We start from the raw sequence: 57671 nt of genomic DNA on the forward strand, positions 1-57671 counted from the left end.
TTTTTCGGCATAGCGCCAACAAACCTATCCACGAGAACACCATCCTTGAAAACTAGGAACGTTGGTATACTCATTACCCCATACTCCGCCGGCTTCTCTGGGTTTTCGTCAACGTTTAATTTTCCGAAGAGGATTTTGCCAGAATACTCTTTAGCCAACTCATCTATTATCGGCGCCATCATCCTGCATGGCGCGCACCAAGGAGCCCAAAAATCAACCACAACTAGATGATTTCCCTCTACGATTTCCCTGAAATTTAAATCGGTTACCTCTATAGGCTCATCTGCAACACCCTGTCTTCTAAAGGTTCTCCTCATTAAATCTTCAATTTTTCTTTTGCGTATTCTTTCCAGCTCATCATTCTCTTCACTCATATAAGGTTTTAAGATGCATTAAGGCTTATAAGCATTAACGGTTATCCTCAAACATGTTCTACGATAAAAACTGTAAGATTAACAGATACTTTGAGGTTTACGCTGAAAACAAAATTAGCTTATTTACTCTTTGAAAAGATTTAAAATATTTCAACGCGAAAATTAAAAGATTGTTGATGGAGTGAGGTGGAGAAGGCTTTGGCTGAAATCAGGGTTGCGATAGCAGGCGTTGGGAACGGTGCCTCAGCGCTTGTTCAAGGCGTACATTATTACAGGGACGCGAAGGAAACAGACTTTGTTCCAGGTTTAATGCACGTTAAGTTTGGGGGCTATCATGTCAGGGACATAAAGTTTGTTGCAGCATTTGAAGTAAACAGATTAAAGATTGGAAAGGATCTCAGCGAGGCGATATTCACGGAGCCGAACTGTTGCCCAAAATTCGTTGATTCGATTCCAAGTCTGGGGGTTAAAGTTCTGCCAGCGCCGATAATGGATGGCGTCGCCCCCCACATGAGGGAGGCTTTCAAGGTGTACTCAGAAGACGAGATAGAGCCTGTAGACGTAGCTGAGGTTCTTAGAAAAAGCAGGGCGGACATACTTGTAAACTATATGCCTGTTGGAAGCTATGAGGCTACGAGGTTCTATGCTCAGACAGCTATAGAAGCTGGATGCGCCTTCGTCAATTGTATCCCGGAGTTTATCGCCAGCGATAGGGAGTGGGCTGCCAGGTTCGAGAAGGCTGGTTTACCGGTTGCTGGCGACGATGTTAAGAGCCAGCTGGGCGCAACAATCCTTCATAGAGAGATCATCAGGCTTTTTGTTGATAGAGGCGTTAAAGTCGATGAGACCTATCAATTAAATATAGGCGGAGACACAGACTTCCAGAACATGACTATGGAAGAGAGGCTTAAATCAAAGCGCATAAGTAAAACAGAAGCCGTCACAAGCCTAGTTCCATACCATGTTCCGACGAGAATAGGGCCCTCGGATTTTGTACCTTTCCTAGGAAACAAGAAGATATGTTACATATATGTTAGGGGTAAAAACTTTGGGGATCAACCGGTCACCGTATGGGTTAAACTTGAGGTTGAAGACGCCCCGAACAGCGCTGGGGTCGTTATTGACGTTTTAAGGGCGACTAAAATTGGTTTAGATAGAGGCGTGGCTGGACCATTAATTAGCATATCGGCTTACGCCTTTAAGCACCCTCCCCTGCAGGTTGAAGATCCGGTAGCGAAGAGGTGGGTTGAAGAGTTTATAGAGGGGAAGAGGGAAAGATAGGTTCGCCGAGCATCCCGACGGATTTTAGCGGATTAACTGTAGCCACCTTTTATATGCCTCAAATATTCTACGTAATTTTTTAATTGGCTTGCTGTCCAAGTCAACCCTTAAGTTTATTGTTGGGCGCGACTCGTGTATCGGCTCCCTCTCGACGACCAGCAGCGCCGCTGAAAGATTTCCTCTCCGATCTCCTCCAGCCTCTTGTCCGGCTTCTAAGGCTCTCATAAGTCTCTCTGCAAGCCACTCGCCTTCAGATTCCTCAAATGCATCCATCATGGCTTCTAAAACCACCCCGGAGGTTAAGGCGTTCCCTGCGGCAACACAGTCTCTGCCAGCAATATGCCCCTTCCACTCCAATGTTTCTCTGCCTGTGAAGGCTGCTTTCCTACCGAACGGGTCGATTATAGATATTTGTCTCTTCTCTCTCAGCGGATCTCGTTCGAGAAGAGCGTTTATAACTGCTTCTGGAGTAAGCCCGCTGCGTAGCAGCCTTAATCCCTCAACTCCATGAAAGAAATTCGTGTATCCTTGGACGGCTAGCGCACCAACGTTTGGCTCCAAATGCGGGACAGCGCTTCCAACAGCTATAGAAGCGGAGGAGACGCTTACCCCTAAAGCCAGCGTTTCCGGGCATCTCGCAACAATGGAAAAAGTGCTGCCTAAATCACCTAAAAAACATTTTGACTTCAACCTTATCACCATCCCTAAGTTTCAAAGTCTTTCTTAGGCAGATTGGAGCGATAACCTCCACGAGATTTGTTGGGTAGCTTGGAACAAGGGGTCTTATTACTCCTCCGGGGAAGCTCGATGCTATAATGGCCCTATACAGAACGCCGGGAAAATAATTGTTTTCTGGAACTATTCTATATCCTAAACAATTGTTAATGAGCAGTTTTCTCAAAACGCCGCTGTCCTCATTGGTTAACGTTAAATTTAGAGTTCCGGGATAGGGCTTGAAGCCGAGAATCTCCTCAACCTGTTTTCTGAACCACGGTAGGGAAGAAAACTTCTTTCCTTCACCCGCGCCGGAGGAGACGAAGCCTCTTATAATCACGTATTCGCCTTCCATCCTTATCCCATTTCTTTCCAAAAATAATTTAGGTTGAAAGAAACCTAAAAAGAATATAAGTTCAGTCTCATTTCTAATCTTTGAGTGGTACGTAAGGAGATAGGCTTCCTTGAGAAAGCATACCACGATAATATCCAATTTAATTGGAAAGCTGGATTACATCTCCTCTAAAAGCATGGTTAAATTCCTAGTTTATTCCTCCTCTATAATATTCTTCTTTTCATTGATTTTTCTTCCACCCGTCATTGGTGTTCTTGAGAACATTATTTATGTTAACGCTATTTTTCAGGACCCCGGTCTCCTCTCTAGAGCTAATGCGGCAATTCTACAATCTTTTACTATGGCGTTTACAGTTGCTCTATCAGATTTGGTGGCGGCTCTGCCTCTCGCATGGTTCATAGCGAGAAGCAAAACTAGAGCAGTGCACTTCATAGACACCTTGGTCGACGTTCCATTTCTAATACCTACGGCCGCTTTGGGCTACTCTGCTCTACTTTTCTGGAGCGATCGAGGGGGGATCTCCAGAATCCTTGGGGTAGAATCCCTTGTTCCACCCGGCTTTATTCTAGTATTCCTCCTACAATTCGCCTTCTCATATCCGGTTATAGTCAGGGTTATGGTTGGAGAGCTACTGAATTATGCGGAGGTATACGAGGTGGCTGCCAGAACTCTCGGCGCAAATCCTTTGACCGCCGTTAGGACGATAACGCTGCCGCTTCTTAAGCCGGGGGTAATAGCATCTTTCCTCCTAGCGTTCGCCAGATCGCTTTCAGAGACAGGTGCAACAGTTATGGTGGCCGGCTCATGGGAGAACGGCCCCGTATTCATATTTAGAACGCTGGACGCTGTCGATCTTCCACTTCATTTAAAGAATGGGGTTTTAGTCTACGTTAGCTCCACGCTAATGTTGACATCGGTAGTGCTCTTCTTCTTAATAAGCCTGCTGGCGCCTAAACTCAGGTTTCCAGTAAAATTTGTTTTTCCAAGCATCGAGAGAAGACTTAGCAGCTCTGAAGCCATTAAGCTTAGAAACATGGTGGCGATCCTGTTTTTCCTATTCGTCGTTATATCTCCATCGCTGTTTATAGCGCTGCCAGTAGTGAACGCTCTCTTCGATGGAACAATAAACGTAGCTCTCGCAGGCTTAGACCCATGGGATAAATTCTGGCGTAGCATGTCCATCTCCTACTCTATAAGTCTATCGGCAACCCTGCTGAATATCGTTTTTGGGCTACCAGCGGCGGTATTGATCGCTAGGAGGAAGCTTGGTAGAGCTACGCCGATATTTAAGGCCTTAGTAAGTGTGCCAATAATAGTTCCATCGATAACGCTTGGTTACTCTCTAAGCCTTTTCTGGAATAGATACGGTTTCCTACATGAGTATTGGGTTCTACTCTTCTCCCATATGGCTATAACTTACACCTATTTCGTTGAGTCTATGGCTGCAGCCATAGAAAGCATTCCTCTAGAAATAGAGGATGTGGCGAGCACCTTGGGGGCGAAGCCATTCATGATATTTCGCAGGATAACTCTTCCATTAACAAGGTACTCCGCTTTTTCAGGCGCAATTCTAGTTTTCACTAGGGCTTTAGGTGAGACTGGGGCAGCCAAAGCTGTTGCGAAAACGCAGGAGTGCTGGACTCTCCCAGTCTTACTGGTTGGCTGGATTAAGAGCGGAGCGATTACTGGTTCACAGAAAGCGCTGGGCGCAGGGCTATATATAGCCCTGTCCTTTGTAGCCCTCTTAGCCCTAAGGTTTCTGATGAGGAGGTCAAAGTAGTAAAATGCCATCAATAAAGCTCGTGAACGTTACTAAAAGCTACGGAAATATAGCTGCGATAAAAAATCTAAGTTTAACCGTAAACGATTGTGAATACGTGTGCGTATTGGGGCCGACTGGAAGCGGGAAAACAACGCTGCTTAAACTTATTGCGGGGGTTATTAAACCGGATAAAGGCGAAATATATATTGACGGTAAGCTCGTAAATGATGTTCCACCGCAGGAGCGCAATGTGGCATATGTCCCTCAGCATTACGCGTTATTTCCACATCTAAGCGTAATAGAAAACGTTGCCTTCGGACCCTTATCTAAAGGCCTTAGAAAGGAAGACGCCTATAATGTGTCGATGAGCATGCTTGAGATGACGAGGCTTTCATGGAGAGCGAATTCCTTCCCGCATGAGCTTAGCGGCGGCATGCAGCAGCGCCTAGCTCTTGCGAGGGGGTTGGCTTCAGGGGCTAAAATACTGCTTCTAGATGAGCCGCTAGGGGCTTTAGATGCTAGGCTGCGTGTTGAGCTCAGATATAAACTTAAAGATCTTGCTGAGAAAAATAAGCTAACAGTGATACATGTTACTCATGATCAGGAGGAGGCCATGTCTATAGCCGACAGAATAGTGGTCTTGAGGAATGGTGAGATAGTTCAGGAGGGGTCGCCTTCCCACATTTATGATGAGCCCGTAAATATTTTTGTGGCGCATTTTGTTGGGGGAGCGAACTTCTTTGAGGGGTTTATCGCCGAGATAGACGAGCATGGCTCTTGGGTTCAGCTAAGAAACGGTTTTCTTCTGCGGGTTAATGATGCTTCTAGGCATGTGGGTGAAAAGGTTGTTGTGATGGTGAGAGAAGAGAAAATTGAGGTTCTTAAGTCGGTGAGGAGAATTGAGGGAATAAATTTGTTGCCTGGGAGAATAGAAGAGATTAGGTTTCTTGGAGACTTCACTTCATACCATATCCTGCTAGATAATGGAGATAAAGTTGTTTCAAAGATGCCGACCCTTACAGGCATTGGGAGATTTAGGGTTGGGGAAAGAGTTTACGTTCGCTTAAAACCAGAAAATTTGAGGACTTATAGTTATCCTCCACATGGGCTTTACAAGGAGCTAGAGGTGATATAGTATTCCGCCTATTCGCCTTGTTAACGTAACAAAAAGATACGGGAACATAATTGCCTTAAAAAGTGCTAATCTCAAAGTTGAGGATAAAGAATACTTATGTATTCTCGGCCCCAGCGGGTGCGGCAAAACAACGCTGATAAAATGTATAGCCGGCATCATTGAACCCGATGAAGGCGAGATATACATAGGCGATAGGATCGTAAACGGGCTCCCCATGGAGGATAGAGGTGTTGGATATGTCTTCCAAGAGATCGCGCTCTTCCCACATATGAGCATATACGATAATGTTTCTTATGGCCCGTTTGTTAAAGGATGGAAGATCACCGCGGCCAAGGACCTGATTGAAGAGATGCTTAACATGATGAAGCTGCGGGATAGGGCTGGGGATTATCCAAGCGCGCTCAGCGGCGGTGCAAGGCAGAAAACGGCTGTAGCTAGGGCTTTAGTCTCCGGCTCGAAGCTACTGTTACTTGATGAGCCTCTCGGCTCGCTTGACGCTAAAGTAAGGGTGCTTCTAAGATACGAGTTAAGGAGGCTTGTTAAGGACCTAGAGCTAACAGCAATCCATGTTACTCATGATCAGGAGGAGGCCATGTCTATAGCCGACAGAATAGTGGTTATGAGGGCTGGCGAGATAGTTGAGGTTGGCACACCGCTAGAACTTTATATGCGCCCGAAAAAGATTTTCACCGCGAACTTTCTCGGGGAAGCGAACTTTTTTACGGGCGAAATATTGGAGAGAAATGAGCACGTGAAGATTAATGCTGAGGGAGCCATCCTCTATAGTTCAAATAGGGTTGATTTTGAGGGCAAAAAGGTTATCGCAGCCATAAGACCTGAGTTCATCATCATGAGAAAGGATGGATCTTCTAAGGGAGCATGGAGGGGCGTTATCGAGAGGAAGGCTTTCTTAGGTAGCCTAGTTCGCTTTGAGGTCCGCATGAATAATGGGATCTTAGTTGTCGTTAAAAAACCCTCCTTGGAAGCCCCTAAATTTAATGTTGGAGATAACGTGAGCATAATTATGCCCCATGAATTTCTGCTTTTATATCCGTATCCCGAAGAAGGTTTAGAGAAAGCGATCTCCATAGAGTAGGAAACCTCAGTATTTTCCAGTCCAACAGTATAGGCATAAATCTTCCTCTTTCAAGCCCCTATTGTTTGGGGCTTCGATAACCGCCTTAACGAGGTTTTCCACAGTTTGAAACTTTAGGGTTGTGAATCCAATCATCTCGCGGATTTTTTCAACCATAAACTTATATTCTTGGCTTGTTGGATCCAGATACCTGCTTAGATCACCCTTTATCTCGCCTATGGCCTTATAGGTTGCTAGATCCTCGATGCTTGTCGACACATCATATATGCAGGGGTAAAGCTGGGGTGGAGAGGCAATTCTACCGTGAACCTCCTTCGGATTATACGGCCATATTTTTTCCCTTAAAAGGTCTCTTAGCTGCGTGCCCCTTCTGATGGAATCATCCACCAATATTATTCTTTTATCCTCTATAAGCTGAGCGTTCGGGATCTGCTTGTATTTGGCTATGAGCTCTCTCTTCTCTCTTATCGGAGGAATATAGCTTCTGCCCCACCCCGGAGTGTATTTGACGAGCGGTCGCCTTAAAGGCGGTATAGCCTTAATCTCCTCAACCACAGTTTTCTGTAATTCATCAAAGCTTATTTTACCCTGCTTAAACTCCTCCATTTTAGCCCTCACCCTCTCTTCAGCCAGCTCTATTTTCCTCTTAACGTAGCCTATTGCGTGCGCAAACCCTGAGTCAGCTATGCCTAAAACTAGGTCAGCTTTCACATCGTCGTTTTCAGCCAAGAAACCTCCGCATCTCTCTCTAACTATCTCAGCGTTTATACCATAGTAGTCGGATGATGGGAAACCGAAGTATACGTGGAGAAATGGGCAGAACTTTTTCTTAAAGCCAATGTTTCCCCGAGTTTTAACCCCTGATTCGCCTATAGAGATTATTTCCCGGTATTCGAGAAACTTAAAGGTTTTGAAACCTAGGTTTGGGAAAGCGGATGTTTCTGAAGCTATCGCCCAGTCTTCGCCCCTGTTTCCTAGCGCTAAGGGAAAAGTGTCCCCTGAAGCGTAAATGCATCTTTCATCCTTTGAGAGGAGTAGAAGCGAGATCGCGCCATTAATCTTCTTGTACATAGTCTCTATGCCATCTATGATGTTTCTTCCCCTACTGATGATCTCGCCCACGAGCTCCGTTTGGTTCGGGATAGGGCCCTTAGGCGTGGTCCTTGTCTTCTTGAAGGATGCTCCCTCAGCGATCAATTCTTCATAAAGCTCTTTTGCGTTTCTAATGAAGCCAGCCGTACACAAGGCGAATGTGCCCATCTTCGACTCAAACTTTAATGGCTGCTCCTCCCCAACGCTGCTTATTACGCCTATGCCCATCACTCCCCTTATCTCGCCGTAATATTTCTGCATTACAGACTTAAACTGGCTGTTGCTGATATCGCATGAGATAACTCTTATGTCTTCATCTAAGTAGGCTAATCCGCCCACCTCTGTCCCCATATGGGAGTGGTAATCAATCCCGAAGAATAGATCTCTGGCGAGACCCTCCCTCGAAACTACGCCAAATAGGCCGCCTAACATACGCTTCACTGCTAGGAAGATGCATTATTCTATCTTAAAACCTTTTTTCATCAGGCTACCTTTCTCTTAAATAGGCTGCTTTTACAATAAAAGGGGTCCTTTTCTTAAAGTTCTTTTTTAAGATAAGAAAAGAAAAATTAAAATAATATAATTGTATTTTAGACAAGTTATTGTTGAAAAGGAGCATTTCCTAATGGAGCGTTGGTTTGAGAAACGGCGCAAAAATAAAGTTCTTGATATAGCGCATCGACAAATGACGTTGGCGCTTGACACTGTAAACGATTTGGAACGCGCTATTAAAGCCATTTTTTCAGGTGATAGGGAAAGCGCTAAAACAACCGTGGAGAGGCTTTTCCTAGTTGAGGAGGAGATAGATAACCTTAGGAGAGCTGTTTTCGAGGAACTGTCTAAGGGAAGCTTATCCTCTAGAGATAGGGAGGACATAATGCATCTTGTTAAGCGTTTAGACGTTATGGCCGACTTTGTTAAAGACTCTGCGCGTAGCATAATGATTCTTCTAGACCATGATATTCCGGAAGACATATGGAAAGCTTTCCTAGAAATGGCTACTGGAGTTGTTAGATGCGCCGCTACACTGAAAGAGAGTTTGAAAGCGCTCAGCGAAAACCCTTCCGAGGCTAGAAATCTATCAATGAAGGTGGAGGAGGAAGAGAATAAGGTGGATAAACAGTACCTAAGCATAAAGTCTCTGCTGCTTGGATACGGAAACAAGGTGAACCCAATGGCTCTAATAATTCTGAAGGACTTAGCTGAATATATGGAGAACGCTGCGGATAGCTGCGCTGATGTAGGAGACTATATAAGAGTTTTAACAGTTCCGGGATAGGCGCTATGAAAAAGCCTAAAACCTCAGGCTTCTGGCATGATAAAATCCTGTAAGATGCGTTACATTTAAAAGGGAGTCTAGAGAAGGTTTAGAGCGTATGAGTGAAGAGGTTGAGAAGGATATTAAGAGCGCGCCTAAGAAAATCACTATAGATGACCTATCAAATTTTAGGCTTCACGCGGCTTATCTCGCATATTCAGAAGCCTACGATAAATCCATTGATTTAGAGGTTAGAAAATATTTGAATCAAAACATGATCGATTTACAGCAAAATAAAATAGACTATCAAACTTTCTATGAAAACATAAACAGATATCGGCAGATCGATGGCTCTCAGCGTCAACGTAAATTAAGCATAAAAACGCAGAGCAAAAGCGAGTGGCGCAACCAGATGCGTAAGTTTGAAAGAGAAAAACGATATAGGCAGTGATAATAGCGTTAACTTAACCCTTAAAAATAAAGTGGGTGTCTTCACCTAAAATTTATTACTTAGTGTTAGTATTTTTAGAAAAGGTTATGTTTGATGAGATTGGAAGATTTTATGGTTAACGTGCAGCAGGGAGGTCTTCAAGACAATACTAGCTGGATTTTTCAAGCTATATGGGTTCTCGCGTTTATAATTATTTGGATTTATGGTCAGCGAATACAGACAGCTCTCATGCTTAAAGAGGTTGAGGGCTCCCTTCATAAAATTAAGGCTATGAGGGATAGGGGGCGGCAGATCGCTATATCAGCGATAAGGGAGATCGGTAAACCCTCCGAGGATCCAACGCCTAGAGTTGATCGGCTGTTAGAGCACATAGATATTGAGCCTGTAAGTCTGGATCCAACCGGCATAATTAGAAGGCTTGAGCATATCATAAATGTTAGGGATTTCAGGCTAAAGGACGAGATAAAGCGCATGGCTCCGCAGGCCGATGACGTGCAATTAAACAATCTAACAAATGTTCTGGAAGCCGCGTTAGCTTTAAATCAGATCTACAAGATTGTTAGACACTATTATTTAATGGGGAAGAAGACTTTAAGCTTCTACATAATTCTTCAAATACAGATGCTTCTTCCGCTCATAATGAGGGAGTCTGAGGCGTTCGCAAATGCTCTTAAAGCGTTTACACTAGGTCAGCCAATAGGGGATGGAGCTGGAGCGCTCGTTGCGGCAAGGTTGATGTATGGCAAAGAAAAGAGGGTGATAGCTCAGGACACGGTTGTAAGCGAGGTGGATATAGAGGGAAGGAGAGCATATGTTATAAAGGCTAAAGGTCCGGGCGGAAACGTAGGTAGACCCGGCGAAGCGATAAGGCAAATCCTCGAAGAGAAGGAGGGGAAAATCGCGTTGATAATAGTTATTGATGCGGCGCAAAAGCTTGAGGGGGAGCGGTTGGGCGAAGTAGTGGAGGGCGTCGGCGTAGCTATTGGCGGCCCCGGCGTCGATAAATATAAGGTTGAGGAGGTTGCTGCAAAATATAATGTTCCGTTCAGCGCGATATTGATTAAAGAAAGCATAGAGGACGTTATTTCAACCATGAGTAAGGAGATAGTTGATGGTGTTGAGGAGGCTATTGAGAGAATTAAAAGGTTGATTCGTGAAAGCACGAGGGAAGGAGATACTGTTATTATTGCTGGAATAGGAAACACGATAGGTATATCTCAATAAAGATGATGGTGAAAGCGGCATGAAGAATGAAAGCGAGAGTAGGAGAGCGCCGGTGATTTTTACAGCCGTCATTTTAACTATGCTTGTAATGTCTCTGATAGCGCTCTTTCTAGCCGTAGAAACGTATCTGACCCGTAAAACCGTTGATGTGATAAACATAGTTTTAAGCATAGGCGCAATATTCCTTTCTATTTATCTCTTCATGCAGATGAGAAAGAAAGCGTCCTTTCAGGATTCCGGCAGAATAAGAGTTGTAACCGTCATTAAATGTGTAAGCTGTGATTATGGCAGTACAAGAGAATTTGAAAAAGGCGACTACGTTCTGAGGGAAGTCGGCTCATGCCCAAAGTGTAACGGAACACTTTTAATCCACTCAATTTTTAGAGAGCCTCAGGAGAATAAGAAGAAGGAGAAGTTTTATTAAGTCACCTTATGTGAGCACTACTGGCCCATCCCTGCTTACGTAGACTGTGTGTTCAGCTTGTGCGACTGGCTTTAAGCTTGCCTCAATGAAAACCGGATAAGCCATTATACATTTGGAAGACAATAAATCTGAAAGGGCCTGCCTATAGAAGTTACCTTGAGAGTAATATCTCCTTATCCATCTCTCGGCGAACGGCAGAGTCTTAAAGTTCTCCTCAATAAATTTAAGGATTTTTTGAAGGTGAGGGTTCTTTAAGTTTTTGCGTTTTACGAGCCTAAAAATATGTTTTTCAGATCCATCTTCAACTCTTCCAGCAGCGTCTCTAACTGTGACGAAGGGTTCAACAGCGTAAACTCTTCCTAAGCGCAGTTTATCCATTGATAGGTGGGAAACGTTAGGTATGGTTTTACCGGAATGAATTATGTATCGATCAACTTCATGTCCGGTTAGATTCGATATTGGTTTGAAGCCAAAGCGTTCAATGGTTGCCTGTATCTCGGAGCTAACTTTTGAGATAAGCATGCCTGGGCGCATAAGGTTTATGGCGTTCTTGAGGGCTTCTTCAGCGGCATATGTCATGTCTTCATAGTTTGGGTTAAAGCATACTGTTGTAGCTGTATCCGCAATGTAGCCATCTATATGAACCCCAATGTCAATTTTAACTAAAGCTCCCTCCGGTATCGTCCTTTTATCATCCGGGGGAGAAGTGTAATGTGCAGCCACCTCGTTTACCGATACGTTGCATGGGAAAGCTGGTTTACCACCCAGTCTTCTGATCTCTTCCTCAACCATCTCGCAGACTTCGAGGAGCAGCATACCCTCTCTAACAGTTCTTTTAATTTCTTCCCTGACTTTAGCGGCTATTTCGCCAGCACGAATATATTTTTCAAGTATGTCGCTGGGCAGCTCCCCTCCACCGCTGAGGAGATCCCGAACCATACGCCTACTCATCCCTTATACTTCAGATAAACTCTCACGCTAAAAACCCTTTTTCCAACATTGTTCCGCGGTAAAAAATTTAAATATTCTTTTAAAAAATAAAATAGGTAAGTTTCACGTCGCCTGTAAAGGTTGTTTATGGCGAGACGGTATGGACTATACTATTGTTCTTACAGCAGATAGGACGCTGATGAGCGAGTATGGTGGCGCAATCTTCCTAGGTTTCAGCGCATGCGTACCTAGGGGTTTGATTCCGGACAGCCTCTATTTTAGAATATTTTGTCCACCGGTTGAGGCTAATGAGGACGGGTCGGCTGTTGTGGCGCCGAACGGAACTAGGAAGATTGAAGCCGCCTTACTGGATTATGGTTTTAGGAGAGAAGACATTATTGTTGCGCATCCGGAGCATTTGGATAAAGTTATCGGGCCAAAAACAAAGGTTTTGGGAATAACTGAAAATGATCCTTTGGGAATTGGGCCGGCTACAACGACTTTCACAGAGATCTTTGGTGGAGAAGCCTACATGGCGGTAAAATTTCGAGAGATTTTGAATCATCCGGCTGTTAAGAAATATAGGCCTAAGATAATTGTTGGTGGAGCTGGCGCATGGCAACTAGAGGATGAAAATGTGCGGAGAGATCTTGGAATAGATACCGTTGTTATCGGTGAAGGTGAGAAGGTTGCCGGGCCATTATTTGAGAAAGCGATTAACGGCGAAGATCTGCCCGGAGTAGTTTATGGTGAGGTCGTTGAGGAAGATAAGATACCCGTTATTAGGGGCGCAACCATAGATGGCATAATTGAAGTGGCGAGGGGATGCGGGCGCGGATGCGATTTCTGTGCACCAACGCTCCAGCGTTTTCGGTGCCTGCCGATAGACCACATTCTCAAAGAGGTGGAGGTTAATCTAAGGGCTGGGAGGCAGCCTTTGCTCCACGCTGAGGATATTTTAAGGTATAAGGCAAAGGGCTTGGAGATCAATAAGCAGGCAGTAGCCGAGTTGTTCCGTGAAGTTAAGAATTATCCGGGCGTTAAAAGTGTCGGGATAAGCCACTTTGCTTTAGCATCGGTCGTAAGTGCGCCTGACCTGATCGAGGAGATATCGAATATTTTGAACCTCAACGGCAGGAACTGGTTGAGCGGTCAAACTGGGATCGAGACCGGGAGTCCTAGGATCATGGACATTCATATGAGGGGTAAATGTAAACCCTATTCGCCTAATGACTGGCCGGACATCGTTGTTAGAGCGTTTGAGATTTTAAATGAGAATAATTGGGTTCCATGCGCCACGCTCATTTTAGGTCTTCCGGGCGAGGAGGAGAAAGACGTTGAGCTAACCATATCGCTGGTCGCTAGGCTTAGGCCCTTTAAGAGCATAATTGTTCCGCTGTTCTTTGTGTCCATGGGTGGCTTAAAGGATAGAACTAAATCGTTTACAATAGACGATTTAACGCCTAAGCACGCGGAGTTAATCTTCAGGTGCTGGAAGCATAATTTCGAATGGATGAAAGCCATATTTAATGAGTGGAGTGAGAGAAGCATAAGAAGCAGGGTTATTAGGAAAGGCCTGAAAATAATTGTCTCCTACGGGATTAAGCAGGTTCTGAAATACATGGATATTTGTGAAAGGGACTATAATTACGATTTGAGGGCGATGATAAAAGATTTTAGGAGCGGCAGCCTAAAGGCGGAAGAACCTCTTCCAATTCGAATACTCAGACCGATCATTAAGTAATTAACTAGAAGTATAAGTGGCGAAATAGCCTCTCGCTTAATAATAAGTTTTTAACGTTAAATTATGATTTTGTAGCGAGGAGCGTACGTGAAATTGAGAAGGATTGGCGTTGTGACGGCTGGCGGCGATGCCCCCGGCATGAACGCCGCTATACGCGCAATTGTCCGCTCAGCAGTATACAGTGGCCTAGAGGTCGTGGGGATTGAGAGGGGTTACGCGGGGCTTCTGGAGGGCAGATACCGTTTCCTAGATAGGCGGTCGGTTAGCGGAATAATAAATCTGGGCGGAACAATACTTAGAACAATACGCTGCGAGGAGATCAAGACGGATGAGGGCATAGAGCGGGCCGCCGAATTCCTAAAGAGTATTGGGGTTGACGGCCTTGTTGTGATTGGTGGCGACGGGACTTTTAGGGGCGCGAGTAGGCTTTATAGGGCTAGCGGCATATCCATGATTGGTGTTCCGGCAACAATAGATAACGACGTAGCGGGAACCGATACAACGATAGGCTTCGACACGGCGATGAACACGGCGCTGGACGCAATAGATAGGATAAGGGATACGGCGACGTCCCACGAGAGAATATTTATAGTTGAGGTTATGGGTAGGCGGAGGGGTTTCCTAGCCCTAGAGGTTGGCTTAGCTGGTGGCGCGGAAATAATTCTCATACCTGAGATCAAAGTGGATCTGGAGAAAATATGCGGTAGAATAAAACGTGACAGAGAGGAGGGGAAAACCTCTGAGATAATTATTATGGCTGAGGGGGCTGGAGACAGCCGCCAAATAACAGATTACATTGCTAGGGAGACGGGGCAGAATGTGAGGTTGGCGGTTTTAGGCCATATCCAGAGGGGCGGTGCTCCAACCGCTAGGAGCCGAATATTGGCGTGCGAGTTTGGGCATAAAGCCGTTGAACTGCTGCTTACCGGGGAGCCTAAGAGGATGGTTGGCGTAAAAGGCGGCGAAATAATATCTGTCGACTTAGACTACTCGTGGATGGTTGAGAAAGAGATAGATCTAAGCCGATATAGGCTAGCGGAGATACTCTCCCTTTAAGACGGCGAGCATCATTGTTTTCCACTCTACGTTATTACGTTATAAAGTTAGTTAACCCAGCCTCTTTAGCCAGCTCTATCGCCCGCTCCATCTCTTTAACCGTTAATCTCCTACGTAGTTCAGGTACTTCATATGCCCTCCACTCAGGCCTGTACTGAAACATGACGTTAGTCCTCGTACTTCTGCCTAGGTTATCCGCAATCCACTTTAAAATGTGCTTGGTGCAGCATTCCAAATGGTTTGGTAGAACAAGAACCCTAATTATGAGCTCGCCGTATTTGCCGCCGTAAAGATGGTTTCTTGTGCAGACATCCCAGTAGTTAGGCGCGTCTGAGATCCTCTTAGCGCATTCAAAGGGCCCGTACTTGAAGTCGAGCAGATAGACGTCGACGAAGCCGGCGAGCAACCTCGCGGTCTCCTCGCTATAATAGGAGTTTGAGTTCCAGACAACAGGGATATTAACGTTCACGTGCTTAAATGTTTCAAGCCACTGCTCAAGCCAAGGAGTAGGCTCACCGCCAACCAGATTGGCATTTCTGCAGCCGCTCCTACGCAACCCCTCAACAGCCGAAGCTAAACGCCTAGGAGAATAAACCTCCCCGCTCTCGAACCACTGGGATATGGTCCAGTTCTGGCAGTGTAGGCATCTTATTGTGCATCCCATTGTGAATATCGTTCCGGATGGTACGAGCTCCGGCTCCTCGCCTATATGCTCAAAGATGGAGGAGACCCTTATCTCTGTTCCACATCTGCAGTAGCCTAATTCGCCCTTTAACCGGTTTACGCCGCATTTTCTATTGCAGAGGTGGCAGCGCTCAAGAATCTTTTTTGCGATGGTTATCTTTAGGTCTAGATAGGATTTTTCCGGGGTGTCCATATCCTCTAGGCTTCTTCTCCCAGAATCCATCTCGTCTTGAACTCTGTAGAATTCCTCGGTCAGCTTCTCATGCCTAGCCCATAAATCTTTAAGCGGCTCGTCTGCCTCGAATTCCGCTGGAAGCCTCTTGGCTATCATGAATTTTGCCGGCTTCTCATCGCCCATAACAGCGAAGTATCTTGCTAGGCTGGATCTAGCCTTCTCATCGCTTAAGACTTCTATGGCGTCTCTCCTAAAGATGCGCCACATGGCTCTCCAAGAAAGAATTTCTGGCGGGAGACTATTAAGGGTAACGCGGCAGATTCAGCCGATTAACATGTTTATATCGTTGAGAGGAAAGAATTATTCCTGGTGAATAATTTTTGGGAGGCTTACATGTTGGCTAAGTTATCCGGCAAGGTTGTTTGGGCATTTTCAATAGTTTTGGCAGTCTCCATCCTAGTATATGTGTGGTATATTGCTGTCCCTACTCCGCCAAAGGAGCCGAAGACGACGGCTGACATGCCGGTGCTGCTCGACGAAAAGGTTCTCCTGCCATTACCGCGTAAGATTAGCGAATTAACGGTTGAGGAGGCTATCCTCCTAAGGAGAAGCATTAGAGAGTATACTGATGAACCGGTTGACTTAAACAGCTTAGCTATGATACTGTGGGCCGCATACGGCGTAACCGAGCCTAAATGGGGTTTAAGGGCGGCTCCCAGCGCTGGAGCCACATACCCCCTAGAAATCTATGTTGTGGTAGGTGTGAGAGGCGTGAGGTCTGTGGAGGGTTTTCTCGGGGAAGGGGTTTACAAATATGAGCCGCGCAGCCACACTCTACTGTTGGTTAAGAGAGGCGACTATCGAGAGAAGCTTATGGAGGCAGCTCTGGGCCAAAGCTGGGTTAGGGAAGTCCCATTAAGTATTGTTATTTGCGCTGTTTTCGAGAGGACAACAAGTATTTATGGAAAGAGGGGCGGAGTTAGATATGTTCCAATGGAGGCTGGACACGCTGGACAAAACATTTATCTTATGGTCACAGCCCTAAAGTACGGCGCCGTGGTTGTCGGAGCCTTTCAAGACGACCTTGTGGCCAAAACTATCGACGCTAAACCAGAAGAGAAACCATTGTATATAGTTCCCATAGGGGTTCCGAGAAGCCCGCCTAAAACATCCTTCGAGGACGTATGGGAATATATTACAAGTAGGAGATGAAAGCGTATGAGTAGGAGGGCAACGCTGGTAAGAGTATCCATGTTAATGGTTGAGTTCACATCGCTACCATTAATAGTGTTAGCTTCAATATACTTGCTAAGCGGGTATCAAATGTTAAATCCGGAAATAAGAGTGATCCCTGAACCCGGAAAAATTCACACCGATAAGATTCTAAGAGCTCTGACAATAGTCCTCACATATCTGCACACCTTAGGCGGCATAATTATTGTAGTTGAGAGACGCTTAAGAGAAGAGTCTCAAAGAAGGGTTATCGGGGCAGCGATGATCACCGCGTTAACTACGCTGCTGATCTTCCTCTTACTCGTTGAGGCAACGTTATGAAGAATACGGACGCAGTTACTGAAGAACATTAAGAACCCGATATATCTAGAGAGGAAGGTTACGTTACCGTCAAAACCAGATGTAAAATGTATGGCGAAAATATTATGGGTAGACTCTGTTTATTAGTCTTGGGAACGCTATGGCATCTCTTATATGGCTTAGCTTACATATCCACATAACTGTTCTCTCAACACCGAGCCCGAAGCCAGCATGCGGAACCGAGCCCCAACGCCTCAAGTCTATATACCACTCATAATCGTTTGGGTTTAAATTGTTCTCCCGTATTCTCTCCAACAGCTCATTTTCATCGTCGATACGCTGCCCCCCTCCAGTTATCTCGCCATAGCCCTCGGGCGCAAGCAGATCAGCGGACAAGGTTACTTCAGGCTTCTTTGGATCAGGCTTATGGTAGAAGGCTTTTGCCTTCCTCGGATAATGCGTCACGAAGAATAGTTTATCAAACTTTAGGGCTAAACGTTTCTCCTCAATCCAGCCTAGATCGTCGCCCCACTTGATATTTACGCCATCTCTATTTAGTATTTCAATGGCTTCGTCGTAAGTTATTCTCTGAAAGGGCGGATCAACCATCTTTAGGAGTTCGTCTCGCGGTCTGCCGAGAGCCTCCAGATCCCTGACAGCGGACGGGTTTTCACACAACCTGCGAATTATATGAGCCAACATATCTTCTTCAATCTTCATTACTCCCTCTAAATCGCACCATGGGACCTCAACCTCAAGGTGCCAGAACTCCGTCAGATGGCGCCTAGTTTTAGATTTCTCGGCCCTGAATGAAGGCGCAACAGTATATATTTTTCCTAGGCTAGCTATCGCGGCTTCAGCGTAAAGCTGCCAGCTCTGCGTTAAATAAGCCACTTTATCGAAATATTTTACGCTGAACAATGTTGCTCCGCCCTCACATGCGGCTGTTATAAGCGTCGGCGCATGGAACTCGGTAAACCCATTCTCATTCAACCATTCTCTGGCAGCCTTAAGCAGCTCAGCCCTTATGCGTAGAATCCTCTGCATCTTTTGGCTTCTAATCCATAAATGCCTATTATCTAGTAGGAAATCTGGCCCATGATACTTCTTCGCTATCGGAAAACCCTCCTTCGCCCTGTGAATAATTCTTAGGCTAGAGGCCTGCAGCTCATATCCTCCCGGGGCTCTATGATCCTCTTTAACAACCCCAGTCAACTCGAGTGTTGACTCTAAAGCGAGTTTTTTCGTCTCCTCAAAGGTTGTCTCATCAATTTTATCCTTCTTGACTGTGCATTGAATAACCCCTGTTCCATCTCTAATTAGGAGGAAATGTATTCCGCCGCTTGAACGCTTGTTGTGAAGCCAGCCTCTAATAAGCACCTCTTCATTAACGTGTTTTCCTGAAAGTATATCTGACACGTAAGCTATCTTTGGCATATTAACCCTCTTGAATCCGAGTCAAATCTTCACTTGAGAGAAGATAATCGAGCAAAAATATTAACGTTTTTACCTAAACCTATGTGAAATATCAGTTAAGGCGTCGCGTTTTCCTAAAAGCACTTAAAGGCTCTAGGGGATAAGAAGATAAATATGGTTAATCCGAAAGAAAATCTTCTTCGAGCAATCTGCTGTGAGGAACCAGAATACGTTCCGAGAACCAGTGAGAACATCATGCTAGTATTCCAGTTTAGAGACAACTTTAGAATGGAGAGCTGGATTGATAAATGGGGGGTTCGCTGGGAAGCTGCACGCCGAGATATGGTTCCTTTCCCTAAGGGAAACCCGCTGCCAAGTCTAGATAAATTGGATGAATACGAGTTTCCTAATCCATGGGAGTTAGGGTTCACGTGCGAAGACGAGGCTTACCTACGTAGCATTGATAGAAGCAGCCACCTAGTTCTCGGCGGTTTAACCTACTTCATGTTTGAGAGAGCTTGGGCTTTAATGGGCATGGAGAACTTCTTTAAATCGTTTTTCACCCATCCCAAGGAGATGAAGCGACTGCTGCATGAGATCGCTAACTTCAATATCGGCGTTTTTAGGCGGTATCTTGAGCTAGGTTTAGACGGGGTTTCCATATCCGAGGATCTAGGGCACCAGAGGGGGCTGATGATTTCGCCTAAAATATTCAGAGAGTTCTTTTTACCGGAATACAAGAGATGCTTCGAAGAACTGGTTAGGGAGGGAAAGATAGTGGAATTTCATTCCTGCGGCTGCATACAAGATATTATCGACGATCTAATAGGTGTGGGGATCACGATTCTAAATCCTGTTCAAGCAAGGGCAAATGACCTACTAGTCGTCAAAGATAAGTGTAATGGAAGAATCGCGTTAAAGGGAGGAGTGGACTCCCACTTATTAATGTTGGGGCCGATAGACGAGATTAGGGGAGAGGTTAAAAGGGTCATAAATATTTTAGCGCCGGGCGGAGGATACATAATAGGCCCGGATCAGTCGATGCCATTTCCGACGGATCACGTTGAAGCCTTATGGGCTACCGCTAAATCCTATGGTAAATATCCCTTAAGCGTCAAGTTTAGGGTAAATACATAATGTTGCCTTTAAGCGGACGCCATCTTTTTCTCTCGGACTACGCATAGTATTCTCCTCAGTATCTCCTCATCCGGCAGCACTCCGGGAGGCGGCTCAACAATCTTTTTTAGCGGTAACGGGACGTGATCCATACGATAGGTTGTGCCCTCGGCTTCGATGCCGACGAACGCGGATGGAATTACAACGTCAGCCATCAGGGCTGTTGTAGATAAGCACGGATCTATAACTATTAACGGGTTTTTAACAAGGTTTTCCACGGCTTTTCTCGGAAAACTCGAAACAGGGTCGGAGGCTATGACCAGCGCAGCGTCCACATCGTCCCTATATAAAACGTCTACAGCCGAGGTTTCGCCCGGATTATACCTTGGGTAGCCGTGCGAGAAGTCGACGGCGTAGGGGTACCCGGTCTGCCAGGTAAACACTATGTTGGCGCCGGTCACGTTGAAGTGCCCCCTCATTGGCATAATTAGGAACTTCGTGTATTTGTTTAGGTCTCTAGTGAGCTTTATTGCCGCCTCAATATTTCTAGATCTTCCCTCACTCATGGTTAAACCTACGCCGAAGAAGAGTATGCCGAATCTAGCGTTAACCATTAGGTCGGCGAGCTCCTCAAGCCTCTCCACCGGAACCCCTGAAACCTCGTCTACATCTAGGTCTTCATCACGGATTAACGCTCTAAGCGCCTGAAGGACTTCGTAGTCTCCGTTAGGCTCAACCTTAATGAATATGTCGGCTAACTCAGCCGATCTGGTTCTTTGAACATCGACGACGACAAGCTTTCTTTCCTCAGGCGGAGGTAGAATCCACCTATCCTCCTCCTTAAATAGGCGTTCAGCAACCTCGCTCTTGAAGGCTAAGCTGGCGGCCCTATAGCGCTTCTTTCTAGCTGACTCAAAAACCAGCTTTGATAAGTATCGTTTCCACGCGCTTCTTTGGAAACGTCCTTCAGCTAAAGCGGTGTAGCGCTCTATGTGGCGTGGATGGGCGCTCCACGGGTTGCTGCCCCAATAAATAATTAGGTCAGCCCTATGGCGAATCTGCCCAAGCGTACATGCCGGTAATCCAACTTCCTGTACGGCTAGGATTGAAGGGCCGTGGCATACGGTTGTGGTGTTATCTATTATGCCGCCAACCTCCTCAGCCAGCTCTAAGCCAACCCTTATAGCCTCGCAGCTCGTGTTGCTCCAACCATAGAGAAGCGGGTATAGAGAGTTGGCAAGTATATCCGCCGCCCGCTCTATAGCCTCATCCAGCGATGCCTCCGCGAGCTCGCCGTTCTTCCTTATGAGCGGCTTAGTGTTCCTATATCTACTATACTCTATGAACTTTGATGCTCCAAGGGCGCAGGCGTTTCTAACGTCGAAAACTTGATTATCTTTAACTATTATCTCCACATCGTCACAGCAGCATCCGCAAAATGGGCAAACAACCCCTGAAATAGTCTGCATAAAATCACTTCCACTCATTTCTTCTTATCACCGTAGGTTTTTAGGAGCAGATCCCTTATGCTCAAGGCCTGCTCATCCGTAGGTTCAACTTTAACCTTAAAACCCTTAAGGGGCGGCATGCCGGTTCCATCGGTTTCAGAGGGCAGAATAATATTTATCCATGGGCCGAAGGGTATGAATACTGCGCCCGGGCTCCTTATCCTCTTAGATCTTCTAGCCTTAACCACAACTGAACCTACATTGGTTGCGATCTTAACATTGTCGCCATCATTAACGTTTAGGCTCCTCATGTCTTCAGGATGCATCTCGCATACAGCAACGTGCTCCATATACTCGTCGGAGAGCTTGGCGTGCTCCTTAGTGCAGCCCTGATCGATGGTTCGACCAGTTATAAGGGTTAGCTCCATACTCCAGTTCTCTCCAGCCTTCATTCACTCACCTATAGACTTTAATAAAGTAGTTTATCTCTCATTAAAAAACATTATAGGTTAAGAAGGATAAAATAAATAACCCTGAAGAGATCTAGAAGTTAACTAGTATCCGGCGTTTAGGAGTGATGTGAGATTGGCTACTCTTAGTTACGGAAGCGTTGAGGTTGAGGATACTTTTGCAGAAATGTTCGAAATGTGGGTTAGCCGAGTTCTTATAACCGCCGAGAACGAGAAATGGGTTCAAGTGGCTGCTGAGGTTGCGACCGGCTTCGCATCCTCTATAATAGGCTCACCAGCTGAGGCCGGGGTTGAATGCCTGCTTAAACCCAGCGAAACCCCGGACGGAAGGATTGGAGCCATAATTCAGATTTATCATCGTACAAGGGGCGACTTAAAGAGGCAGATGGTGGCTCGCATAGGCCAATGCGTAATGACGTGTCCAACGACGGCGGCTTTCAACGCCTTGGAGGGGACGCCTAGGAAGCTTAAGGTTGGTAGAAGTCTGCGCTTCTTTGGCGATGGTTTCCAAAGGCTCGACAACATTTATGGTAGGAGGGTTTGGCGTATACCCGTCATGGAGGGCGAATTCATAGTTGAGGACAGGTTTGGAGTTAAGAAGGGCGTGGCTGGGGGAAACTTCCTTATAATGGCTAGGGACTTAAAGTCCGGGTTAGCCGCAGCCGAAGCAGCTGTTGACGCCATACGTGAAAGCGTTAAAGGAGTTATACTCCCGTTTCCCGGAGGCATATGTCGCTCCGGGTCTAAGGTTGGGTCACTGAAATATAAGATTCCGGCCTCAACAAATCACCTGTATTGCCCAACCTTAAGGGGCATAGAGCCTGAGAGTAAAGTCCCAGAAGGGGTGAAAACCATTTATGAAGTGGTTATAAATGGGCTTGGTTTAAGCGAAGTTAAGATGGCTATGGCCGAAGGAATAAAAGCCGCAGCTAGTGTTCCAGGGGTCATCAGAATATCTGCTGGAAATTATGGCGGTAAGCTCGGTCAACACAAAGTTTATCTTCATGAACTATTAGGAGAGTAGCGGCGAAACGCGGCAGCCTATTCCTCCCTCATCCTTCTTCGAACGGCAGGGTTTGTGTCAGCCAGCCTTTTAAGCGTGGACTCGAAGCTCTCGTCAGGCGGTATCTCCCTCTCAATAAACAGCCCGGTTCTTCCAACATTGTCGCGGCGCATCAACGTGTAAACCCTGTTGAAAACTGTCTCAACAGATATTTTAAGGATCTTGGCGGCTCTCTCCTCCTGACCGATTACGCTGCTCTCGATATGCCCATTTTCAGTGGGCTCGATGAGCATCAAACGCTTATCGACTCCCGGAACCCTGATGCCCTTCTTAAGCATTTCTAATGTTGCTTTGCCGCTAAAATCGTAAAATTCCCTCTCAACGGTCTTCATCTTTGAGAGCGGGAATGAGACGCATGTGTTTTCATCGATCTCAATGTAGCCTTTAATCGCATAGTGTGGGGTTGCCTGCGTAAGGATGCGCCTGTTGATGGGTAGCCCGCTCATTCTCAAGGCATTTTCAATTATGAATGAGGGATAGGTGCCCGGGATAAATACGTCTATATCGCTTTTCGGCGAAACATCACCCCTAGCTATGCTTCCGTGCACAATGCATGGTATATGGGCTTTCTCAAGAGCCTCCATGATCCTGATGGCCTTAGCCCTCAAATCGGATAGAAGTTTCCAATGCTCTACGCTATAGAAAACCTCAACCCTTTCAGCATACGTCACGGGCTTTTTAGCCAACGTGTTAAACCCCGAAACCCTTTTAAGGAGGTTTCCATCAACAAATATTTTCCACCTCCCTAAAAATAAGCTGGTATGGTCAAAAAGTTTTTGGCGATAATGAGATTTTCGGAAGAAAGTTTATTAATGCTTTCGGTTTTCTAATTTACGCGTCACATCGAATGCTGGTTTCCCTTAAGGGAGCGTCGAGCTTCATATTGGATGAAAAACAAATGCTTATTTCGCTTTTAATCGTTTGGCTAGCGATCTATCTTCTAGGTAGAGTTTTACCCCTGAAAAAGTACGGTTTAGACATAAAACCGTTCTTTGTAAAGTATGAGTCGGAGCGGTTTAAGAGGATCCTTTCCAAATGCTCGGATAGGCAAAGAGTTTTATGGAGGCTCTTCAGCCATATAAGCGTTTTTTCAGGCTTCGTGCTCATGGTTTTCGCCATAGGCTTCCTCTCAATAAACCTTATGAGACCTTTACTCCGCTATGGGCGGGAGGTAACCGTGGTCCCAATAATCCCCGGATTAACTCTCGACCCAGTTTGGCTGCCGTACTTTCTAATAGCCGTTCTAGTGGCGATCCTCACCCATGAGGCGGCTCATGGAATAATAGCTTTAACCGAGGGGGTTAAAGTGAAGTCCGCTGGTCTTCTAGCGTTCGCGATATTCCCCGGAGGCTTCGTCGAGGTTAATGAGGAGGAGATGAATAGGCTACCGCGTATCTCCAGAATGAGGATTTTCTCAGCCGGCTCATCTTCAAATCTAGTATTCGGGCTGATGGCGTTGCTGGTAACATGGACTCTCTTTTCACCAGTTCCCTCAGGCATAGTTGTCATCAACGTTTTGGAGAAAGGCCCTCTCCACGAGGCTGGAATAGGGAGATGGGATATTATATACGCTTTAAACGATACGAAGATAAACACTTATCTTGATCTTTCAGCCTTCATGTCTAGGGCTAAGCCCGGCGATAGGCTGATGGTATCTACGAGTAAAGGAAACTTCTTGATAACGGTTATTCAGAGCCCTGAAGATAAGGATAAGGCTATAATTGGGCTGCTTTCACCGTACATACCCTACTATCGAAGTAGGCTTGGGCTCAGCTCATTCCTGGATACCCAAATCTATCTCACTCTCAGCTGGCTTCTCTCAGTGCTCTTCAGCGTCGTGATCTTCAACATGCTTCCAATACCAATGCTTGACGGTGATAGATTCCTCCAATGCCTGATTGAAAAAGCGTCTGAAAAGAGCTATGCTTTCCTGAAAAAGTTTTTCAACGTCCTCTCACTGTTTTTGATGGTTGCAAACATGGCTGTAAGCCTAAGATTATGGTAGATGCTAAAGGACAGATAGATTATGGTTAAATGCACTGTATGCGGGGTTAGAGAAGCCTTCTACCTTAGGCGGTATTCTGGAGAAAAGCTCTGCGTGAAATGTTTCCTTGAATCTATAGAGGACAAAGTTAGGGTCACCATAGCCAAATATAACATGTTTAGGTTTGATGACAGGATAGCTGTTGCAGTCTCGGGTGGAAAAGACAGCCTCAGCCTGCTGCATATACTCGCAAAGATTGAGAGAAGCTTCCCGAAAGCGGAGCTTTACGCTATAACAGTCGATGAGGGAATAGCGGGCTACAGGGATGAAGCCATAGAGATAGCCTCCGAAAACTGCAGGGAGATCGGCGTAAAACACTCTGTAATATCGTTTAAAGATCTCTACGGTCACACGCTGGACGATATAGTTAAGCGGATAAAAGCGTCTGGTGTAGAATTAACGCCCTGCTCCTACTGTGGGGTTCTTAGGAGGAAAGCCTTAAACCTGCTCGCAGCAAGGATAGGCGCAACGAAAATCGCTACAGCCCACAATTTGGACGATGAGGTCCAAACATTCATGCTTAACATAATGCACGGCGATATTTTCAGAGTGTCTAGGACAGGCCCGACGTTTGAGGATGAGAAGCCCGGCTTGGTTCCTAGAGTTAAGCCGCTCTGTGAGGTCTTGGAGAGAGAAGTAACGCTATACGCTTATCTAAAGGGGATAAGGTTCCAAGAGAACCCGTGCCCATACGCCGGAGAAGCCCTAAGAAACGATATAAGAAATATGCTGAATAGGCTTGAGGAGAAACATCCTGGAACAAAATATAAGATTTACAGGTCGGCTGAAAAAATCAGAGAAGCCATTGGAAGCATGGCTCCAAAAGTAGCTCTTAGGCAATGCGCCATGTGCGGCGAACCCACCGTGGGCGAAATATGTCAAGCATGCCGCCTACTACAAAACATATAGGCTGTGGGGCGGCTTAAGAATAATGTTTGGACGGTGGGTCACTGAAGCTCGACGCGCAGAATCAGCAGGCCCAAACCAGCCCGCGGCTCATACCCGCACCCCTCTGAGCGCCGGTCGTCCAGGCTTAGGTTGCTCCCTCCCGGGCCTGGCCAGGTTCGCCTGGCAAACACGGTTACATCTCTCCTACGAGAGATGCTCCGTGACCGCCGGCCCCAGAGGACAGGTAATCATTGCTTAAGGCTGGATGGGTCTGCAGCCTTACGCGCCTCGCTTCAGCTTTCGGCCCGCCGTATAGGGGGTTTGCGGTCGAGGCTCCTTTAGCCTCTCAGGGGACCCCTAGCCCCCCGCCTGAGACCCACCGTCCAATTAAACCTAAATATTTCATGTGCTAATAAACGCTTCTCTCCAAGTATTTTAGGTTCCCTTGATTATGCCCATTAAAATTGGCATCAGCATTGTTCCCTTCTCTAGGACGCCTAGGCTTCCTCTCCTGCAGTCTTTTTCAGAGAACTTTTCTATTTTGTCGCTTTCGACTCCGCCTCCAGATATTAGGAGTGGAACTGGGTCGTCGCTGTGCGCTTTAAGTTTACATGGTGTTGAGTGGTCGGCGGTTACGCAAACCACGGTTTTATCTAAATCTATTTTCGGAAGCACTTTTCCGAAAAAGTATCTGTCGATGATCGCTATCGTTTCAGCCTTACGCATAAATTGCCCGTCGTGCCCCGGTTCGTCCGGACCCTTAATGTGAATGTAGAAGCAGTCGAAATCGCCTAGAACGCTAAGCAGCTTTTCAGCTCTAAATAGGCAGTCACGCATCAAGTCTCCTGAGGGCGGCGGAACCTCTATAAGATGCATGCCGGCTAGTCTCGCTATTCCCCTTTCAACAGGCATGTCCGCTAAACACGCAAACTTCACATTATATTTATCGTTTATATTGAAGAATTTTGGTAATGTGTCTCCCGCATCGCGAGTTAAGATGACGTTAGCCTTCAGCTTTCCGGAGGCTTCGCGCCTCTTATTTACCTGATGCTCCTCTAGGATCCTATGGCTCTTCCAGACGAATTCGTTCACCAGCGCGGCTGAAATTCTAGCGGATTCGCTGTCTTCGAGGGGCGTGCAGTCTTCAAGGATCATGCGGAAATCTGGCTTCACGACGCCTAGGCCGGCAACCCTCTCATAAGCCGGGTCGGTGTTAGATACTTTGCTTGAAAGCGGCTTACCTAAACTCCTTATAACTAGGACGCCTCTATGACCTATCGTGTTCTTAAATACGAATTCAGCTAGATAAGACTCGAGCTTAACCATCCTGTTGACTGCTTCAGCCAGCTCAGAAGCCTCCTCGGTTGTCAGATCCCTCCCAGCCCTCCTATCGATTATGCGCCTATCTTTCCCCAATGTTGCAAAATTGCATCTTAACGCTAGGTCGCCGTCTCTGAAGTCTAAGCCGGCGCCATAAGCCTCTAGGGGACCTCTGCCAACATGGTATATGTACGGATCGTAGCCTAGGATCGATATGACGGCCACATCGCTTTCCGGAGCAACCCCGCGCTCAACAGTGTACATGAGCCCGAGCTTCCCGTTTCTTGCCAGAAGATCCATGTTCGGCGTCTCAGCGAACTCCAGCGGCGTCCTGCCGCCTAGCTCCTCTATTGGCAGGTCGCCCATCCCATCAATAACCACATATATCAGCTTTCTAGGCACCTGTTTCACCCCAGAGCCTAACTCTATTATGAAAGCTGGCAGCGTTTATTAAAACTTTTTAAGATTTAACCTCCTCTTTTAGAATGCTGGAAATTCATGTTATCTGAGGCGTGTATGATCAATGAAACTTAAAGTTAAACTGCTCGACTTGGAGTCAGGCGGAAAATTTATAGTTGTCTTGAATAGGGAGGACGCTGAGGATTTAGGGGTTTCAGGCCTAGGCCGCGTAAAACTGCTGGGTAGAGGTAGGGAGGTAACAGCGATAGTTAATGTGGCTTTTGAGAGCGTTGGGAGGGGCTACATAGGCGTTTATGATGAGGTTAAAAGATACATGGGTTTAAGGGAGGATGACGAGGTTGACGTTGAGGCGGCGCACTTTCCGCTCTCAGTCTACTATGTGAGGAATAAGCTCAGCGGGAGAAAGCTAACATATGAGGAGATCTTCGAGATAGTTAAGGATGCCGTCAGCGGAAACCTAAGCGAGATCGAGATCGCGGCTTTTGTGACCGCTCTCCACGCCTTCGGCTTAGATTTAGATGAGGCGACAAGCCTATCGATGGCTATGGTTGAGACCGGAAATAGGCTTGAGCTCAAAAAGCCACTGATAGTTGATAAGCACTCTATAGGCGGGGTTCCCGGAGATAAAACCACGCTTCTCGTTGTCCCTATAATCGCGGCGTCCGGCTTGACGATACCTAAATCCTCCTCTAGGTCTATTACTTCCGCCGCTGGGACGGCTGATAGGGCTGAGGTTCTTATGCCCGTTGCATTGGGTATAGAGGAGATGCGCGAGGTCGTTGAGAAGACTAATGGCTGTATTGTTTGGGGCGGGGCATTGGATTTGGCTCCGGCCGACGACATTTTCATTAGGGTTGAGCATCCACTGTCTATAGACCCGCTCCTACTGCCTTCGATAATGGGTAAGAAGAAGGCTGTGGGCGCAAACCTCCTAGTGATCGACATACCGACTGGGAGGGGGACAAAGATAAAGACCATTGGCGAAGCAGATCTGTTGGCCAAGGACTTCATGGAGCTTGGACGCCGGCTTGGGATAAGAGTTCGATGTGCGGTAACCTACGGCGAGCAGCCGGTCGGCTACGCTGTGGGCCCGGCTTTAGAGGCTTGGGAGGCTCTGAACACTATAATGGGTAGGAGCCAAGCGTACGATCTGATAGATAAGGCGACCCATATAGCTGGCATTCTCCTAGAGATGAGCGGAAAGGCTGATGGAAATGGCGGCGCGATCGCCCTAGAGGTCTTAAGGTCTGGGAAGGCTGAGGAGAAGCTGCGCGAGATCATTGGCGCCCAGGGGGGAAACCCGAATATCATGCCGGACGATATAGCGCTGGGCTCTGAGAGGTTCATCGTGCGCTCGAAAAGGAGTGGTGTAGTCTTATGGATAGATAATGCGTCTGTGGTTGAGGCTGCTAGGCTGGCTGGCGCTCCTAGAGATAAGGGTGCAGGGGTTTTACTTCATAGAAAGATAGGCGACAAGGTCTCTGAAGGGGAGGCGCTGGCAACAATATTCGCTGAGAGGGCCAGTAAGCTTGAGAGGGCGATAAGCGTCTTTGAGGAGTTTCCGGTTATAGGTGTTGGAGATAGAATGGAGATGCTCATCCACGAGGTTAGGGAGAGGCCTATAGCGAAGAGAACTTTTGTCCTAGAGCGCTAAAAATAAATATTTGCTAGCTATTTCTATGGGTTTGTTTAGGCTGGTGCAGTGATGGAGGAGTTCTTTAAGGTAGCCCTTAACCTTATTGAGGCAAGCGAGAAACATGAGTTATACCGCGGAGAAGAGTGCATAAACCTCATAGCCAGCGAGGGCCTAAAGTCTCCAGCTGTTAAAGAAATGCTTCAGCTCACTATGGATCTTGAGAGCAGGTACGCTGAGGGCGAAAACGATCTTGAGGGGCATGTTAAGAGACGATATTATCAAGGGCAAAAGTACATCTCTATGATAGAGGACTGCGTAACAGACCTCATGAAGATGCTGTTTAAGTGCAGCTGGGCTGATGTACGCCTAGTCTCCGGAACACACGCCAACCTGGCAACCTTTAAGGGCTTGTCGCTAACGACTAAAAGCCGAAAGATGGTTGTTACGCCGCTGAGCGCCGGAGCCCATATATCGCATGATTACACAGGCCTAGCTGGAATGGTTTTAGGCTTAGAGAACATAGAGCACGCATACGACGTTGAGAAGATGAATATAGACCCAGATAAGTCCGCCGAAATAATTAGGGCGGCTAAACCGGGCATAGTGACATTCGGCGGAAGCCTATTCCTATTCCCACACCCGGTTAAAGAGCTCAGCGACGTAGCCCATGAGGTCGGCGCGTACGTAGTCTACGATGCGGCGCATGTGCTGGGCTTAATAGCCGGCGGAATGTTCCAAGACCCGCTCAGGGAGGGCGCGGACTTCATGACGTCCTCAACCCACAAGACTTTCCCGGGGCCTCAGGGCGGCGTTATCTTAGCGGATAGGCGGGACGAGCGTATGGAGAAGGCTATAAGGAACGTTCAGTACGCTGTTTTCCCGCTCAGCACATCTAACACGCATCTGGGTAGGCTTCCGGCAACCGGCATAGCCGCTTTAGAGCTCAAGATATTCGGCGAAGCTCTCGCTAAGCAGATCGTTAGGAATGCGCAGGCTGCTGGCCAATACCTCTACGAGAATGGCTTAAAGGTTTTAGGCGAACGCTACAGTTTCACCATGTCGCATCAGCTGGCGGTCGATGTTAGGGAGTATGGCGGCGGAAAACGGGTTTCCGAAGCTCTTGAGGAGGCAAACATAATATTGAACAGGAATATTCTGCCATACGACGATCAGAACAACCGCGAAAACCCGTCGGGCATAAGGATAGGCTTCCAAGACGTGACCAGAAGGGGCTTCACGGAAAGCGACATAAAACACCTATGCGACCTAATGCTAGAAGTAATTAAGGGCAAGCGCAAGCCAGAAGAAGTGAGAAAAGAAGTCATAGCGCTGAGAAAAGCGCACAGCGAAATTAAATACGGTTTCCAAAGCGTAAGAGAAGCCATAGAGCATCTGCAAAGAAGCCTAAAAGGAATATAAAAGAGCAACAATAGCTTCTGCTTCAGTTTATCCAGCATTGCTATGCGCTGTTATCTGGGGTAGTAGATGGGAGGGGCTAGACCGTAAAGAGTGGAGAAATAGCCAAAAATTCACAGTTAACCTTTACTCTATAAACCTTTTAATTATTCCCGGTATTTTTCCGGCTCTTAACGCGTGATCCGCCAGTACGAATGCTAGGCATGCTTCGACAACCGGGACGGCTCTTGGAACTATGCATGGATCATGTCTCCCAGCAACCTCCATCTCCTCTTCATTCATTGTTTCTAGGTTTACTGTTCTCTGTTTCTTCGATATGGATGGCGTTGGCTTGAAGGCAACTCTAACCTTTATCGGCATGCCGCTCGATATTCCGCCTAGTATTCCACCAGCATTATTCGTTAAAGTGACAACCTTCCCATCCCTAATAGCGTACTGATCGTTTGCCTCAGAACCCCTCATGGACGCCAACCTGAAGCCTGCGCCGAACTCAACACCCTTAACGGCCGGTATGTTGAACAGCATCTTCGCTATGTCCGCGTCAAGCGAGTCGAATATCGGTTCACCCAAGCCAGCTGGAACATTGAGCGCGATGCCCTCAACAACGCCTCCCACGCTATCGCCTTCCCTAGCAGCGCTTAAAATCTCCTCAATCATCCTCTCGGCTAATTCCGGGACAGCGCATCTAACAGGATTCGAATAAACATTCTTTCTTATCTCATTATGTGGAACTTCGCCCTCAACCCTCACACGGCCAATCTGCACCACATGGGCTAAGACCTCAACGCCAATAAGGCTTAGGAGCTTCTTGGCGACAGCTCCAGCCATAACGTAGGCAGCGGTTATCCTCCCAGAGAACCTTCCGCCGCCGCGCGGATCATTGTATCCGCCATACTTTACTCTAGCCGTGTAATCAGCGTGGCCGGGCCTAGGCTTAAACATAACTGTTTCATAGGGCTTTGAGTCAATATCCTTATTCCTGATAATCATACATATCGGCGCGCCGGTCGTGTAGCCCCTATAGACCCCGGACACTATCTCGACTTTATCCTCCTCTCTCCTAGCGGTGCTTATATCGCTTAGCCCCGGACGCCTCTTATCCAGCTCAGCTTGAACGTCTGATTCGCTGAGCGGTAAGCCGGCTGGGCAACCGTCTAAAACAGCGCCTATGTAGAACCCGTGGCTCTCCCCAAAACATGTTAGGACGAGAGACTTGCCGATAGAGTTACCGTTCAAGGATTTCTACTCCTAGGAGGCGCATATCCCTGATAAAATCTGGATAGGACTTATTTATGCATTCGGCATCACGTATAATTGTTTCCCCATCCGCTGCTAGGGCCGCCACGGCGCAAGCCATCGCTATCCGATGGTCTCCATGAGGATCTATCTCAGCAGCCTTCAGCCTTCTTACACCGCGAACAACCAGCTTATCGTCTAAAACCCTTATATCAGCGTTCATCTTCGAAAGCTCAGCCAGCAGCGCTTCAACCCTGTCAGACTCCTTAAACCTAAGCCTCCTAACACCGCCGATAATAGACTCTCCCTCAGCCATGCATGCCAGCACGGCGCACACTGGAACAAGGTCTGGGTTATCCCTCATATCGACGTTAATCGGGTTTAATGGCCCCGCAGGTCCTTCAACATCAATAAAGTTCTCGTAAACGTTTACCCTGGCTCCGGCTTCGCTGAGGATCCTGACTATGAGCCGATCTCCTTGAAGAGAATCTCTAAAGAGGCTTTCAACCCTTATCCGCGAGCCCGTTATGGCTGCTGCGGCTAGGAGGAAAGCGGCTGAAGAATAGTCCCCCTCAATAGAATGGCTACGGGGCCTATACTCCTGCCCGGAAGGTATATTGAAAGACGTGTGCTTCCATTCAACCACGATGCCATGTTTTTCAAGCACATCTAAAGTCATGTCAACGTAAGGCTTAGACTCTAAAGACGTTGAAAGCATTATACTAGTGTCGCGCTCAGCCATAGGGGAAGCAAACAAAAGCCCCGTGATGAACTGCGAGCTCACATCACCTCTAACGACAGCCTCACCGCCCCTTATCCCGCCGCCAAAAACCACTATTGGCGGCCGACCGTCGCCGCGAGTCGAATAACATTTAACGCCCAGCTGATCTAGGGCGTCGAGTAGAGGCCCCATTGGTCTACTTCTAAGGCTTTTTCCGCCTGTGAGCACGGAGATCCCGTCGGCTAAAGCACATATCGGCGTCATGAACCTCATCGTTGAGCCGGAATCCCGGCAGTTTATCACGTCGTCCGGCGTTTTAAGCCTAGGTGACCCAAGAATCTTAAGCGTTCCATCATCGGCCCTGCTTATCTCCGCTCCGAGCTTTTGGCAAGCATCTATCGTCGCTAAGGTGTCGTCGCAGAGAAGAGCGTTACGGATTTCAGATAAACCGTTTGAGAGGGAAGCCGCTATTATGGCCCGATGGGTATAGGATTTTGAGGGCGGGGCCCTAACCGAACCTGAGAGAAGCGCTCCCCCCTTAACAACTATATCTGTCAACATGCTTCACCATCTATATGCAGTTAACTATGAAACTACAGTTTATGAGCTTTCTCATGATTTATTCTCGCGTGTATAATCTCCCCACCATGCTTCTCCCAAACGCTATAAACCTCGCTAACTCTATCCGTAGGGATGACGGCGGCGACGGCCGGACCCTTACCCGAGAGCCCAGCGGCAACAGCTCCGGCGGCTAAGGCGTCGATGGCGATTTTAGCGTCGTAGCCTAAAACTGCGGAGTAGATAAGCCCATTGAGGGTCATGGCGTGCCAGTAATCGCCTCCAAGAGCCATTTTATGCAGGGCCCTGACTTCACCGGCTATTATCCTCATCCTGCCTACATCCGACTTCGAGGTATATGCTTTCAAGGGAGGAACATGGATTAAGACCTCGTAATCCCCCTCCGGCTGAAAAACCTTCAAGATCTTCCTGCCATAGTTATCTGTTATTACGATGTTTCCGAAGTATGATGCGCAGGCATCATCGAAGGCCCCGGTCACCGTTACCCCGGCATCTATAGACGCGTCAACCCCCATGTTAACGATCGTTAAGTCGTCGACTTCCCTTCCTATAGCTGATAATGTGGCAAGCGTTAAGGCATTCGCCGCAGCGCTGCTGCTTTTTAATCCGCGCGCAATAGGGATGTTGGATTGAGTCTCAACGTACGCGCCATATTGATCTTCAAGGTTAAAGCATCTTAAAACCCGCCTCACAACGCTTTCAATCAAAATCGGCTTCTCAGAAGGGTCTGAGAGCACCCTGCCCTCTATAACTCCAGGCTCATCTGTGAGCTTAACAGTGGCCTCTGTTTTCAGATCTATGCCTAACGCGGCCCCTAAGCCGCATGATATGGCGTTTACAATTGTTACGGCGCCATACGCTACAGCTCTGCCAACCGAGACCAAACCTCTTCCTCCAAACCGCCCAGCATCATGTTAACTCATCATGGTTTTCCCTTATCTTTCTTAAGGCAGCCTCCCTCATAACCTCTATGGGCGCCTTTAGGCCAGTCCATATCTCGAAGGAGGCGGCTCCCTGATGTATGAGCATGGATAAGCCGTCTATGGTTTTGGCGCCAGCAAGTCTCGCCTCTCTGAGGAGCCTTGTCTCCAATGGCTCATAGACGATATCGAATACGGTTAAACCGCTGTGTAGGAGCCCGCGTTTAAGGGGTGTTTCCGCATCCTTCGGCTTCATCCCGATGGATGTGGCGTTTATCACTATGTCGGCATCCTTAAGCTCCGCTTCGAGGCGGCTGCAATCCAGTCTACCAAATCTAACGGCATCTGCCCCTACACCTAGAGAGCTAACTATATCCCTAGCCAGCTTTTCAGCTTTCTCGACAGTTCTATTTAGAATTACGAGTTCACGGGCATATTTGGCGAGTGCGAAGGATATTGATCTGGAGGCTCCGCCAGCCCCTAAAACCACAACCTTCTTGTTTGCAGGGTCTTCCCCAGCATACTTTAAGGCGTTTAATGCGCCGACGCCGTCAGTCGTGTAGCCTATTAGCCTACCTTTACTGTTCAAGATCGTGTTGACTGAACCGACAAGCCTAGCGGATTCATCTAAATCGTCCAGATGCCGGATTACCTCAATTTTATGGGGCATTGTAACGTTTAATCCATGTATGCCAAGGCTCTTGGCGCCGAGGATCGCGTAGCCGAGGTTTTCGGGCTTAACATTGAACGCTACGTAAACATAGTCTAAGCCTAGGTGCCTGAAGGCAGCGTTCTGGATCGCTGGGCTTAGCGAATGCTCAACAGGATGCCCTATTAGGGCGCAGACCCTAGTCTTACCAGACAAATTTATTGCCATACGCCTAACCTTCTGTAAACGTCTTTAATCTCCTCTATCGTTATCTGCCCTGGAGCCGTCTCCAGACTTTTTCCAAGCGATGCGTAAGTGAATTGGGCGCCGAAGATAGGTGAGAGAATCCTCGAAAGTAAACCTTTTTCACCCATTGCGAAGCAGACTATATTGGCTTTCCTACTTATTTCATACGTGAATATCAGGCAGCTAACGCTATCCATAATGCTATTAGCCATGGTTACCACCTTACATACGTCGGCTCCAGCTTCAATCTGAGCTTTAACGCTCTTCTCCATCTCGTGAATTTCAGGTGTGCACTTGAAGTTGTGGTAAGAGACTATCGCTTTAGCGCCATACGCCTTAACGGCGTCAACAACCCTATTTAATCCGCTAGTGGATAGCTCAACATCAACGTATCTGAAGCCGGCCCTAGCAGCGCTGATAAGAGTTTCCAGCCTCCTATCCTCGTCTAGTACGCATCTTCCACCCTGATCAACGCTTCTGTTAGTTGCTATTAAAGGGGTTCTTGAGAACTCAACTATCTCCCCTAAACAGTTCATGTAATCCAGCATGCTGCGACCGAGATAATCTAAACGCACCTCTATTATGTCCGCGCCGCTCTCCTCGGCGCGACTAATCATTGTAAAAATATCGCTGAAGTTTCCAGCTGGCACGGGGACGCAAACCTTTACTTTCAATCCCAACCGCTCTAAACCTAGGTGTTTGGTGAATGGAAGATGCTAAAAGAAAACTATCTCCTCAACCATATAAATTTAATTAAGAGTTTTAAGGGTTTTAGCGTAAAAATGCGGTTTTGAGGAAGGAGCCCTATTGTTTTAAGGCTTTGGGATAGGATCAGCCACTATCGTGTCGTGTTGGGTAGAGGAGAAGTTTATTGAAGTGTTGACTCCCTCTCCCTTTAGCCACGGTAAACAAGCATTGTATCTTGTTAAGATTTTCTAACAGTCCTCTCCCATTCTCCGTTAATTTGTAGAATCTTCGATTATTGTTTTCTATAACTGTAATGAGACCCTGCTCGGTGAGAAACTCTAGGATTTCTTTACAGTTTGTCCATGAAAGATTGCATCTATACATTATGTTTGTGGGCTTACCGACCCCTTTACTTATCGCTCTTAAAACTTCCAAATATAACTCTAATCTAGATCTTTTACTAATCATGGCGGTTCACCCGAAAAACACTTTGTAAATCTGATAATGAGGTTTGTGTAACCGTTTTGCGGCTCTCGCCGGCTACAAGATAAGGCAAAATTCCGATCTGTTTAATAGATGGGGAGAAAAAATAAAAGGATGGGAGTTTAGACTGCTGATAAGAGATCCCCTTTACAGCGGTGGAGACGAAGTATGGTGGTGAGGTGCAAGAGATGCGGTGCAAATAACGCTGAAGTCTACTTAGCTTACTCTAACCTTAGGCTATGCCCCGAATGCTTTATGCTTCTAACCGAGAGAAAGGTGAGGCATGCGGTCGAAACATATAGGATGCTCTCTAGGGACGACAATATTGGCATTGCTGTCTCTGGCGGAAAGGATAGTTCGAGCCTAGCGTATATTCTCAGTAAGTCCTTTGAGAAGACCCCTATGACCCTAATCTATATCGACCTAGGTATACCAGACTACTCTCAGCACTGCCTAGAGAAAGTTAGGGAGCTCTCCAAAATGATTGATAGAGAGCTCGTGGTTTACAGTTTAGAGAAAGAGCTCGGGTTCAAAATACCGGATTTCAAGTCCACCATTTATGGGAGAAAAATGTGCTCCGCCTGCGGCACAATAAAACGATATCTCTTCAATAAAATCACATATGATTTAGGCTTAACTAAGATTGCGACGGGACATAACCTCGACGATACAGTTGAAGCTCTATTCAACTCATATATAGAGGGTAATGTCGGAGCGCTAGTTAGATTAAGACCGTTTTTACCTAAAACCCATCCGAAAATGATGCCTAAAATAAAGCCCCTAATAGGTTTAACGGATATGGAATGTCTCCTCTACGCCAAGTATAGGGGGTTGCCGATAAGAACCCTTGGATGCCGATTCTCAGAGCGCTCTAGAACAATAAGAAGGAAGGAGGCACTGAACCTACTGGCTGAGAAGATGCCGAATTTTAAGCATACCTTCATAAGCTCACATTTCAGGAGACTGCTGCCATGCTTAGAGGCGGCATTAAAGAACCATGAAACCAAAATATATGAGTGCCCTCTCTGCGGCATGCCAACCTCCCTAGAGGGAATGCCCTGCCACTTCTGCAAGATAGTAAGCATCGTGCTAAAAAAGAAGGAGAAAATCGCTCTGGAATCCGGTTGAAGGCGTGAAAGCTACTCGCGGCTCATCTCTTTCAGCCTATTATGGAAGCAGGTTTCCTCGCCGAGATGGCACGCTGGACCTTTAGGCTTCACAATATATAGCAGCGCATCATTGTCGCAATCAACAAGTATGTCCACGATCTCCTGAACGTTTCCCGAAGTCTCCCCTTTCATCATAACTCTTCCATGGGAGCGCCTATAATAGTGGGCGTAGCCGGTTGCAATCGTTTTCTCCAGCGCCTCCCTATTCACGTATGCGAGCGTTAAAACCTTTCCAGAATCCTTGTCTTGAACCACAACCGGCAGTATGCCGCCGCCCTTCCCAAAATTCAGCTCATTTAAGCCGACTTCCCTTAACGCCTTCATAGCCTAACCGGTACACCCCTCTCATGGAGATAGCGTTTAACGACTGGTATGGGATATTTACTGTAGTGGAATACTGAGGCTGCGAGGGCGGCGTCGGCTTTCCCAAGCACGAATGCCTCCCAGAAGTGTTCCGGTTTACCGGCCCCGCCGCTGGCGATAACTGGTATGTTAACCCTTTCAGCGATGCTTCTGGTCAACTCAATGTCGTATCCGTTCTCGGTTCCATCCCTATCTATTGAAGTCAAAAGGATTTCTCCAGCCCCTAAGTCAGCTCCCTTAATGGCCCATTCGATAGCATCTATGCCGGTGGGTTTCCGCCCGCCATAAGTGTAAACCTCAAACCAGCAGGATCCTTCGCTTGTCTCCACAATAATTTTATCCGTTCTCCTCTCATACCTTCTTTTTGCATCTATCGCTAAGACGACGCATTGAGAGCCAAACTTTTCGGCAAGCTCCTTGATGAAGCTTGGCCTATCTACAGCTGCCGTGTTAACAGATATCTTATCAGCCCCATTACATAAAACTATCTGCGCGTCCTCAAGGGTTCTTATCCCGCCGCCGACGGTAAACGGTATGTTTATCTCGGAGGCGACGGCTCTAACAACATCTTTAAGTATGTTCCTCTTCTCCGCGGACGCAGTTATATCTAGGAAGACTAATTCGTCTGCGCCGTCATCACAGTAGCGTCTGGCAAGCTCAACTGGGTCACCAGCATCCCTTAACCCGACGAAATTTATTCCCTTAACAACCCTGCCATGATCGACATCTAAGCACGGTATTATCCTTTTCGCCAGAGCCAATTTAACCCCATCCACTAATCTACCTATAATGTTTCAACGCCACCTTTAAAGCTTCGCTTAAACTGAAACATCCCTCATAAAGAGCTCTGCCAACTATAACCCCATAAACCCCCAGATCTCTTAAAACCGCTATGTCATCTAGACTTCTCACTCCACCTGACGCCATCACATTAGCCCCTAAATCTAAAACTCGGGATAGGTTTTCAACGTCTGGGCCGCTCATAGCCCCATCACGCTGTATTGACGTCACCAAGAAGAATTTTACACCCATCTCTGTGAAGAATTTAGCCGCCTCCCTAAGCCCAAAACGCGTAGGTTCCCTCCAACCCCCAACCTTAACTACGCCGTTTAAGTGATCTAAAGCGACAGTGATCCTATTGTCTCCAAATTCATCGAGCAATACTTTAAGAGCATTAGGGCTCTTGAAGGCGAGCGATCCAATAACTATTCTGGCCGCGCCCAAAGCGATAAGCTGGCGCGCACGCTCAAGGCTCCTTATCCCGCCGCCAACCTGAGCCTGAATCTTTAGGGATTGAATTATGCTGCTTATGACGCCGATATTGTCCCCGGCTCCTAAAGCAGCGTCTAAATCCACGATGTGAACCCAGCTGGCTCCCTCAGACTCCCACCTTTTAGCCACGTCGACTGGCTTCCCAAAATGCTCATAATACTTCATGTCTCGGGGGTCGCCCTTAAGCAACCTAACGACTTTTCCGTTCATTAGGTCGATGGCTGGTATGACAAGCATTTCCTCCTTCACCTATAGAGGCGCTAATGCTTAACGATCCTAAGAAAATTCCTTAGTATTTGCTCTCCGGGTTTTCCAGATTTTTCAGGATGGAACTGGACCCCAAACACGTTTCTCTGAGATATGACTGAGGGGAATTTGACGCCGTACTCTGTCTCAGCGGCTATGATCCTCTTATCTTGTGGGAAAGCATAGTAACTGTGAACGAAGTAGAAGTAGTCTTTCTCGCCTATGTTCTCTAGGATTTCGATGGGCTCAACTATTTCCACGGTGTTCCAGCCGATGTGAGGTGTTTTCACCGTGCTGGGCAATTTGATAACTCTGCCCTTAAATATACCTAAACCTCTACCGGTGCCCTCACAGCTCTCCTCTAGGAGGAGCTGCATGCCTAAGCATACGCCTAGAAGCGGCACGCCCTCATCGACCAATTTTAGCAGGGTTTCCCTAAGTCTCCCAATATTTCTTGCCCCTGCGCCAAAATTTCCAACGCCCGGAAGAACTATTGCGTCAGCTTCCCTGAGATTCTCAGCGTCCGAGATTACTTCAGCTTTAAAGCCGGATTTTTCGAGAGAACACTTTATGCTAAAGAGGTTTCCAACACCGTAATCTAATATTAAGGCCCTCAGCATTATAAGACTCCCTTTGAGCTCGGAGCTCCGCTTCTCTCAGGATCTATGGATGAAGCCTGTCTAAGCGAGAGGGCTAATGCTTTAAAGGCGGCTTCAACCTTGTGATGATCGTTTGCGCCGTATTGAGTCCAGACATGTATGTTTGCTCTTAAAGAGTTCGCTAGAGTCTCTAGAAAGTGATATATGTCTTCGGTCGACATGTCTTCAATCTGCCTGCCTTCAAGATTCAAGTTGATTTTTGGATAGGGTCTATTCGACAGGTCTACTGCCGCGAAGGCGAGGGAGCAATCCATTGGAACAATAGCGTAACCAAACCTCCTTATGCCAATATTGTCGCCAAGAGCCTTTCTTATAGATTCGCCAAGACAAATAGCCACATCCTCAATGACATGGTGCTTTAAATCCCCTGAGGCTTCCACGTAAATATCGAAGAGGCTATGGGCTGCTAGAGATTTAATCATATGGTCTAGGAAGGATATCCCTGTGTTAACTATGGCTGACCCAGCCCCCCCTAGCCTAACTCTAACTTTGACCTCGGTTTCAGAGGTCTTCCTATAGTGCTCCGCCTCCCTCATATTCTCCCACCTCTAACCCGCTCAATAATATATGGAATATCATTTACGGATGGTAAAACAAGATCGCATTCAAACCTGAGGAACTCCTCCTTTATCTTCTCCCTTAAACTTGCGTATCCATATATCCCGGCAAACATGAACCTTGAATCCAATTTTCTGGCTTTTTCAACAGCCATGGCGTCCTCCATGGAATCCCCGACAAAAAGAGCGAGCCTAAAAGGTTCTAGGCTCCAAGACGACTTGAAAAGCGAGTATGGATTCGGTTTTTTAAAGCTTATCTTTAGGAAACCTCTCTTCAAATATTCTTCCTCAACCCTTTCAACATCGTCTAGAAATACCCGCGCTTCCGGATTAAAGTAATCTAGAATGTTCCGTAGAACATGTTTTGCGGACTTAAATCTGCTGCCTGAAGCTATTCCAAACTTTGATTCTCCGATAAGAGATGACAATCGCTCTAGTGTTTCGCATCTAATTGCTGGTTTACCGTTATCTATCATGCCGCGCCCAAAATTAATGTTCGATTTAACTCCATATATCTCCTCAAAAAGGCTTGACCCGCAAAATATCTCCTCAAAGACCGTTGCAATTATGCTCTCGCCAACCCTGCCAGAACCATTAATAAAGGTTTTCAGAAGATTGTAGAAGCCCTCCGCGACAATCCCTGAGGAAAGTATAACTCTATCAACTGAGGCGGCTCCGGTTTCATCAAGCAGCTTTGTGAAGTCTTTTAGGTTTTCCCTCAATCCATCTAATTCATTGCGGCTAACATTAAATGTGTTTGCACTCGCTTTCTCTTTTATCGCCGAGAAGCGTTCAGCCGCGCTCCTCACGTGTAAAAGCGGCGCCATTAGCTCAGCGAGTTTTCTCTGCTGATTCTCTGACAGATTAGATAGCAAGAACATTAGTGATCCATAAACTATATCCCAATCATTATTGAATCCTCCGCTTCTCCTAAAGAGAAATATTGTTTCATCGGAGACAAAGTTCTCCGGAATCTTGAGACCTGTAATCCCTTCAAATATGAATGCAACGGATTTTGATATGGCCTTATCGTAGGAGTCCCTTATATCTATCAGCACCCCGTCGCAATCAAATATTATTGCGTCAATAGCTCTAACGCTTCCTATCCTATCTCTTCTTAGATAAGCCTCACCTGATTCAAGTTTAAACGTGATGTACTTGTTTTCATCAAGCAACCTCATATAGCACCTCCCTAAGCTCCCCTATGAAGCGATCCATGTAATGTCTCGGGGCAACCGTAACCCTTAAGCAATTCTCGAATCCAAGCACGCGGCCAACGTTCCTCACAATAATCCCTCTGTTTAGAAGACCCCTATAAACCATCAGCGAGTTCTTGTTAACCTGAAATAGCACGAAGTTTGTCTCTGAGGGGAAAGCCCTCACACCATTTATCTCGTTTAATTTTCTAATGAGCCTATTCCTCTCAGATTTAACGGCGTTAATAGTCTCCTCTATATACTCCATTCTCTCAAGCATTTTAACAGCCGCCCTAAGCGCCGTTATAGACACGGAGTAGGGCATCTGAAACCTCTCATTAATCATCATAGAGAGCCTCCTATTCGCCACAGCGTACCCAACCCTCAAGCCAGCTAAGCCGAAAACCTTAGAGAAAGTTCTAAAGACTATAAGGTTCTCTAGGCTGTTAGCTGCATTAATTAGCGACGATGATGTAAAGTCAGCGTAAGCCTCGTCTACGGCAACCAAGCCGTCAAAGCTTTCGGCGAGCCTTAAAATATCCTTGTGATTCAGGTTATTCGCGGTGGGGTTGTTGGGCGAGCATAGGAAAATAACCCTGGTTTTCGGGGTTATTGCTGAAAGCATCGCATCGGCGTCCAGTGAGAAATCATCTTTCAGTGGCACTGTCTTGTAATCAGCGTTCTGAATCCTAACGCACCGCTCATAAATCGAGAAGGTTGGCTCAATGGAGATCGCTTCATCCCCCTCTTTGAGGAAAATCCTAGAGACCAAATCTATAAGCTGATCGCTTCCGGTTCCGATCACAATGTTTTCCGGAGATACACCAGTATTCTTGCTTATAGCTTCCCTAAGCTCCCTAAACTCGTCGCGCGGATATATTCTCGGGTCAACTTCCTCTATAACCTGCCTTAAAACGCTTCTAACAAATTCCAGCGGAATGAAAAAGTTCTCGTTTGAATTCAGCTTTAATATTTCAAATATTTTTCTCCCGGTTCTAGACGCTAAACCCTCAATGGTTTCACCAACATCATATGCGCTGAGATTATACGCTCTCGAAATAACATCCTCAATTATCCTTTTTCCACTCAACTCTTCATTCTCTCCTTTAAAGCCAACGCGTGATTTAATAGCCCTTCGCCTTCAGCTAAAACTATGGCGCTGGCAGACAGTTTTCTCATAGCTTCTTCCGAACATTCAGCAATATTTACGCATCTAATGAAGTCTAGAACCGATAGAGCCTGATACACGAGCCCATAGCCGCCCGTTGGGAGAACATGATTTGTCCCAAGAGAATAGTCGCTTAAAGATACCGGCGTCATGTCGCCTATAAGCATCATGCCGGCGGAATATATCCTCTTCGAGACCTCATGCGCATTCCTCACAATTATTTCTAAATGCTCCGGGGCAAAATCATTCACAAAATCTATAGCCTCATCCATGCTCTCAGCAAGCAATATTAAACCGTTCTTCTCAAGAGACCCCTTAACCACATCTCTATTGGGCAGTTTATCAATTAGACGCTTAAGGCTTCTAAGGGATGCTTCAGCGATCTCCGCGGATACTGTGACCAGAACCGCCACGCTGTCCAATCCATGCTCAGCTTGCGACACCATGTCCAGCGCAACATGGTATGGGTCAGCTGACTCATCAGCTAAAATCATTATCTCACTTGGACCAGCCGGGTGATCAATGGGGACATCCCGCGAAACAATGCTCTTCGCGGCTAAAACATACTTGCTGCCTGGACCGACAATCTTATCAACAGGCTTAATTGTTTCAGTGCCATATGCTAGGGCAGCTATCGCCTGTGCTCCGCCAACCCTGTAAAATTCATCGACCCCGCATATATCTGCGGCAACAAGAGTCAGCGGGTGGATTGTGCCATCCCTTCTCGGCGGTGAGCAGACGACGACTCTCGGCACCCCGGCAACCTTAGCTGGCACAACCGTCATTATAACTGTGCTCGGGTACGCTGCCCCTCCACCCGGAACATAGCATCCGACGCTTCTAATCGCCCTATACGCTCTAAATATTTTCAGGCCGCTCTCATCCTTGTACTCGAACCTGATTCCCGATAAAACTTTACGTTCAAACCTCTCAACCAGATCCTTTGCAGTTTTTATTGCAGATATTTGTTCCTCGCTCACTCTACTATAGGCTTCATTAATCTCCTCGCGGCTAACGCCTATGCTTTCAGGGGTGAGTTTAACGCCGTCAAACTTCGCTGTTAAATCTATTAGGGCGGAATCCCCTCGCCTTTTAACGTCCTCAATTATGCCCTCAACATAGCTGACTAGGCTTTGATCTAAAACCCTTTTCCTAGGCCACCTGTCTTCCAAAACCGTATTATAGGCGTCGCGTAGCCTCGCAATCTTTATTGGCATTCTTCATTCTCCCCTGCAAGAGCTTTCGTTTGAAGTTATCTCCTCTAAGGGGAGTACCTGCCTAGGCTCATAGACAACTAATCCCTGAGCCAGCTTTCTAAGTACTGGAAGTATCTCTATGAATTGCTCTTTATCTATCACGGTGTTCACCGAATACCAGTTTTCATCCGAGAGCGGGGATATGGTTGGCTTTTTGAGCGCTGGCAGCCTTTCAAGAAGCCTTGGAAGATTATCTCTATGCACGTTAACAAATATGTGCAGCTTCTTTCTCCCATCGATTACCCCGCGGATAAGAGTTAAGACATCATAAATCTTCTCGCGTTTTTCAGGATCCCTAAGCGAATTCTTATTGGCAATCAGTATGGCAGTTGACTCCATTACCGTCTCAATGGGCTTAAGATTATTCTGCTCTAATGACTCGCCCGTCTCCATAACATCAATTATGGCGTCGGCGTTTTCCGGAGGCTTCGCCTCGGTTGCGCCAAAAGATAGGTAGATCGTAACTCTATCGTTTCTGCCCTTCTTCCACCACGGCGTAACTATTAGAGGCTCCTTATCCCCATAAAGCCTTTTATATGCTACGTTACTCATCAAGTAGTCGGCTGAAATGTTCAAATACTCTGTGGATATTCTAAGCACCCTGCCTTCACCATGAAATTTTTCCAGCAGGCTTGAGAGGCTGTCTACATCGGTCCAAGATTTTGGAACGGCTAAAACGATTTTAACCCTTGCGTACTCTAAGTTGAGTAGAACCTCCACGTCGGCGCGGGTTTCATGTAGCCAATCAAGGCCGGTTATGCCTATATCATGTAGGCCATCGCTCACGAATATCGGTATCTCTTGGGGTCTAAGAATCTTCAACTCGATCTTTGGGTCATTTATGGTCGGCCTATATGTGCGCTCTCCACCCGATATAGAGTAGCCTGCCCGCTCAAGAACTCTAAACGCGCCCTCAGCCAGATGCCCCTTAGGTATAACAAAACTGATTTTACTCATAGGCTCAGCACCACTCGACCATGTTATCGCTGCATGAACCATACGTTATTAGGTGACAAGGCGGCGACGGAAATTTAAAGCCTATGCAGTTCGAGAAAATGGTGCGGAGAAGCAACCTAAAGCTTATCGTGAAGCAAAATACATAATCGTTTAAGAAACAAGCGTCGTCATTCCTCGTTATGAACGTAATCACCTAGCAAACCATGCATCACCGAAAAGAATAGGCTACTCTATCACAATATAAATCTTTTTCTTTTCGCTTAGCGTATAATCTGCCGCCGCCCTCATGATTTCCGTCTCTTCCTATATATTATGCCGAACCCCTTTACGCCCTGGAAGCTTGTTCCAAGAATGAGGCTTGTTGACGTTATCCCTATGTTTGGGACTATCGCCACCACTTCGCCGCAGTTACGCTCTACATAATCCAATAATTCTCCAAGATTTGACAGCTCATTCTCGAAGTTGTCTATTGGCAGATACAATATGCCCCATGTTTCCCCATCATATTTTATCTGCCATCGTGGTCGAGGCGCTTGTTTATATGGTTTGAGAATTCTTTCTCCGATATCTCTCTGATAGAGGCTGTTTATGGCCTCCTCTCTACTTAAACCCTCCTTTTCAAGCCTATTTATTTCTTCATTCACTAGGTTTCTGCTTCCATATATGCGCATATATAGCTCATATAACTCGGAAAGTTTATCTTCAGCCATGCTTCCTCTAGTACTACAGTTAGAGAGAACATGTTTAAAGGTTTCTATTGCCGTAATCCGTTTTCCTCAGCCTTCTACAGCTGATTTCAGGTTAATAGGCGTGAATTAAATGAGCGTTTTATCTTATTCTCTAGCATTCTTGTATCTGAATTTCTATTCTTCCGCCAGATATTTGCCCAGTTATTAGCTGACCGCTTTTAAGAGGCTGCCAATTCTCCCTGCTATTCGTTTTCTCTGAGGCCACTATTAGCTTCTCTGAATCAGCGATGTATACCATCTGCATTGCCGGCTGATCCCCGTAGCATAGCGACTTAACCCCTCCATCCAATTCTTCATCGTATTTACAGTACGCGTACAGTTTTTCGCCATCACTGAAAACCATATTTAAGCCAATGTAAGGTCTATTTCTCTCCGGATACTTTTCCCGAGTCTCCATCCAAACCCTCAAGAGATCCTTCTGAAAGTTCTTTAATGCGTCTGGCATATTTTTCCCCTTAGAGAGCTCCTTAACTATGTACCAGAAGTAAACTTCACTGTCATTTAAACCTCTTATATTTAGTCTCCAGTCGCCCAACAGCTGCGCTACTTCGTCGGGTACAGAGATCACCCCATTATGGGCGAAAACATATTTACCGTAACTAAACGGCTGAGTGTTTTCAATAGAAACGAGCTTTTCTCTCGGCAGACCCCTCGGATTACTAGCCCTCCTCACATGCGCAATAATAACATTAGATTTAATGCTCTCGACAACAGACTTAAACCGCTCATACTCCTCGAAGATGGGTTTCTCGCTCCTCACAACCCTTAAAGATCCATTTACGTAGAAGCCTACACCCCACCCATCGCCCTGAAGTCTCAGCGGGTTCGATTTACTCTGAGCGTAGAGGGAGCATGGATCATTGAGCAAGTATCCTGCGGCGTTCGAGAAACCGGTCGAAAGCAGACCGAAAAGCCGGCACATAACCAGCACCAGATTAAAAAATCAGGGAAGAAGGCTTTAAAGATTTACATTCGAAGCGGAATATCTCAGAGATTAAGAGAAAAACACTGATGGTTGGTGGGCCCGACCGGACTCGAACCGGCGACCCGCGGGTTATGAGCCCGCCGCTCTAACCTAGCTGAGCTACGGGCCCTACCACAGCATATCTCCAAAAATAATTTTAGTAAACTCATCCTATTTAAGAATATTGCTAACGATCCAACCGTTTTCCATCGCTCCATCAATTCACGCCAAAAATAGCCTTCTAAAGAAAATCCTAAGTTAAACTTTAAATACTTCAGAAAACATGAAAAATAATGGCGCCGCCAGATCTAACAAAAAATACCGAGTGAGCCGCCGTTCACGCATCCCGGCGATGCGTGGACGACAGCTCAGTTCGGTAGAGCAGCGGGCTCTAAGGGGCTTAAAACCCCAAGAGGCTGACGCTGTTAACCCGTTGGTCGACGGTTCGAGTCCGTCCGGCGGCGCCACAACCGAACCTACGATGCTTTTACTTCCTTTTCCAAAAATATTAGTAATTCCTTTCAGACGTCAGAGCGAGATCGCTATGGCTCTATTACCTGTTACTTATAATAATTTTAAGCCCGTGGTGGGATAGCCTACAGTACGCTAAAAGAGAATAAAAACTCAGAAGCATCAAAGCGCCTTATGAAATATACTAGGGTTACTAGTTTTAATAACTTTAGATCCAAAGAACTTACTAACTGGTTATATAATCCTATCAATAGAGGGAGTTTTTCTGCGCTTATTACATTAATCTATGGAAGGGAGTTCAAATCTCTCTTAGCATCAATCTAGATGAGCGATGGAGGAGTAAGACTTTCTAATAAATAGACGCCTCTTTCACAGACAGCCAAAAATTTAAGTAACTAATAATATTTTAATGGTTGATTAATTTGAGCTTTAAGTTTAGTCTATACGCGGATTGGGGTTATGAGTTTGAGAAAAACAATAAAAAGAACATGTTTTATTTACCGGTTTCCGATAAGGTTCCTTTAAAGTCTGTTAAGATCAAATCTTCTGGAAAACCGTTTGAATGGTCTCATTAAACTTGTAAAATCGCCTTATCAAATCCCCATATATTCTGTCTCTACGAGGAAGGAGATTTCTGAAACAGTTGCCGAAAAGACGCGGCCTACGAGGGCAAACATTGGGTATTATGAAACCAAGGGCATCATTTATATGACATATCTCCTAAGCGAGATGATGAAAGAAACTTTTAAGCCAATTATTCAACGCTCCTCCACAGCATTTGTTAGGCTCTATATTCTTGCTCAAAGGAGAAGAAGCATCTCATCATCCTATGAAGCATATGTTGAGAAGATAATTTACAGCAAAGCCCTCTCGCCTGAGCCTGCATACCTCATGGATTTGAGAAAAACTCTTGAGTCTTTCTTTCACTCTTCTACACTATCCTTAGCGGATCATACACGTATCTTCTTAGTACCCTTGCTTTCTCGAAAAGCGCAGTGGAGTGAACCCCTATATAGACTTCACTCAAAGCTTTACGTTCAAGCATACAGAAAAGCTCGGCGTAGTGAAGTCCATGTCATATCGCGAGCGCTCAATAGGAATCTATTTCCATCATTGTTTCCCAAGATAAGTAGGTCATTAAAGATTGAGGAAACTGAAGAGCCATCTACTTTACTGGAGCATACGCGTATATTTTTTGAGGCCACAGCATATCCTTTAATGAGCCAACTATTCTCCTCAAAAGTAGAATATCTTCGCCCAGTTATCTACTTCTTTGGAAAAATGGTGGAGTTATCTCGTATTTTTCCGTTAACAGAACCTCTGACTAAAAGCTTCGTCGGCGAGAGCTTTAAAGAGGCTGTTAGCGGTGGTCTTCCCTATCTAGTGGAACATTATCCTACTGTAGGTCATTTTGCGCATGAGATTAAGCCCGTAACTTCTCATGTGATTAAGTTGACAGAATATTTGGGGTTTATGGAAAAATCGCTGGATACTATTTCTCCTCTGACTTCAAGTGTTAAAGCGATTTTTGGCGACATGCTTCCTCTAAAATTTGACCTTGAAAGATTTGTTAAGTGGGTAAGCGAGGGCTTAACTGCGCATATTTATCCCGCAATAAGCAGGCCTTTACTTGAGACTCAGATCCCATATGGAGGAAGGGTAACGTCCTTCCAATTGCTGAGAATGCATGAAGTAGCATCTATTCTCCGGATGTTTTCATCCATGTCTCCTTTATCTTCAGAGAGGGTTAGGGTGCAGCGTCCAATAAATATAATGGTTAGGGTTGAGTCTACGGCTGATGAGGGTGATTTAAGGGAGCTGGAAAGGAAGATAGTTAGAATTCTGCGTGAAGAGGCTAGGAGGTATGGGTTAAACATATGAATGTTGAGATTGATGGGATACCGCTAATTAAGCATACTCGGGATCCGGATACTGGGGCAACTAAGGATCTGAGAAGCGTCCATAACATAGAGATTAGTGAGAGGAGGCGTATTGTGGAGCATAAAATCCCTGGATTCGAGGGAAGCATCCTACAGGATTTGGGGAGAGAGCCAGTCACTATATCTTTTGAGGGCATAATATTTGGCGAGGGGGCTAGGGAAGACTTAGAAATAATTAGGTCAAAGTTTAAGGCAGGTTCTCCGGTTCCATTTTCTTCAGACATAACTGGTATAGCTGAAGTAAACCAGGTTTTAATAGAAGACTTGCGGGTTGAGGATGCGGGCGGCACAGTTAATAGATACAGATACCATATGGTTTTGAGGGAGTATATTATTCCCCGAGAAGAGGAGGAGCGGGCTCCAAGCCAAGAGGAGGAAGCCGCTGAAGAGGTTGAGGAGGAAACTGACGAGGCTTTGGCATCAGTCAACTATGTAACTGGCAGGGTTCTAGACGCTGATGGAAACCCCAAAAGCGGCGTATCTGTGAAGATATCCTGGGAGGGGGGAGAATACGTTGTTAAAACTGATGAGGAAGGTGTATTCAGAAAAGATAACTTGGAGCCCGGTAAATACATGATCACGGTCGACGCACCAGAATATGAGGGTATAGTAAAAGAGGTTGAAATAAAATCTGAAGAAAGGGGTAGAGGCTGAGAATGTCACAGCAGAAAAAATATGACGTCGGCACTTTCCAACCAATACTATTAGCGCTTAGAAACAAGCTGACTGGAGGAAACGTGAAAGTGGAGTTCACTATTAGCGTCGGGGGTTCAAACTATAAACCCAATAAACTCGGAGACTGGAATCTAGGCGAGTATCTAAGAAGTTTACAAGGGCAGCAGGGCGGAAAAGTAGAATTACAGCTTACGCCAGATGGGTGGAATGAGGAGAATTGGGGTGGGGATAATCCATCCTCTTGGGGAGAAAAAATCTCTGAAAGCGAGATACCGAATGAAATGTACCGTCCAGCAACTATGACAATAAATATGCAGGATAATAAAATCCAGGAAGTAAATATATCCCCCCCGAATTTGGCGTTTATATATCCTGGTAGTAAATCTAGACCGAGTCAAATAGATGAGAGCGTATGGAATCAAGCGCTTAGCGATACAACAAAACCCGCAGTCTTAGTACTTTTACAGCCAATCTGGATCAAAGCGGCTAACTTCTCTGATAGACCCAATAACATTCAAAGTCCTACATTAATAGTTGTTCATCACACAGGAGGCTCACGAATTGGACCTACCATAAACACTTTTACACAGAAGGGGGGAGCAAGCGCCCACTATATTGTTGATACAGATGGATATGTTGTAAAGATGGTTATGAACAGTAAATGCGCATGGCATGCAGATGGAAAGAAGGGTTCTTATTGGGAAGGAAGAAAAAATGTTAATCATTTTTCTATAGGAATCGAGATTGTTCATGAAGATGGACCAAAAACTACAATGCGTAATAACCCATTCACGGAAGAACAGTATAAGGCTCTTATAGATTTAATTAAGAAACTGCAAAAGAAATATAGGATTTCGCAACACAGGGTTGTAGGTCACAGCGATGTGCAAATTCCGCCAAGTCATAATTGTCCAGGTCCGAATTTCGATTGGAAAAAACTAGAAAATGAAGGACTTGGGTTAATTCCGAGAGAAAACCTCATTTATCCTTTTGAAGAGGATTTCCCCATAAGAAGAAATCAAAAAAGTCAAAAGAGACTACTTAATGATGTGATAAGTGCTCTAAAAAAATAGGCTATTATATTCCTGAAGGTGCGAGTGAATATAGCTCTGAAGTTGCTCAAGCTGTTCATATGTTTAAACGGCATTTCTATGCTGGTAGTAGGAGACCACAAGATAAATCATGGTGGGGCATCGTTAATGGAGACGTTATAAATCATTATGACTATACGATGATTATGTGGGTGGCAGATTACGTAGAGCAACAGCAATAATGATGGACGTGGTTTGCATTGTTGAAGCCCTCTTACAGGGTGCAAGTTGAATCTGATGTTTTTGATTCCTCATCTATGTGCATAGTTGGTATTGAGATTATTAGAAGCGTGGGCGTCTCCGCTGGTAGCTGTGAGATATTATTTAATATAAACGATAAAACCTCTAAAATAGAGGAGGGCGATGCTATCCTAGTTCAGATTGGATATGGAGAAGAGTTAAAAGATGTTTTTAATGGTTTCGTCGATGATGTGGAGAATGAAATAACAAGGGTAAGGGTTTTAGGCTTAGATTCAGCTTCAAAACTTCTTAATACGAGAGTTAATCAGGTTTACGAGGGGCAGACGGCTGGCCAAATAGTTTCAGATCTGGCTGGAAAAGCAGGCGTAAGGGTTGAGGAGGCTGCGGACGGAATACGCTTCCCACAATACACCGTGGACGATGGAAAAAACGTTTATGAGCATATGAGGGATTTAGCCGATAAATGCGGCTTCAGCCTCTACATGAATGTGAAGAACAAAATAATGTTTAAGAAGTATGAGAGGAAGGAGCCTCATATTTTAGAGTATGGCAAAAACATAATTCACATAGAGGTCGACAAGCATGAGCCCAGATTCACTCAGGTATCAGTGCGCGGCGAAAGCCCAGCAAGCTTTAAGGGAGCAGATAAGGCTCACTGGCTTACAAAGAGACTTGTGGAAGGCTTAGCTGGAAGTGGGGGGAATAGATTACTCATAATAGACCCAACAGCAAAAGATAGAGATATGGCCGATAAAATGGCTGAAGCGAAGCTCAATGAATTAATGAAGACGCTAACTGGAACAGCAAAGATAATTGGTGACGCAAACATCGACCTATGCGACACCATTGAGATCAGGTGTCTGAGGCAAAATTATTTGAATAGTGAATACCAAGTTCGAAGTGTAGAGCATATCTTAAACAGGAAAGAAGGTTTCATAACTACAGTAGGTTTTAAAAGATGACGGGAGAAAGCGTCTGAATGATTGAAGTTATTAAGAAGATTGTTGAGGATGAAATTAAGAAATTGCACATAGCTGAGATCGGGGTTGTGACATCGATATTCCCTCACTCAAGCGAAAGCGACGGAGACAACTATGAATGTAATGTAAGACTGAAGCATAGAGATCTTGAATTACGAAGGGTTCCGGTTGCAACCCAGCATATAGGCCTAGCTCACATACCAAATGTTGGGGATCTAGTTCTAGTGACTTTTCTTAATGGAGACATAAACGCGCCAGTTGTAATAGGAAGATTATATAATGATGAGGATAGACCTCCAGTTAATAAAGAGGAGGAGATCGTTTACAAACCGCCATACTCAAAATCATCCAACTTAAGAAGAATATATTTAGAGTTTCCCGGAGGCATGATACTTTCGATAACTGATGATGAAGTATCCATTAAGGCTGGTAGAACAACCCTTAAAATAGATCGGAACGGAGACATAACTATAGAGTCTAGTGCTAAAGTAAACTTGAAGGCAAACCAAGACATATCGTTATCCGCAAACAACATAAGCATAGAGAGCCGCGGAAAACTCGAAATTAAATCGGGCGCAACAGCTAAACTTGAGGCTTCAGGGACATTGGATATAAAGGGCGCACTAGTAAATATAAACTGAGTTTTGGTGGTTTACTTTGGGTCAGCCAGCGGCAAAACAAGGCGATAAGATCGTTGCAACAGACACTCACATAGTAATGGTGTCAACACCAACAGGTCCTGTCCCGACACCGATGCCGCATCCCTTTAATGGGATAATTAATGGAAATTTAAGCCCAAATGTTAAAATTATGGGTTTACCAGCCGCTACAGTTGGGAGCACAGCTCAGAATATGCCGCCACACATCCCGCAAGGTGGATCTTTTCAGAGGTCTCCATCAAATATGGCCATAATCCAAACTGGAAGCCAAACAGTTATGATAAATGGTAAGCCAGCCGCTAGAAACGGGGATACCGCGACTACATGCAACGATCCGGTTGATCTTCCTATAGGTAAAGTGATAGCCGCTGGAACGGTTATGATTGGATAAGAGTGTTTGGTGATGTTTTGATGTCGAGTAGTCCTCTTGGAAGCGACCTAAAAATAGTTGATGAGGAGGAGGGAAGCGATCTGGCGTTAAGCCCGAGCGGGGATCTGGAGATCGTAAAAGATGAGTATAATCTTGGGCAGGCAATAATAAGTAGATTGAGAACTCGGTTGGGCGAATTGGCGGATCTAGGTCATCCAAACTATGGTTCTCGCCTCTATGAGCTAGTCGGCGAGCCGAACAATGAGAGGACAAGAGAGCTTGCTAAAGCATACGTGAGAGAGAGCGTAATGCGCGACCCCAGAGTTAAAGAAATAGTCAACATATCCGTTAAACCTCATAAGGAAGATAAGCGCCGAATAGACATAGAGATAACTCTTCTACCAATCGGTCGGAACACCGCGTTAAATATCGTTTTTCCATTTTATTTGGAGGTCATTTAATGTCGTTTGTTAAGAAATCTTATGAGGAGATAAGGGATGCCATACTTGCCCAGATAACAAAGGGCATAGTTAATGAAGAGCATATCTATGATGTTGATAGAACGAAGTACAAGCTGGAGAACACGCCTGTAAAAAGCATAGTTAAAGTTGAAGGGGTCATGAATGGTGCTCGTCACATGTTTAGGGAGGGCGTTGATTATAGGCTTGCTGGCGATATGCTGGAGTGGCTTCCCAAAGGAGATAAGCCGGATAATAAGACGCCATTCTACGTGAATTATATTTTTGGCACCCCCTCAGGGATCACCGACATAAACCCTGGAAGCGTTACGAGAACTATAGTGGAGGCAATCAGCAGAGAAATAGAATTTCTCTATGAACAGCTAAACAGGGTTTATTTAGCTGGCTTCATTGATACGGCCAAAGGAAGCGCCTTGGACCTAGTTGTCTCCCTACTAGGAATATCGCGTAAACCGCCGGAGCACGCGGCTGGCAAAGTCACTTTTGGAAGGAGCACAGATCCACCGGAGATTCAAGTAAGCCGTGAGGCCCACCTATATGATGGTAAGACAGTCTATGAACTAAATGCTCTTCCAATAAAAAGCGTGAATAAAGTTGAGGGGTTGTCATCCGGCTCCTTACATGTTTTTCAGAGAGATAAAGATTATGCCGTAGTGGAGAGGGGGATCGAGTGGCTGGTAGACGGGAGAAAACCTGATTATAACACTATGTTCTATGTAGATTATACAGCATATGAGCGGATCAAGATACCAGCTGGAATTAAGGTTTCAACTTACTCGCCTAATCCGCGGGAGGCTAAGGTGTTTGTAACAACTGAGGAGCGTTTTCTTGAGAAAATCTCTGAGGGGGTATGGGAGGCGGATGTTCCGGTGAGGGCCTTAACACCTGGCACAGCGGGGAATGTCTATGCTGGTATGATAACAGTTATGCCCCAGCCACTAATGGGAGTAGAATACGTGATCAATAGGGAGGATATACTTAATGGAGCAGAGGCCGAATCTGATGAAGATTTAAGAGGCAGAGCGAAGCGCGCCCTTGAAGTGGCTGGCAAAGCAACATTAACATCTCTGGAGGCAGGGGTGAGGGGTATTGAGGGAGTTACGTGCGTTCTCATTGAGGATATGCCGGATGGTGTTCCTGGCATAGTAAAAATAATTGTGGATGGAGGAGACGAAAAAGAGATTAAAAGAGTCATTGAGGATATAAGAGCCGCAGGCATAAGGGTGGAATTTTTAAGACCTAAACCCGTATATGTAGATGTCTTTTTAACGGTAACATTAGAGAGAGAAGCGGAACCATCAAGAGTAGGGAGAGAAGTAGAAAGCAAGGTGATAGGATATATTTCATCTCTGAAAATAGGTGAGGATATAATATATAGTCGAATTATTGGAGCGGCTTTAAGCGTAGATGGGGTTCATGATATAAACGAGGTTACTATAAAAGCATATCGAAGGGATGGAGAAGCGATTACAAGCACTAAGGCAAACGTAGAAATAAGCAGTGAGGAGAGAGCTACTGCCAGAACCATTAATGTTTTGGTAAAAACTTTGGGTGGAAAAATTTGAAATGAAGAGAACCAAGAGAATTTTGGATAGATTTCCCAGCTTCTATAAAACTTGGGATGAAAACTCCCGTATATTCAAGATAATAGGTGCTGTGGGAAAGAGGCTTGAGGAGGCGGATAAAGATACTAACATAATATTGAGGGCGCACTGGGTTGATACGGCTTTTGGGAACGATATAGATAGGTTAGGAGCCATATTTAATTTGAAGAGAAGAATGGGAGAAGAGGATTCAGAATATAGAAGCCGCCTAAAGAGGGCAATAATGGATTTTAAAGGTGGAGGGACTGTGAGCGCCATCCTATCATCGGTTAAAATGACCCTTGGATTACCGGATGATTACCCAATTGAACTCGTGGAGAACCCCCCTGTTACGGTAGAAAAAACATTGGAGGTGAGAACGGGAGACGCATGGTTCATGTCGAGCAATAGCGTTCTTGACGCTGTCCCAAGCATTACCATTACAACTGAGACAACCAATATGGTAATCATTAATCCAACAATCCTTAATGTTGACACTGGAGAAAAAATATCTTTTAGTGGAGAAATTAAGGCGGGGGAAGAGCTGAAGATAGAGGGCGGTAAGGCAACATTAAACGACGTAGATGTAACTGAGAGACTTACAGTAACCAGTTTTCCGAGACTGCTGAGAAAGGGGTCTACATGGAAATATTCTGAACAGGTAGAGGAAGCAATCGGTAGATTTGATATTTCAAGTTTTGATGAATCTATATTTGCGGTAGGCATACCCACAGCTAAAATAACTTTTAAATGGGTAGCCTATCAACCCGCAACATTCGAGATCAAAATACCGAAAGAAGCCGTCTCAGGAAAAAGGGATTTATCCATTTTAGAAGAAGTTATATACGCAATTAAGGCTGCTGGAGTTAAAGCAATAATTAGAGTTATTTAAGGGAGGAGATTATTTGCCAAAATTTGAACCTATAAAAAGAAAGCCCGGCGAGTTAATTAGATCCGAGGATTGGAATAAGATTCAAGATGATATAAGGGCTGATCTAGAAAGGTTAGAGGAGGAAGTGCGGAATTTAAGAAGGTATGTGGACAGTATGACGGAAAGCGTCGTGTTAACGAATTTAGATAGCCCGACAGGTATACCATATAGGCTTGATGAGGATGTCCCCGGTGAGTCGAGCAACTATGCGTCTAGCGTTGTTGGATATATAACTAGACAGTGGGTTATTGAGAAGGGGAGGACAGGGGAAATATGCAGATTTGGAATACTATCCCACTTTGATATACTATATTATTGGTCTGGGGCAGATAATGGCGACAAAAAGACTTTAGAGATAACTCTTGAGTATGTTGATGGAACGAGGCAAGTAATAGGCGGCATATTTATTCATGAATGGACTAAGCTGAGACCTAAAGGCTCGGATAACCCCTATATTGAGTATCTCTTATCTCCGAATGAACGCGTATGGTACAAGTATGAGCTTAGGAACCCAAATCCGGATAAAGAGGTAAGGTATATAATCTTCAGAAATATTAACGGCGAATGTACGCCGCGAATAGCTAATGTCATCCAATACGTGACTAGAATTAAACCTCTAAAAACCTGAAAATAGCAGTATATGTAGGCGGTTATAAATGATTGATAAAATTGAAGAGGCAATAGTTAGCGTACTGCGAGAAAATATTGAGGGGGTTCCTAAAGAGAATATAGGAATGAGAAAACCAGATCTTAGTATAGCGGTGAATTTGCCAGCAATATCAATTGTGAACGTAGAGTTTAAAATTGAAGAGATTGGAATCGGAAGATCATTCGCCACAAAAAATAATGAAGTTGAAGAGCGCTTTAGCGGAGATGGAAAAAGAGTCAATTATACTCTCAGCAGAAAACCTTTAAAACCAACTTTAATAGTGGAGCACCCTCCGGGTGAAAGAAGGTTAGAAAATGCTGACTACTTTGTAGACTATGAGAATGGGTCAATTACTTTTCAGGTGCCGCCGGAAGAGGGCTCAAATAACATATTAGTTAGGTATCTGATTCCCGCCGAAATAAAAAGCGTAAAGCTCATCATGAAGTATCATATTAATGTTTGGGATGGAGATGAGCTCCGAGCAAATAAAATAACCTTTAGTATTATTGAGGCGCTGCTTAAAAGAGAGGAGGATCTTAATCTTAGGGGCGTGATGATTAAACCAACTGGTGGATTTAGTATTCCAGCGGATAAAACGCCTAAAGGAGTTTATGGAAGAACTATAGAATGTTTATTGGAGACATATATGCAGGTGGAAACCCCGCTTCCTAGAATTGAAAAAATTGAAATAAAACAGAAACGATGACCAGCGAGTTTACATTTTACATAATAGTCATCCCACTTCTTTATGTCGATAAATCTGGTGTGGCGAATCTCTTGGCTTTAGCTGGTAAGCACGCTAATATGTGCATAAATCTAATGTCCTCATTTTTAAGTGTTAACGCCATTCTAAACGCCTTTCTCGGAGCCAATATATTTAATTATATGGTTTGCTGTCGCTTTATTTAGGCGGTGCATATGGTTAATCTTTGGCGTGATATTTCGCCCGGCGACGATCCGCCTAATGTCGTTAATGCTGTTATTGAGGTTGTTAGCTGGTCTAGAGATAAGTACGAGTATCATAGGGAGTGGGAGGCATT

Annotated in this window: 59 protein-coding genes, 2 tRNA genes and 1 other RNA gene (2 of these 62 only partly in view); 32 read left to right on the forward strand and 30 right to left on the reverse strand. The window is 45.8% G+C overall.

Going from position 1 to position 57671, the window contains the following annotated elements; genetic code table 11:
* A protein-coding gene (gene trxA, locus QXR61_01195) for a thioredoxin (protein ID MEM3756569.1) crosses the window boundary here: on the reverse strand, positions 1-374 show its 5' portion. 40 nt of this gene lie to the left of the window's left edge; the window shows 374 of its 414 coding nt (coding positions 1-374); its start codon is at positions 372-374; the stop codon falls past the left edge of the window.
* A gap of 198 nt (positions 375-572) precedes the next feature.
* Here trxA and QXR61_01200 point away from each other — a divergent pair, with 198 nt between their 5' ends.
* Complete coding sequence (locus QXR61_01200) at positions 573-1655, forward strand: inositol-3-phosphate synthase (protein MEM3756570.1); 1083 nt, start codon at positions 573-575, stop codon at positions 1653-1655.
* 24 nt (positions 1656-1679) lie between these two features.
* On the opposite strand, the gene QXR61_01205 is transcribed toward QXR61_01200, so the two are convergent.
* Positions 1680-2345, reverse strand: coding sequence for a DUF1028 domain-containing protein (locus QXR61_01205; GenBank protein MEM3756571.1), 666 nt, complete (start codon positions 2343-2345; stop codon positions 1680-1682).
* Positions 2320-2724 carry a DUF120 domain-containing protein gene (locus tag QXR61_01210; protein MEM3756572.1) on the reverse strand — a complete coding sequence of 135 codons (405 nt, stop codon included), beginning with the start codon at positions 2722-2724 and terminating at the stop codon, positions 2320-2322. The genes QXR61_01205 and QXR61_01210 overlap by 26 nt, the downstream gene beginning before the upstream one ends.
* Before the next feature lie 109 nt (positions 2725-2833).
* Between QXR61_01210 and QXR61_01215 the strand changes: the two genes are divergently transcribed.
* From QXR61_01215 to QXR61_01225, 3 genes are read left to right on the forward strand one after another with little or no spacing between them, the layout of a single operon-like run.
* On the forward strand, positions 2834-4504 hold the full coding sequence (locus tag QXR61_01215; GenBank protein ID MEM3756573.1) for an ABC transporter permease subunit: 1671 nt from the start codon (positions 2834-2836) through the stop codon (positions 4502-4504).
* A gap of 4 nt (positions 4505-4508) precedes the next feature.
* Entirely contained in the window at positions 4509-5621 is a 1113-nt protein-coding gene (locus QXR61_01220; GenBank protein MEM3756574.1) for an ABC transporter ATP-binding protein, read from the forward strand.
* Positions 5622-5670: 49 nt separating this feature from the next.
* Entirely contained in the window at positions 5671-6717 is a 1047-nt protein-coding gene (locus QXR61_01225) for an ABC transporter ATP-binding protein (GenBank protein MEM3756575.1), read from the forward strand.
* 6 nt (positions 6718-6723) lie between these two features.
* Here QXR61_01225 and QXR61_01230 read toward each other — a convergent pair whose 3' ends face one another.
* Positions 6724-8241 (reverse strand): amidophosphoribosyltransferase, encoded by a 1518-nt coding sequence (locus QXR61_01230; GenBank protein MEM3756576.1) that lies wholly within the window; start codon positions 8239-8241, stop codon positions 6724-6726.
* Positions 8242-8434: 193 nt separating this feature from the next.
* Here QXR61_01230 and QXR61_01235 point away from each other — a divergent pair, with 193 nt between their 5' ends.
* The 4 genes from QXR61_01235 (at position 8435) to QXR61_01250 (ending at position 11166) form a co-directional block, all read left to right on the forward strand.
* The gene (locus tag QXR61_01235) at positions 8435-9088 is read left to right on the forward strand and encodes a DUF47 family protein (GenBank protein ID MEM3756577.1); all 654 of its coding nucleotides are present in this window, start codon (positions 8435-8437) and stop codon (positions 9086-9088) included.
* A 97-nt stretch (positions 9089-9185) separates the two neighbouring features.
* A complete protein-coding gene (locus QXR61_01240) occupies positions 9186-9518 on the forward strand; it encodes a hypothetical protein (GenBank protein ID MEM3756578.1) in 333 nt (110 codons plus the stop codon).
* Between the two features lie 93 nt (positions 9519-9611).
* Complete coding sequence (locus QXR61_01245; GenBank protein ID MEM3756579.1) at positions 9612-10742, forward strand: DUF1512 domain-containing protein; 1131 nt, start codon at positions 9612-9614, stop codon at positions 10740-10742.
* Positions 10743-10761: 19 nt separating this feature from the next.
* Complete coding sequence (locus QXR61_01250) at positions 10762-11166, forward strand: hypothetical protein (GenBank protein ID MEM3756580.1); 405 nt, start codon at positions 10762-10764, stop codon at positions 11164-11166.
* Positions 11167-11172: 6 nt separating this feature from the next.
* Here QXR61_01250 and map read toward each other — a convergent pair whose 3' ends face one another.
* Entirely contained in the window at positions 11173-12117 is a 945-nt protein-coding gene (gene map / locus QXR61_01255; GenBank protein ID MEM3756581.1) for a type II methionyl aminopeptidase, read from the reverse strand.
* 139 nt (positions 12118-12256) lie between these two features.
* Here map and QXR61_01260 point away from each other — a divergent pair, with 139 nt between their 5' ends.
* On the forward strand, positions 12257-13840 hold the full coding sequence (locus QXR61_01260; protein MEM3756582.1) for a radical SAM protein: 1584 nt from the start codon (positions 12257-12259) through the stop codon (positions 13838-13840).
* A gap of 93 nt (positions 13841-13933) precedes the next feature.
* The gene (gene pfkA / locus QXR61_01265; GenBank protein MEM3756583.1) at positions 13934-14896 is read left to right on the forward strand and encodes a 6-phosphofructokinase; all 963 of its coding nucleotides are present in this window, start codon (positions 13934-13936) and stop codon (positions 14894-14896) included.
* A 34-nt stretch (positions 14897-14930) separates the two neighbouring features.
* On the opposite strand, the gene QXR61_01270 is transcribed toward pfkA, so the two are convergent.
* A complete protein-coding gene (locus tag QXR61_01270) occupies positions 14931-16022 on the reverse strand; it encodes a radical SAM protein (GenBank protein MEM3756584.1) in 1092 nt (363 codons plus the stop codon).
* Between the two features lie 126 nt (positions 16023-16148).
* On the opposite strand from QXR61_01270, the gene QXR61_01275 reads away from it, so the two are divergent.
* Both QXR61_01275 and QXR61_01280 read left to right on the forward strand, forming a co-directional pair.
* Positions 16149-16967: a SagB/ThcOx family dehydrogenase gene (locus tag QXR61_01275; protein MEM3756585.1), complete on the forward strand. Its 819-nt coding sequence runs from the start codon at positions 16149-16151 to the stop codon at positions 16965-16967.
* Between the two features lie 6 nt (positions 16968-16973).
* A complete protein-coding gene (locus QXR61_01280) occupies positions 16974-17309 on the forward strand; it encodes a hypothetical protein (GenBank protein MEM3756586.1) in 336 nt (111 codons plus the stop codon).
* 102 nt (positions 17310-17411) lie between these two features.
* Here the strand turns inward: QXR61_01280 and asnS are convergent, their stop codons facing one another.
* Entirely contained in the window at positions 17412-18725 is a 1314-nt protein-coding gene (gene asnS, locus QXR61_01285; GenBank protein MEM3756587.1) for an asparagine--tRNA ligase, read from the reverse strand.
* Between the two features lie 153 nt (positions 18726-18878).
* Between asnS and QXR61_01290 the strand changes: the two genes are divergently transcribed.
* Positions 18879-19841 carry a uroporphyrinogen decarboxylase family protein gene (locus QXR61_01290; protein ID MEM3756588.1) on the forward strand — a complete coding sequence of 321 codons (963 nt, stop codon included), beginning with the start codon at positions 18879-18881 and terminating at the stop codon, positions 19839-19841.
* Between the two features lie 8 nt (positions 19842-19849).
* On the opposite strand, the gene QXR61_01295 is transcribed toward QXR61_01290, so the two are convergent.
* Positions 19850-21307: a molybdopterin-dependent oxidoreductase gene (locus tag QXR61_01295; GenBank protein ID MEM3756589.1), complete on the reverse strand. Its 1458-nt coding sequence runs from the start codon at positions 21305-21307 to the stop codon at positions 19850-19852.
* A complete protein-coding gene (locus QXR61_01300; GenBank protein MEM3756590.1) occupies positions 21304-21720 on the reverse strand; it encodes a molybdopterin dinucleotide binding domain-containing protein in 417 nt (138 codons plus the stop codon). The genes QXR61_01295 and QXR61_01300 overlap by 4 nt, the downstream gene beginning before the upstream one ends.
* Before the next feature lie 133 nt (positions 21721-21853).
* Between QXR61_01300 and fhcD the strand changes: the two genes are divergently transcribed.
* The gene (fhcD, locus tag QXR61_01305; GenBank protein ID MEM3756591.1) at positions 21854-22762 is read left to right on the forward strand and encodes a formylmethanofuran--tetrahydromethanopterin N-formyltransferase; all 909 of its coding nucleotides are present in this window, start codon (positions 21854-21856) and stop codon (positions 22760-22762) included.
* Between the two features lie 17 nt (positions 22763-22779).
* Here fhcD and QXR61_01310 read toward each other — a convergent pair whose 3' ends face one another.
* Complete coding sequence (locus QXR61_01310) at positions 22780-23487, reverse strand: nucleotidyltransferase domain-containing protein (protein ID MEM3756592.1); 708 nt, start codon at positions 23485-23487, stop codon at positions 22780-22782.
* A 197-nt stretch (positions 23488-23684) separates the two neighbouring features.
* On the opposite strand from QXR61_01310, the gene QXR61_01315 reads away from it, so the two are divergent.
* The gene (locus QXR61_01315; protein MEM3756593.1) at positions 23685-24806 is read left to right on the forward strand and encodes a site-2 protease family protein; all 1122 of its coding nucleotides are present in this window, start codon (positions 23685-23687) and stop codon (positions 24804-24806) included.
* 21 nt (positions 24807-24827) lie between these two features.
* Complete coding sequence (locus QXR61_01320; protein ID MEM3756594.1) at positions 24828-25754, forward strand: TIGR00269 family protein; 927 nt, start codon at positions 24828-24830, stop codon at positions 25752-25754.
* Positions 25755-25785: 31 nt separating this feature from the next.
* Here the strand turns inward: QXR61_01320 and ffs are convergent.
* Positions 25786-26115: signal recognition particle sRNA (gene ffs / locus QXR61_01325), an RNA gene on the reverse strand.
* Between the two features lie 53 nt (positions 26116-26168).
* On the reverse strand, positions 26169-27455 hold the full coding sequence (locus QXR61_01330) for an alkaline phosphatase family protein (protein MEM3756595.1): 1287 nt from the start codon (positions 27453-27455) through the stop codon (positions 26169-26171).
* A 121-nt stretch (positions 27456-27576) separates the two neighbouring features.
* Between QXR61_01330 and QXR61_01335 the strand changes: the two genes are divergently transcribed.
* Both QXR61_01335 and QXR61_01340 read left to right on the forward strand, forming a co-directional pair.
* Positions 27577-29127 (forward strand): AMP phosphorylase, encoded by a 1551-nt coding sequence (locus QXR61_01335; GenBank protein ID MEM3756596.1) that lies wholly within the window; start codon positions 27577-27579, stop codon positions 29125-29127.
* Between the two features lie 51 nt (positions 29128-29178).
* Entirely contained in the window at positions 29179-30528 is a 1350-nt protein-coding gene (locus QXR61_01340) for a serine hydroxymethyltransferase (GenBank protein MEM3756597.1), read from the forward strand.
* 123 nt (positions 30529-30651) lie between these two features.
* Here QXR61_01340 and aroC read toward each other — a convergent pair whose 3' ends face one another.
* From aroC to QXR61_01370, 6 genes are all read right to left on the reverse strand, one after another.
* A complete protein-coding gene (gene aroC / locus QXR61_01345) occupies positions 30652-31761 on the reverse strand; it encodes a chorismate synthase (GenBank protein ID MEM3756598.1) in 1110 nt (369 codons plus the stop codon).
* Positions 31751-33043 (reverse strand): 3-phosphoshikimate 1-carboxyvinyltransferase, encoded by a 1293-nt coding sequence (aroA, locus tag QXR61_01350; protein ID MEM3756599.1) that lies wholly within the window; start codon positions 33041-33043, stop codon positions 31751-31753. Before aroA ends, aroC begins: the two co-directional genes overlap by 11 nt.
* 32 nt (positions 33044-33075) lie before the next feature.
* The gene (locus tag QXR61_01355) at positions 33076-33945 is read right to left on the reverse strand and encodes a shikimate kinase (GenBank protein MEM3756600.1); all 870 of its coding nucleotides are present in this window, start codon (positions 33943-33945) and stop codon (positions 33076-33078) included.
* Between the two features lie 25 nt (positions 33946-33970).
* The gene (locus QXR61_01360) at positions 33971-34858 is read right to left on the reverse strand and encodes a shikimate dehydrogenase (protein ID MEM3756601.1); all 888 of its coding nucleotides are present in this window, start codon (positions 34856-34858) and stop codon (positions 33971-33973) included.
* Positions 34849-35550: a type I 3-dehydroquinate dehydratase gene (gene aroD, locus QXR61_01365; GenBank protein MEM3756602.1), complete on the reverse strand. Its 702-nt coding sequence runs from the start codon at positions 35548-35550 to the stop codon at positions 34849-34851. Before aroD ends, QXR61_01360 begins: the two co-directional genes overlap by 10 nt.
* 157 nt (positions 35551-35707) lie before the next feature.
* A complete protein-coding gene (locus QXR61_01370) occupies positions 35708-36031 on the reverse strand; it encodes a winged helix-turn-helix domain-containing protein (GenBank protein ID MEM3756603.1) in 324 nt (107 codons plus the stop codon).
* 183 nt (positions 36032-36214) lie between these two features.
* Here QXR61_01370 and QXR61_01375 point away from each other — a divergent pair, with 183 nt between their 5' ends.
* Positions 36215-37174, forward strand: coding sequence for an ATP-binding protein (locus QXR61_01375; protein ID MEM3756604.1), 960 nt, complete (start codon positions 36215-36217; stop codon positions 37172-37174).
* Between the two features lie 11 nt (positions 37175-37185).
* Here QXR61_01375 and hisI read toward each other — a convergent pair whose 3' ends face one another.
* The 12 genes from hisI to QXR61_01435 all read right to left on the reverse strand — a co-directional run bounded on the left by hisI (position 37186) and on the right by QXR61_01435 (position 46732).
* Complete coding sequence (gene hisI, locus QXR61_01380; GenBank protein MEM3756605.1) at positions 37186-37539, reverse strand: phosphoribosyl-AMP cyclohydrolase; 354 nt, start codon at positions 37537-37539, stop codon at positions 37186-37188.
* Positions 37536-38333 carry an imidazole glycerol phosphate synthase subunit HisF gene (gene hisF, locus QXR61_01385; protein MEM3756606.1) on the reverse strand — a complete coding sequence of 266 codons (798 nt, stop codon included), beginning with the start codon at positions 38331-38333 and terminating at the stop codon, positions 37536-37538. Before hisF ends, hisI begins: the two co-directional genes overlap by 4 nt.
* Positions 38334-38358: 25 nt before the next feature.
* Positions 38359-39087 carry a 1-(5-phosphoribosyl)-5-[(5-phosphoribosylamino)methylideneamino]imidazole-4-carboxamide isomerase gene (gene hisA / locus QXR61_01390; protein ID MEM3756607.1) on the reverse strand — a complete coding sequence of 243 codons (729 nt, stop codon included), beginning with the start codon at positions 39085-39087 and terminating at the stop codon, positions 38359-38361.
* A gap of 23 nt (positions 39088-39110) precedes the next feature.
* The gene (gene hisH, locus QXR61_01395; GenBank protein ID MEM3756608.1) at positions 39111-39716 is read right to left on the reverse strand and encodes an imidazole glycerol phosphate synthase subunit HisH; all 606 of its coding nucleotides are present in this window, start codon (positions 39714-39716) and stop codon (positions 39111-39113) included.
* Positions 39716-40291: an imidazoleglycerol-phosphate dehydratase HisB gene (gene hisB, locus QXR61_01400; GenBank protein MEM3756609.1), complete on the reverse strand. Its 576-nt coding sequence runs from the start codon at positions 40289-40291 to the stop codon at positions 39716-39718. Before hisB ends, hisH begins: the two co-directional genes overlap by 1 nt.
* A complete protein-coding gene (locus QXR61_01405; protein MEM3756610.1) occupies positions 40288-41493 on the reverse strand; it encodes a hypothetical protein in 1206 nt (401 codons plus the stop codon). The genes hisB and QXR61_01405 overlap by 4 nt, the downstream gene beginning before the upstream one ends.
* On the reverse strand, positions 41480-42598 hold the full coding sequence (gene hisC, locus QXR61_01410) for a histidinol-phosphate transaminase (GenBank protein MEM3756611.1): 1119 nt from the start codon (positions 42596-42598) through the stop codon (positions 41480-41482). Before hisC ends, QXR61_01405 begins: the two co-directional genes overlap by 14 nt.
* The gene (gene hisD, locus QXR61_01415; GenBank protein ID MEM3756612.1) at positions 42595-43893 is read right to left on the reverse strand and encodes a histidinol dehydrogenase; all 1299 of its coding nucleotides are present in this window, start codon (positions 43891-43893) and stop codon (positions 42595-42597) included. Before hisD ends, hisC begins: the two co-directional genes overlap by 4 nt.
* 3 nt (positions 43894-43896) lie before the next feature.
* On the reverse strand, positions 43897-44889 hold the full coding sequence (gene hisG, locus QXR61_01420) for an ATP phosphoribosyltransferase (GenBank protein ID MEM3756613.1): 993 nt from the start codon (positions 44887-44889) through the stop codon (positions 43897-43899).
* 284 nt (positions 44890-45173) lie between these two features.
* Positions 45174-45599, reverse strand: coding sequence for a hypothetical protein (locus QXR61_01425; protein ID MEM3756614.1), 426 nt, complete (start codon positions 45597-45599; stop codon positions 45174-45176).
* 130 nt (positions 45600-45729) lie between these two features.
* Positions 45730-46560, reverse strand: coding sequence for a class II glutamine amidotransferase (locus QXR61_01430; GenBank protein ID MEM3756615.1), 831 nt, complete (start codon positions 46558-46560; stop codon positions 45730-45732).
* 94 nt (positions 46561-46654) lie between these two features.
* A tRNA-Ile gene (locus QXR61_01435) sits at positions 46655-46732 on the reverse strand.
* 199 nt (positions 46733-46931) lie between these two features.
* Between QXR61_01435 and QXR61_01440 the strand changes: the two genes are divergently transcribed.
* The 13 genes from QXR61_01440 to QXR61_01500 form a co-directional block, all read left to right on the forward strand.
* A tRNA-Asn gene (locus QXR61_01440) sits at positions 46932-47069 on the forward strand.
* Positions 47070-47631: 562 nt separating this feature from the next.
* Complete coding sequence (locus QXR61_01445; GenBank protein ID MEM3756616.1) at positions 47632-48954, forward strand: hypothetical protein; 1323 nt, start codon at positions 47632-47634, stop codon at positions 48952-48954.
* Positions 48951-49667, forward strand: coding sequence for a carboxypeptidase regulatory-like domain-containing protein (locus tag QXR61_01450; protein MEM3756617.1), 717 nt, complete (start codon positions 48951-48953; stop codon positions 49665-49667). Before QXR61_01445 ends, QXR61_01450 begins: the two co-directional genes overlap by 4 nt.
* A gap of 2 nt (positions 49668-49669) precedes the next feature.
* Complete coding sequence (locus QXR61_01455) at positions 49670-50761, forward strand: N-acetylmuramoyl-L-alanine amidase (GenBank protein MEM3756618.1); 1092 nt, start codon at positions 49670-49672, stop codon at positions 50759-50761.
* A gap of 218 nt (positions 50762-50979) precedes the next feature.
* On the forward strand, positions 50980-51942 hold the full coding sequence (locus tag QXR61_01460; GenBank protein MEM3756619.1) for a hypothetical protein: 963 nt from the start codon (positions 50980-50982) through the stop codon (positions 51940-51942).
* Between the two features lie 17 nt (positions 51943-51959).
* Positions 51960-52601: a phage baseplate assembly protein V gene (locus QXR61_01465; protein ID MEM3756620.1), complete on the forward strand. Its 642-nt coding sequence runs from the start codon at positions 51960-51962 to the stop codon at positions 52599-52601.
* A 16-nt stretch (positions 52602-52617) separates the two neighbouring features.
* On the forward strand, positions 52618-53010 hold the full coding sequence (locus tag QXR61_01470) for a PAAR domain-containing protein (protein ID MEM3756621.1): 393 nt from the start codon (positions 52618-52620) through the stop codon (positions 53008-53010).
* 20 nt (positions 53011-53030) lie between these two features.
* On the forward strand, positions 53031-53450 hold the full coding sequence (locus QXR61_01475) for a GPW/gp25 family protein (protein MEM3756622.1): 420 nt from the start codon (positions 53031-53033) through the stop codon (positions 53448-53450).
* Positions 53450-55033 carry a baseplate J/gp47 family protein gene (locus QXR61_01480; protein ID MEM3756623.1) on the forward strand — a complete coding sequence of 528 codons (1584 nt, stop codon included), beginning with the start codon at positions 53450-53452 and terminating at the stop codon, positions 55031-55033. Before QXR61_01475 ends, QXR61_01480 begins: the two co-directional genes overlap by 1 nt.
* Before the next feature lies 1 nt (position 55034).
* The gene (locus QXR61_01485; protein ID MEM3756624.1) at positions 55035-55943 is read left to right on the forward strand and encodes a hypothetical protein; all 909 of its coding nucleotides are present in this window, start codon (positions 55035-55037) and stop codon (positions 55941-55943) included.
* Between the two features lie 13 nt (positions 55944-55956).
* Complete coding sequence (locus QXR61_01490; protein ID MEM3756625.1) at positions 55957-56610, forward strand: hypothetical protein; 654 nt, start codon at positions 55957-55959, stop codon at positions 56608-56610.
* A 28-nt stretch (positions 56611-56638) separates the two neighbouring features.
* Entirely contained in the window at positions 56639-57337 is a 699-nt protein-coding gene (locus QXR61_01495) for a hypothetical protein (protein ID MEM3756626.1), read from the forward strand.
* Between the two features lie 212 nt (positions 57338-57549).
* Positions 57550-57671, forward strand: the 5' portion of a protein-coding gene (locus QXR61_01500; protein MEM3756627.1) for an inorganic diphosphatase. The gene runs 412 nt beyond the window's last position; only the first 122 of its 534 coding nucleotides appear in the window; it begins with the start codon at positions 57550-57552; its stop codon lies beyond the right edge, outside the window.

Source organism: Candidatus Bathyarchaeia archaeon (assembly GCA_038882715.1).
Classification (GTDB): domain Archaea; phylum Thermoproteota; class Bathyarchaeia; order Bathyarchaeales; family DTEX01; genus DTEX01.

Excerpts from the sequence above, each read along its gene's own strand:
- QXR61_01210 (MEM3756572.1), bottom strand. The coding sequence starts at position 2,724 with ATGGAAGGCGAATACGTGATTATAAGAGGCTTCGTCTCCTCCGGCGCG.
- QXR61_01220 (MEM3756574.1), top strand. The coding sequence starts at position 4,509 with ATGCCATCAATAAAGCTCGTGAACGTTACTAAAAGCTACGGAAATATA.
- QXR61_01230 (MEM3756576.1), bottom strand. The coding sequence starts at position 8,241 with ATGTTAGGCGGCCTATTTGGCGTAGTTTCGAGGGAGGGTCTCGCCAGA.
- QXR61_01235 (MEM3756577.1), top strand. The coding sequence starts at position 8,435 with ATGGAGCGTTGGTTTGAGAAACGGCGCAAAAATAAAGTTCTTGATATA.
- QXR61_01240 (MEM3756578.1), top strand. The coding sequence starts at position 9,186 with ATGAGTGAAGAGGTTGAGAAGGATATTAAGAGCGCGCCTAAGAAAATC.
- QXR61_01245 (MEM3756579.1), top strand. The coding sequence starts at position 9,612 with ATGAGATTGGAAGATTTTATGGTTAACGTGCAGCAGGGAGGTCTTCAA.
- QXR61_01250 (MEM3756580.1), top strand. The coding sequence starts at position 10,762 with ATGAAGAATGAAAGCGAGAGTAGGAGAGCGCCGGTGATTTTTACAGCC.
- map (MEM3756581.1), bottom strand. The coding sequence starts at position 12,117 with ATGAGTAGGCGTATGGTTCGGGATCTCCTCAGCGGTGGAGGGGAGCTG.
- QXR61_01260 (MEM3756582.1), top strand. The coding sequence starts at position 12,257 with ATGGACTATACTATTGTTCTTACAGCAGATAGGACGCTGATGAGCGAG.
- QXR61_01270 (MEM3756584.1), bottom strand. The coding sequence starts at position 16,022 with ATGTGGCGCATCTTTAGGAGAGACGCCATAGAAGTCTTAAGCGATGAG.
- QXR61_01275 (MEM3756585.1), top strand. The coding sequence starts at position 16,149 with ATGTTGGCTAAGTTATCCGGCAAGGTTGTTTGGGCATTTTCAATAGTT.
- QXR61_01280 (MEM3756586.1), top strand. The coding sequence starts at position 16,974 with ATGAGTAGGAGGGCAACGCTGGTAAGAGTATCCATGTTAATGGTTGAG.
- asnS (MEM3756587.1), bottom strand. The coding sequence starts at position 18,725 with ATGCCAAAGATAGCTTACGTGTCAGATATACTTTCAGGAAAACACGTT.
- QXR61_01290 (MEM3756588.1), top strand. The coding sequence starts at position 18,879 with ATGGTTAATCCGAAAGAAAATCTTCTTCGAGCAATCTGCTGTGAGGAA.
- QXR61_01295 (MEM3756589.1), bottom strand. The coding sequence starts at position 21,307 with ATGAGTGGAAGTGATTTTATGCAGACTATTTCAGGGGTTGTTTGCCCA.
- QXR61_01300 (MEM3756590.1), bottom strand. The coding sequence starts at position 21,720 with ATGAAGGCTGGAGAGAACTGGAGTATGGAGCTAACCCTTATAACTGGT.
- QXR61_01320 (MEM3756594.1), top strand. The coding sequence starts at position 24,828 with ATGGTTAAATGCACTGTATGCGGGGTTAGAGAAGCCTTCTACCTTAGG.
- QXR61_01335 (MEM3756596.1), top strand. The coding sequence starts at position 27,577 with ATGAAACTTAAAGTTAAACTGCTCGACTTGGAGTCAGGCGGAAAATTT.
- QXR61_01340 (MEM3756597.1), top strand. The coding sequence starts at position 29,179 with ATGGAGGAGTTCTTTAAGGTAGCCCTTAACCTTATTGAGGCAAGCGAG.
- aroA (MEM3756599.1), bottom strand. The coding sequence starts at position 33,043 with ATGTTGACAGATATAGTTGTTAAGGGGGGAGCGCTTCTCTCAGGTTCG.
- QXR61_01360 (MEM3756601.1), bottom strand. The coding sequence starts at position 34,858 with ATGGCAATAAATTTGTCTGGTAAGACTAGGGTCTGCGCCCTAATAGGG.
- QXR61_01370 (MEM3756603.1), bottom strand. The coding sequence starts at position 36,031 with ATGATTAGTAAAAGATCTAGATTAGAGTTATATTTGGAAGTTTTAAGA.
- QXR61_01375 (MEM3756604.1), top strand. The coding sequence starts at position 36,215 with ATGGTGGTGAGGTGCAAGAGATGCGGTGCAAATAACGCTGAAGTCTAC.
- hisI (MEM3756605.1), bottom strand. The coding sequence starts at position 37,539 with ATGAAGGCGTTAAGGGAAGTCGGCTTAAATGAGCTGAATTTTGGGAAG.
- hisA (MEM3756607.1), bottom strand. The coding sequence starts at position 39,087 with ATGCTTGTCATACCAGCCATCGACCTAATGAACGGAAAAGTCGTTAGG.
- hisH (MEM3756608.1), bottom strand. The coding sequence starts at position 39,716 with ATGCTGAGGGCCTTAATATTAGATTACGGTGTTGGAAACCTCTTTAGC.
- hisB (MEM3756609.1), bottom strand. The coding sequence starts at position 40,291 with ATGAGGGAGGCGGAGCACTATAGGAAGACCTCTGAAACCGAGGTCAAA.
- QXR61_01405 (MEM3756610.1), bottom strand. The coding sequence starts at position 41,493 with ATGAGGTTGCTTGATGAAAACAAGTACATCACGTTTAAACTTGAATCA.
- hisD (MEM3756612.1), bottom strand. The coding sequence starts at position 43,893 with ATGCCAATAAAGATTGCGAGGCTACGCGACGCCTATAATACGGTTTTG.
- hisG (MEM3756613.1), bottom strand. The coding sequence starts at position 44,889 with ATGAGTAAAATCAGTTTTGTTATACCTAAGGGGCATCTGGCTGAGGGC.
- QXR61_01425 (MEM3756614.1), bottom strand. The coding sequence starts at position 45,599 with ATGGCTGAAGATAAACTTTCCGAGTTATATGAGCTATATATGCGCATA.
- QXR61_01430 (MEM3756615.1), bottom strand. The coding sequence starts at position 46,560 with ATGTGCCGGCTTTTCGGTCTGCTTTCGACCGGTTTCTCGAACGCCGCA.
- QXR61_01450 (MEM3756617.1), top strand. The coding sequence starts at position 48,951 with ATGAATGTTGAGATTGATGGGATACCGCTAATTAAGCATACTCGGGAT.
- QXR61_01455 (MEM3756618.1), top strand. The coding sequence starts at position 49,670 with ATGTCACAGCAGAAAAAATATGACGTCGGCACTTTCCAACCAATACTA.
- QXR61_01465 (MEM3756620.1), top strand. The coding sequence starts at position 51,960 with ATGATTGAAGTTATTAAGAAGATTGTTGAGGATGAAATTAAGAAATTG.
- QXR61_01475 (MEM3756622.1), top strand. The coding sequence starts at position 53,031 with ATGTCGAGTAGTCCTCTTGGAAGCGACCTAAAAATAGTTGATGAGGAG.
- QXR61_01480 (MEM3756623.1), top strand. The coding sequence starts at position 53,450 with ATGTCGTTTGTTAAGAAATCTTATGAGGAGATAAGGGATGCCATACTT.
- QXR61_01485 (MEM3756624.1), top strand. The coding sequence starts at position 55,035 with ATGAAGAGAACCAAGAGAATTTTGGATAGATTTCCCAGCTTCTATAAA.
- QXR61_01495 (MEM3756626.1), top strand. The coding sequence starts at position 56,639 with ATGATTGATAAAATTGAAGAGGCAATAGTTAGCGTACTGCGAGAAAAT.